Here is a 55879-nt window from a genome sequence, read left to right on the forward strand (position 1 = left end):
GCCTTCTGTTGCAGAACAACGCCGCAGAGAACGCAGTAACAGTGCCCACGTGGCGGAATTGGTAGACGCGCATGGTTCAGGTCCATGTGCCGCAAGGTGTGGGGGTTCGAGTCCCTCCGTGGGCACCACAGAATTCCGCGAAAAAGCCTCCTTCGGGAGGCTTTTTCTATTGTCCGAAGCGTTCCGCCATGAAGTCCACGAAGCTGCGCAGTTTAGGCGAGCGGTAGCGGTCCTGCAGATACACCAGGTTCATCGGCCGGCTAGGCAGCGTATAGCCGGGGAACAGCGGCACCAGCCGCCCCGCCCGCACATCCCCTTCCATCAGTATCGCCGGCTGCAGCACGATGCCCATGCCGTGCAGCGCGGCCACGCGCAAGGCCTGGCCGTTGTTGACCTGCACCCGGCCGGCCACCGGCACGCACAAGTCGCCATCCTCGCCGGTCATGCGCCAGTGCGCCAGTGCGGCCATGGAGAACGACAGGCAATCGTGTCCGCTCAATTCCTCCGGCCTGGCCGGCGTGCCCTTGCGCGCCAGGTAGCCGGGCGAGGCGCAGATCATCAGCCGGTAAGGCGCCAGCGGCTTCGCGACCAATGCGGAATCCGGCAAATGCCCGATCCGCACCGCCACCTCGCAGCCCTCCTCCACCAGGTCCAGCACGCGGTCGCTCAGCACCACGTCCACATCCACTTGCGGGTAGCGCTCGAGATAGGCGGACAGCGCTGGCATCAGCGCCTCCGCGCCGAACGTGAGCGGTGCGGTGACGCGCAGTTTGCCGGCCGGCGCCAGCTGCAGGGTCTGCGCCTGCGCGTCGGTCTCGGCCACCAGCCGCAGGATTTCCTTGCAGCGCTGATAGTAGTCCTCCCCGAAAGCGGTCAGGTACTGCCGCCGCGTGGTGCGGTTGAGCAGGCGCGTGCCGAGGCGCTGCTCCAGCATGCGCACATGGTTGCCCGCCATGGTCGCCGACATGCCGCTGGCTGCGGCCGCAGCGCTAAGGCTGCCCTTTTCTACGGCCTGCACATACACCCTCATGCTTTCCAGCAGATCCATTTAACAGCTCCAGTTGCAAATGTATCAAGTACGCGCAAGTTTATCTCAACATGGTTTTAAATGACACTGAGGTCTTTCCGACTTTGTGAAAGACGATGATGAAAGCCATGCAACTGACCGCCCCTGAACTGACCGCTTTCCGCCAGGCGGCGCTGCCCGATCCCTCGCCGGGCAAGGGCGAGGTGGTGCTGCGCCTGCGCGCCGCCACGCTGAACTACCTGGACGTGGCCATCGCCACGGGACAATTCCCGGCGCCGGGCTTCCCCCTGGTGCCGGTGGCGGACGGCGCGGGCGAGATCGCAGCGTTGGGCGAAGGCGTCGGCGGCTGGTCCGTCGGCGAGCGGGTGCTACCCCACTTCATGCCGAACTGGCAGGGCGGCGCCATCACGCCGCACAACGTTGCCGCCATGCGCGGCCTCACCCTGCCTGGATCGCTGGCCGAATACGTCGCCGTGCCGGCCAGCAGCCTGGCCGCCCTGCCCGCGCACCTGGATTTCGTGCAGGGCGCCGCGCTGCCGATCGCCGCCACCACGGCATGGAACGCGGTGCGCTCGGCACGGCTCAAGCCGGGGTCCGTGGCGGTGCTGCTGGGTACCGGGGGTGTGAGTATCTTCGCCCTGCAGTTTGCCAAGGCATGCGGCGCCACGGCGATCCTGGCGTCCTCGTCGGAAGCCAAGCTGGACCGCGCGCGCCAGGCCGGCGCCGACCTGCTGATCAACTACCGCGCAACGCCGGCCTGGGACGAAGAAGTCCTGAAACTGACCGGCGGCCGCGGCGCGGACCTGGTGCTGGAAACCGTCGGCGCCGCCACCTTCGCGCGCTCGCTGCATGCGGCAGCCATGGGCGGCACCGTATTCACGGTGGGCTTCGTGGCCGGCACCGTGGCACAGGTCGACCTGCTGCCCATCATTGTGAAGGCCTTGCGGGTGGTGGGCAACAACACCGGATCGGTGGCCGACCTTGCCGAGGCGGTACGGGCCATCGCCGCGCACCGCATCGTGCCGGTGATCGACCGCGTGTTCGACATCGGCGACACCGCCGCAGCCTACGCGGAGCTCAGTGCAGGCGGCCGCCACTTCGGCAAGCTGGCCATCGTGCACTGAGCGGGCCGCGCTTACTTCGCCAGCGCGCTGCGGACCGCTTCGGACAGCGGCGTGGTGGCTCGCCCGATCAGGCGCGACAAGGTGGCGCTGTTGTCTTCCAGCGCGCCCTTTGCCACCCCCGCGTCCGAATCGGACAGCAGCGACGCCAGCCATTCCGGCAGGCCGGCGCCCAGCAGCGCGGCCTTGTACTCCGCTTCCGGCAAGTCCTTGTACGGCACGTCCTTGCCGGCCTGGCGCGACAACTCGGCCGCCAGTTCCGGCAGCGAGAAGCTGCGGTCGCCCGCCAGTTCGTACAGCGGTTCGGGCTCGGCACTGTTCAGCACGGCCACTGCTGCGGCGGCATAGTCGCTGCGCGTGGCGGCGGAGATGCGCCCGTCCTGCGCGCTGCCCAGCAGCACGCCGTAGCCCAGCGCGCCGGCCAGGCCGGCAGTGTAGTTCTCGACATACCAGCCGTTGCGCAGGATGCTGTAACGCAGGCCCGACGCGCGCAGCAGCGCCTCGGTGTCGCGGTGCTCGCCCGCCAGCGCCAGCGGCGAACTGTCCGCATGCAGCACGCTGGTGTAGGCCAGCAAGCCCACCTTGGCGCGCCTGGCTGCCTCGATCACGTTGCGGTGCTGCGCCAGGCGCTGGCCAATCTCGCTCGACGAGATCAGCAGAACCTTTTCCGCGCCGGCGAAGACCGCGTCCAGCGAGGACGGATCGGTGTAGTCCGCCTTGCGCACCTGCACACCCAGTGCGGCCAGGTTGGCGGCCTTGGCAGGATCGCGCACGGCGGCCACGATGGCGGCAGCCGGCGTGGTTTTCAGCAGTTCGGTAACAATCAGTTGGCCCAGTTGGCCGCTGGCGCCGGTAATGACGATCATGGTGTTTCCTTTCAATTCGCGGTTGGAGTAATTCATCTTAGCGCCTATACTTACTATTTGTAAGTACGCACATTTTGGTAAGTACCCCCCTGGAGAGCAACCATGCCGCAACCCAAGACCCTGCGCGCCACCCTGGCCGCCAGCAATGAAGCCCGCCGCGGCGAACTGATGGTGGCGGCCTGCCCCTCGCGTGCCGTGCTCAGCCACGTCACCAGCCGCTGGGGCGTGCTGGTGCTGGTGGTGCTGCTGGACGGCATGCACCGCTTCAGCGAACTGCGCCGTGAAGTCGGCGGCGTCAGCGAAAAGATGCTGGCGCAAACCCTGGACGCCCTGGTGGGCGACGGCTTTGTGCTGCGCTACGCCCACCCGGTGATACCGCCGCGCGTGGAGTACAGCCTGACACCCATGGGCCGCGAACTGGCGCTGCGGCTGGCGTCGCTGGTCGACTGGATAGAGGAAAACTATCCGAGAATCGCCGAGGCGCGCGCCGCGGGCGGCGGCGGCGCCAAAGCCGCATGACCGGCTGCGCGCCGCCAGGCCGCCGCAGCCGGACGGCCTGCGGCTAGCATTTCGCCAGCAGCATTTGCTTACCAATTGCATCGCCATGGCCAGGCATCCTGTACTACACTTGGTCCTTGAACCCGCATCACGGACCGGGCAATGACGTCGAAACCGCCTATCAAATTGCAAACCATACTGATCGTTACCGGCGCCAGCTTCGACCTGGCTGCGCTGGAAGGCGCGCTGGCGACGTCCGGCCTGGGCTTGCTCTCGGTCAGCCGCGCCGACAGCGCCCTTAACGCGGTGCGCGCCGGCGGCGTGGCCATGGTGCTGCTCGATGCCGCCCAGGCCGGCAGCTCCAGCTACGAACTGTGCGGTTACCTGCGGGCCGCCAGCGCCACGCCGGCCCTGCCCATCATCCTGCTGACCCCGGCCGGCGGCGGTGCGGACGAACTCGACGACGAAGAACAGCGCGCGCTGGCTGCCGGCGCCAGCGCCAGCCTGCGCCTGCCGTTCAGCACCGGCGCCGTGCTGGAGCAGATCCTGGCCCTGCTCCCGGCCCCGCGTTCGGCGGACGAACTGCACGCCAGCATTGCGCAGCTGCGCCAGCTGCGCCTGGCGGACGCGGCCAGCCACCAGCACGCGGAAGCGCTGCGCGAAGGCCAGAACCAGCTGCTGGAACTGGTGGCGCGCGGCGCGCCCCTGAGCACCACGCTGGACAAGCTGATGCTGCTGATCGAGGCGCAAGCGCCCGGCGTGCTGTGTTCCATCCTGCTGCTCGACAGGGACGGCCGCACCGTGCGCAGCGGCTCCGGCCCCAGCCTGCCGCGCGCCTACATGGAAGCCATCGACGGCCTGCCGATCGGCCCGGTGGCGGGTTCCTGCGGCACCGCCATGTACCGCAAGGAAGCGGTGATCGTCAGCGACATCCAGACCGATCCGCTGTGGGCGCCGTACGCGGCCGTCGCCGCCCAGTACGGCTTGCGCGCGTGCTGGTCCGTGCCCGTGCTGCTTGACAGCGACACCGTGCTCGGCACCTTCGCCATGTACTACCGCGAGGCGCGCAGTCCCAGCGCGGGCGATATGCGCCTGATCGGCGTGGCCACCCACCTGGCCGGCATCGCCATCGCCCGCACCCGGCATGAAGACGAGCTGCGGCGCCACCGCACGCAGCTGGAGGCCCTGGTGGCCGACCGCACCACGGAACTGCGCAAGGCCAAGGAGCGCGCCGAGCAGGTCAATGACGAACTGGCCACCGCGCTGGACAACCTGAGCATGACGCAGGATGAACTGGTGCGGCGTGAAAAGCTGGCCGCGCTGGGTGCGCTGGTGGCCGGCGTGGCGCACGAGCTGAACACGCCCATCGGTAACAGCCTGATGGCGGCCGGCACCATGGCCGACCGCACCCAGGCGCTGCGCGCCGCCATTGCCGCCGGCGCCGGGCAGGCCGAGCTGGACGCCTACCTGGACCAGGCAGCGCAGGCCGACGACATCGTGGTGCGCAACCTCAAGCGCGCGGCGGCGCTGCTGCACAGCTTCCGCGCCATCGCGGTGGACCATGACAACAGCCAGCGCAGCCGTTTCAAGCTGGCGCCGCTGGTGGCCGGACTGATGCCGGCGCTGCAGGCGGCCGCCAAGCAGGTGGCGGTCCAGGTCGAGCTGGCCATCCCGCCCCACCTGGAACTGGACAGCTACCCCGGCCAGCTGAGCCAGGTACTGCAGGCGCTGTTCGAGAACAGCGTGGCGCACGGCTTTGCCGGCCGGGGCCGGGGCCATGTGCGCATCAGCGCCAGCCTGAACGCCAAGGGCGAGGTCGCGCTGGTGTACGCCGACGACGGCAACGGCATCGCGCCCGAGCACCTGGGCCGCGTGTACGACCCCTTCTTCACCACCCGGCGCGGCACCGGCGGTTCCGGACTGGGCCTGTACATCGCGCATAACATTGTCAGCAGCGTGCTGGGCGGCCGTATCAAGCTGGCCAGCGAGCCCGGCAGCGGCGCCGCCTTCACCCTGCTGCTGCCGCCTGCGGCGCCTATTTGAGATGCGCATGAGAACACTGATCGCGTCCCTGCTGCTGCTGTCCTGTACCGCCCTGAGCGCGGCGCCGGCGCCGTTCTATTGGTGGGTCAGCAAGGTGGACGGCTCGCGCGTATGCGCGCAGGGCCCGCTCGGTGCGGGCTGGGAGCGGGTCGAGCGCCCCTACAAAGATAGCCGTTGCGAAAAATTAGCATTTGCCAAATAATGGGACCATAACAATACGCCCTGATGCAGGCCGGTAAGTAGTAGTTCTATTCCAATAACCGAGGAGAACGAATGTTTACGAGTCCAGAGCAGTTCGCAGCAACCACCAAGGCGCTGTTTGAATTTCAGTTAGAAACCTTCAACACGCTGACCAGCAAAGCCGTGCAAGGCGTGGAACAGGTGGTGGCGCTGAACATGGCCACTGCCAAGACCAGCGTCGAAGAGCAGCTGGCCGCCGGCAAGGAGCTCAGCCTGGCGCGCGACCCCAAAGCCGTGATGGCCGTGGCCGCCGCCAAAGTCCAGCCCGGCATCGCCAATGCCGCCGCCTACAACGAGCAGCTGGGCGGCATCATCGCCGAGATCCGCGAGGAATTCACCCGCGCCGCCGACGCCCACATGACGGAGGCGAAAAGCACGCTCAGCGCGCTGATTTACGACGTGACCAAGAACGTGCGCCCGGGCTCCGAGAACGCGGTGCAGATCGTCAAGCAAGCCATCGACAACGCATTCGCCGGCTATGAGCAGGTGACCAACGCCACCCGCCAGGCCGTGGCCAATGTGGAAGCCCAGATCGCCAAGGCCGCCGCCACGGTGACGCCGCCGGAGAAATAAACCCTGCGGGCCGGCCGGCGCCGCCGGTTGCCCCCGGCCCGCGAACGCGCTACACTGTATGAACATACAGTCTGTAGCGCGTAGCAATGAATAGAGTTCTGGAAAACGAGTTTTATTACCTGGACAACTTCCACCGGGTATTGCAGTGGATCGGCGAGCGCTACGACGACCTGCTCAATGCCGAGGAACGCGCCTTCCTCACCCAATTCCCCGCCCTGCCCCGCGCTTCGCGCGCGCTGTTCGTGCGCATGGTCATGCGCAAGGGCCTGCTATTCCGGGCCAGCAAGCTGGTCTATGCCGAAATCGGCTGCACCCACGAGGCCGCCCGTCCGCTCGCCGAGCTGGGCTGGGTGGACGCCGACCCGGTACTGAGCCTGGACCAGTTGTTCACCCTGCTGCAAAAGCCCGAAATCGTGCGCGTATTCCAGCTGGCCGGGCATGAAAAGAGCGCACGCAAGCCCGAGCAGCTGGCGGCGCTGCGCGAGCGGCACGACGGCGCACACCGCTTTTCGGCCTGGTGCGGCGACGCCTTCGACCATGTCTACCAGGTGCTGGCCCAGGAACTGTGCGACCGGCTGCGGCTCATCTTCTTTGGCAACTACCACCAGGACTGGTCGGAATTCGTGCTGTCGGACCTGGGCGTGTACAAATACGAGAAGGTGGAGTTTTCCCCGTCCGCGCGCGGCTTCCGCAGCCGGCGCGACATCGACGACTACCTGGCCCTGCACCAGTGCCGCGAGCGGTTTGCCGACGGCGAGGCGCCGCAGGACGTGCTGCGTGGCCTGCCGCCCGCCATCAGCGGCAACGAGTGGCTCAACAGCCGGCGCGACAAGCTGCTGTTCCAGATGGCGCAGCATCTCGAGAAACAGCAGGACTGGGACGGCGCGCACGCCATCTACGCCGCGTGCGCCTACCCCGGGGCGCGGGCGCGCGCCATCCGCGTGCTGGAAAAGAGCGAACGCTGCGGCGCTGCCCACGCGCTGCTGCTGGCAGCCATGGCGCAGCCCGAGAGCGAGCACGAACGCCAGCAGCTGCTGCGCATGCTGCCGCGCCTGAAGCGCAAGCTGGGCCATCCCAAGCCGCCCGCCGCGCAGCCCGCGCCCGTGGTGCGGCTGGACCTGTCGCTGCCGATGCCGGCCGAGGACTGGTGGGTGGAGGGCGTGGTGCGCGACCACCTGGCGCGCGCGGACGCGCCGGTCTACTATGTGGAAAACGCGCTGATCAATTCCCTGTTCGGGCTGCTGTGCTGGGATGCGATTTTCACCAGCATTCCCGGCGCCTTCTTCCACCCCTTCCACCACGGCCCGGCCGACCTGCACAGCGCGGATTTCCAGCGCCGCCGCGCGCCGCAGTTCGCCGCCTGCCTGGGACAGCTGGACGACGGCCGCTACCTGGACACCATACGCCGCAACCTGGCGGCCAAGGACGGCATCCAGTCGCCGTTCGTGTTCTGGGGCGCGCTGGACGCCGCACTGGTGGAACTGGCGCTGGCCTGCATCCCGGCCGCGCACCTGAAGAAGTGGTTCGAGCGCATCCTGCTCGACATCAAGACCAACCGCAGCGGCTTCCCGGACCTGATCCAGTTCTGGCCGGCCGAGCGGCGCTACCAGATGATCGAAGTGAAAGGCCCTGGCGACCGGCTGCAGGACAACCAGCTGCGCTGGATCAGCTACTGCGCCGAGCACCAGATGCCGATCACGGTGTGCTACCTGCAATGGGCGGACGCATGAGCGCCGCGGGTGCGACCTACACCGTTGCCGTGCGCGCGCTGTGCGAATTCACCGCCAAGACGGGCGACCTCGACCTGCGCTTCACGCCCACGCCCACGGCGCAGGAAGGCATCGCCGGCCACGCGCTGGTGGCCTCGCGGCGCGGCGACAGCTACGAGAAGGAAGTGAGCCTGTCCGGCAGCTTCGGCCCGCTGCGCGTGCGCGGCCGCGCCGATGGCTACGATGCGCAGCAAAACCAGCTGGAGGAAATCAAGACCTTCCGCGGCGACCTGGCGCGCATGCCGGACAATCACCGCCAGCTGCACTGGGCGCAGCTGAAGATGTACGGCCATCTGCTGTGCCAGGCGCGCGGGCTGGACCAGCTGCGCCTGGCGCTGGTGTATTTCGACGTTGGCAGCCAGAAGGAAACCCTGATCGCCGAGCAGGCCGACGCCGAAGGCCTGCGCCTCTTCTACGAGTCGCATTGCAGCCGCTTCCTGGCATGGGCCGAGCAGGAACTGGCGCACCGCGCGCAGCGCGACGCGGAACTGAAAGCCCTGCGCTTCCCGCATGCGGACTTCCGCCCCGGACAGCGGCAGCTGGCCGAAGCCATGTACAAGGCCAGCACCCGCGCCTGTACGCTGCTGGCGCAGGCGCCCACCGGCATCGGCAAGACCGTGGGCAGCCTGTTCCCGCTGCTCAAGGCGAGCGCGGAACACAAGCTGGACAAGGTGTTCTTCCTGGCCGCCAAAACCTCCGGCAGGCGCATGGCGCTGGACGCGGTGGAGACCATCCGCTCGTCCGCACCGCTGCTGCCGCTGCGCGCACTGGAGCTGGTGGCGCGCAATACCGCCTGCGAGCATCCCGACAAGGCCTGCCACGGCGAATCGTGCCCGCTGGCGCGGGGCTTCTACGACCGCCTGCCGGCCGCCCGCAGCGCGGCCCTTGCCGTGTGCGCCGGATCGGCCGCCGGCGCCAGCGCCGCCGCGCCGGTGCTCGACAAGGCCGCCGTGCGCGCGATCGCCCTGGCGCACCAGGTTTGCCCCTACTACCTCGGCGCCGAGCTGGCGCGCTGGGCCGACGTGGTGGTGGGCGACTACAATTACTACTTCGACATCAGCGCCATGCTGTACAGCCTGACGCTGCAGAACGACTGGAAGATCAGCGTGCTGGCGGACGAGGCGCACAACATGGTGTCGCGCGCGCGCAAGATGTATTCGGCGGAACTGGAACACGCCGGCCTGCGCATGCTGCGCAAGACGGCGCCGGAAACGCTGAAAAAGCCGCTCGACCGCGTGCACCGCCAGTGGTCCGCGCTGGAAAAAGCGCAGGACGGTGAATACCAGGTGCACGCCGGACTGCCCGAAAAATTCATGGGCGCGCTGCAAACGGCGGTCACCGCAATCGGCGAGCACTACGCCGAACATCCCGCCTACGTGGACGAGGACCTGCAGCGCTTCTACTTCGACGCCATGGGCTTTGCGCGCCTGGCCGAAAGCTACGGCCAGCATTCGCTGTTCGACGTCACCGTCAGCGGCGCCGGCGCCCGGATCAACTCCGTGCTCTGCCTGCGCAACATCGTCCCTGCGCCGTTCCTGAAGCCGCGCTTCGAGGCGGCGCATTCCACGGCGCTGTTCTCTGCCACGCTCAGCCCCTGGAACTACTACTGCGACACCTTGGGCATGCCGGACGACACGGCCTGGATCGACGTCGAGTCGCCTTTCATCGCCGAGCAGCTGTCGGTGCGCCTGGCCGGCCACATCTCCACCCGCTACCAGCACCGCGACCGCTCTCTCGCGCCGATAGCGGAGCTGATGGGCGAACAGTACCAGCGCCAGCCGGGCAACTACCTGGCCTTCTTCAGCAGTTTTGACTACATGGAAAAAGCCGCCGCGCTGTTCGCCGAACGGCATCCCGCCGTGCCGGTGTGGCTGCAAACGCGGCGCATGGACGAAGCGGGCCGCGAACAGTTCCTGGCGCGCTTCAGCGCCGATGGCAGCGGCATCGGCTTCGCGGTGCTGGGCGGCTCCTTCGGCGAAGGCATCGACCTGCCCGGCGCGCGCCTGATCGGCGCCTTCATCGCCACGCTGGGCCTGCCGCAGCTGAACCCGGTGAATGAGCAGATACGCCTGCGCATGGACGCCATCTTCGGCTCAGGCTACGACTACACCTACACCTATCCCGGCATGCAAAAGGTCGTGCAGGCGGCCGGCCGCGTGATCCGCACCGAGACCGACCGTGGCACCGTGCACCTGATCGACGACCGCTTCGCGCGGCCTGAAATACAGGCGCTGCTGCCGTCATGGTGGCGCATCGATTGACGCAACCGGCATCAGCAGCGCGCACCCCAGGCCGTCAGTTCGCGGGCCCGCTTGCGCACCGTGACCACGGCATTGCCGCCACGGTCGCTGACATAGGTCAGCTGGTAAAACCGGTCCGGCGTCACGTCGATGGCGGTCAGCTCGAACTTGTTGGCGCGCTGGGGCGCGCAGCGGGTGTTGCCGGCGAATAGCAGGCGCGCGCTTTGCAGCACCGCTCCTTGCTGCTCCAGCACCGTCACGATATCGCGCTCGCCCAGCTCCTGCTTGAGGTGCACGCGCTGGGGCGATACGCCGCAGTCGGCCGAGCGGTCCAGCCACACGTACTGGCGCCGTTCGCCGTTTGCGCTCCAGCGCTGCGTCCTGGCGTCGTAATTGTAGCCATCGGCGCGCGCCAGGCACAAGCGCCACGCCGCGCGTTGCGGCGGCTGTTCGGCCCATGCGGTCACGGTCCAGTCGCGCGCTCCCTCGCCGCGCTGAATGTCGTAGCCGGCCCTGAGCGTGCCGGCGCCGGGGCGCTGGCTGAACCAGCTTTCAAAGGACTTGATTTCGGCCTCGCTGGGCGGACGCGTTTCCGTCCCCGCCGCAGCTGCGCCGGACCATGCCAGGGCCAGGGCCAGCGCGGTCACCCCGGGCAGCGAGGCGAACAGCGGCGGGGTCGCGATATTGGTCGGTTTGCTCATTGGATCACGCTACGTACTTTCTGATAGCCGCTGCGGCTGATCGGCAGCCGGGTGCCATCCTTCAGCACCGCCACGTGGCTATCCTTGCCGGCCTGCTCGATGCGGCTCATGCACTCGATGTTGAGCAGGTAGGAGCGGTGGATGCGCAGGAATTTCCCCGCCTCCAGCTGGTTCTCGAGGTCGGACAGGCGCTGGTTCTTCAGATAGGACTTGCCCTCGCTGCGGATCTGCACATAGTCGTCCTGCGCTTCGATGTAGTCGATCTTCTCGGCGGCGATCACGTGCACCCTGGCGCCGTCGCGTATCAGCACGCGGCCCAGCGGCCCCTTGCGCACCGCCGCGTCCCGCACCACGCCGGCCAGTCCGTCCTGCGCCGGCGGCGCGCTGTCCGTCCTGTCGCCCTTGCCGATGCTGGCGCGCGCATGCGCCAGCGCCTGGTCGAAGCGCTGCTGGCTGAACGGCTTGAGCAGATAGTCCAGCGCGTGGTACTCGAAGGCTTTCAGGGCAAACTGGTCGAACGCGGTAGCGAACATGAAACGGCATTTGCCGGCCGCCAGTTCAGCCACCTCGAAACCGTCCAGCTTGGGCATCTGGATGTCCAGGATCGCCAGGTCCGGCTCCAGTTCGGTGATCGCCTTCACGGCTTCGAAGCCGTTGGCGCATTCGGCCACCACGTCGACATCCGCATGCTCGGCCAGGTACTCCCGCACGACGCCGCGCGCCAGTGCTTCGTCGTCCACGATGATGATGCGCATACTCTATCCTTCCTTGGTCTCTGCCGGCATGGAAACCGTCACAGTGAATATATTCTCCTGGCGCGCCCATCGGATGCTTGCTTCATGTCCGTAGGCGCAGGCCAGCCGCTGCCGCACGTTGGCCAGGCCAATGCCGTTGCCTTCGCTGCCGCCGTAGCCGGCCGCAGCGGCCGGCGCATCCTGGTCCACCGCGTTGTCCACCCTGATGTGCAGCAGCGAACCAGCGCGGCGGGCCGAGACGTCGATCCAGCCGCCTTCGGCCAGTTGCGCAATGCCGTGCTTGATGGCGTTCTCGACTAGCGGCTGGATAATCATCGGCGGCACCAGGCAGGCGCCCGCGTCTTGCGGTATTGCCGCGCGCAGCGCCAGGCGTTCGCCGAAGCGCACCTTTTCGATGGCGAGGAAGTGCCGCACCAGCATCATTTCCTGCTCCAGCGCCACCTTCTTGTGCGCTTCCATGCTCAGGCTCTGGCGGAAAAAGCCGGCCAGCTGCAAAGTCATCTCGCGCGCGCTTTTCGGATTCTGCGACGTCAGCGCGCTGATCGAGTTCAGGCTGTTGAACAGGAAGTGCGGATCGATCTGGGTACGCAGCATGCGCAGTTCGGCTTCCTGCGCCATCAGGCGCGATTCGAGTTCACGATGCTCGGCGCCGCGTGCCCGCTCGAACTCCGTCACCAGGTAGTTGACCGCAGCCAGCAGGCCGTACAGCAGCACGCCCAGCCCGGAAATCAGGATCGCCAGCTGCGGCTTGAAAGCGATGCCGGCCCATGGGACTTCCGGCAGCAGGCAGGCTTCGTTCCAGCCGCGCACCACGGCGTTCCACAGCAGCGTGGAGACGATGGCGGCAGCGCCCAGCGCCAGCAGCACGCTGGCCGCGCCGCGCTCCGCCAGCGGGTAGGCGCGGCACAGGTAGTAGGAGGAAAAGCCGGCACTGGCGGCATACACCAGCGTCACCGGAATGGCGAAGATCATGGCGTTGACCCAGGCGGTGTCTTCCACCGCCACCGTCACGCCGCCCAGCGCCGTGCCCAGGAACAGCCACGCCAGCAGGTACAACGTGGCGCCCCGGCGGCTGGAGATCAAACCTTGCATCGCTGCGGCGGCGCTTTAGTTGCGCACTTCCACGCCGCCCATGATGGCGACGCCGCGGATGACAAGGCGCGTGCTCGCATCCCTGTTCGGCATGGCTCTTTCGGTAAAGCCGCCAAGCAGCGGCGTGCCCTGCAGGCTCACGGCCCAGTCGTCCGGCACCAGGATCTCGATACCGCCGCACAGCGCGAATACGTTCAACACCGCTTCGCCCTGCATCGACGCGTGGCGCAAGTCCAGCTGGCAGCCGCCCATGATGGAGGTCACTTCGCCGCCGCGGAAATGGCTGGTGGTGACGCGGCGCTCCATGCCGCCCAGGATGGCCGTCACGTTGATCACGCTGTCGTCATCGGCCTGGCCATCGAGCTTACCCAGCTTGTCGAACATCTGCGGCGGCTTGCGGCCCTGCTGGGCCTTGAAGATGACCACCAGGCCCAGGCCGATCAGCACCAGCGGCGCCATGGTGCGCCAGCTGATATACAGCAGGCCCGTGCTCTTGAGGATAATCGCGGCGCCAAACGCAATCAGGATGCCGCCGATGGCCTTGCCGCCGTTGTCGCTGCTTTGCGCCAGCTTCAGCGCGCCGGCCAGTATCAGCAGCACCGGCCAGAACTGCAGCGTGTAGTCGAAGTCAAGGATGCCGAGGTTTTCAAGCAGGAACACGCAGCCAATGGCAATCACCGCCACGCCGATCAGGACCTGGCCGAGGCCGTGTTGTGGACGCTTATTTTCCATCGTAGTGCTCCTTGTTCGACTCGAAATAGTGGTGCAGCACGGGCTTCAGCACCAGTGTCACGCCCCACATGATCAGCAGCAGCGGCCAACTGTTGCCAAAGCTCAGGCCCCAGAGATGTTCAAACGAGCAGTAGAACCAGGCGCCGAAAAACACATAGGACAATCCGTCCAGCACCAGCTTGACGTTGGTCGGCGGCACCAGGTTGCTGATGCCGGCCACTACCATCAGCAGCGGCCAGTAGCGCCAGGCGGTGCCCCAGTGCAGCGCGCCCGACCGGTCCAGCAGGAAGGCCACACCGATGCCGGTGAGGATAATGCCCCAGCTTAGCTGTTTGCGCCAGTGCTGCTGATTGTCCTTGCCCATTGCCGCCTCCGTGTGTATGTGTGACCTCACAATAGCGGGCAAGCGCGGCAGGCGATACCGCAATTCGGCGAACGGCATGCCGGCATCGGTGAACGGCGCCGTTTTCAGCGAATGGCGCGGCGGAATCATAAGAAAAGGGTCCGGACCTTGCGGTGCGGACCCCTTGCAGGCAATGCAGCGAACTGTCAGATGCGGTCGCCGGTACTCATTTTCTGGTCGTACATCATCAAGCCCCAGCCTAGCTGGCGGCGGATCTCCTCCGGCGTTGGAGGAGGCTGCACTTCTTGCGAACGGCGTTCGAGATACTCGCGGACCACATACTTCGATGGATGGTTTGCCTGCGTCATGATGGCCTCCGTATGTCTAGCTGCAATTCGGTCCGGCGTTGCCGTAACCGGCTCACTACTTTGGAATTGGTGCCGGTACTCGAGGCGGCCGGCTAACCTGCGGAGGAGCTTTTGCGCTGCGCTTTTCGCTGCGCCCTGCATCAATCACGCAAGTCCATCTTATTCCTCTGGCGGGCAAGGGACCGTACGTTAACGCACACTTTGCGCAGCGATTCCTTGAGACAGGTCAAAACCCTGTAGGACTAAGCCCTGTAAGGGCTAGTGCGAAATCTTACATGGCCTTTTCACAGCTTTTTTTGCAGGAATTCGAGGAAGCAGCTGATACGTTGCGAGAGCTGTGTGTTGCGGTAATAGACCGCGTGGATTTGCTGGCGGAAGCCGGTGGAATGCGCTTCAAGCACCTTGACCAGGCGGCCTTCGGCGATGTCGGCGCGGGTCATGAAATCGGACAGGCAGACCATGCCTTGCCCGGCCAGCGCTAGCTGGCGCAAGGTCTCGCCGCTGGATGCCGCCAGCGCCGGCGTGATCTGCAGGCTGTTGCCGGCCGCGTGGCGCAAGGGCCAGAGGTTGCCAAGCTCATACTGCGCAAAGCCAAGCAGTTCGTGCTGCGCCAAGTCTTCCGGCGAGGCGGGCGTGCCGTGCCGCGCCAGATAGGCCGGACTGGCCAGCACATGCAGCGGGCTGGAACTGAGCGCGCGCGCGTGCAGCGTCGAATCGCTGAGGGCGCCGATGCGGATGGCGATGTCGGTGCGGTGTTCGATCAGGTCGGCAATCTGGTCGTTACTGGTGAGTTCCAGGCGGATTTCCGGATACAGGGCTCGGAACTCGGCCACGTGCGGCACCACGCAATGCAGCATGAAGGGCGAGGCGGCATCGACGCACAGGCGTCCGGCCGGCCTCTGGCGGCGGATGCGGATGGTTTCCTCGGCCGCTTCCATGGCGGCCAGGATGGCGCGCGCCTGGGCCAGGAACAGCTGGCCTTCCTCGGTCAGCTCCATGCGCCGCGTAGTGCGCGTGAGCAAGGTGGTGGCCAGCTTTTCCTCCAGCCGCGACAGCGCACGGCTCACGCCCGAGGTGGTCTGGCCCAGGTGCACGGAGGCGGCGCTCAAGGTGCCGCTATCGATCACCGCCACGAAAATCTTCAGATCGTCCGAGTTGATATCCATGCCGGATTATAGACCGGGCACATTACATTGTTGAATTAACCCGGCAAGGCCGGCCGTTCGCCAACAGTTGCGGGGCGCACACGAAAAACCTGAAAAACTGACAACTTGCGGGGAGATTTGTTACCATCGCCGCTCGTCAGCTTTAACAGGAGAGAAAAATGCTGCATCAAAAGACGGCCCAGTTCATGGCCGCTGTAGTTGGTATGTTCGTCATCGCCACCGCCCAGGTTCACGCCCAGGACGCGGCCAAGGCACCCAAGCTTGCCAATGTGACCATTCTGGCCACTGGCGGCACCATCGCCGGCAGCGGCGCCACGTCCACCACCACGGTCGGCTATACGGCCGCCACGGTTGGCGTGCAGCAACTAATCAAGGCTGTGCCAGAGCTGGCCAAAGTGGCCAATGTCAACGGCGAACAGGTGTTCCAGATTGCCAGCGAAAGCATGACCAACGACCATTGGCTGACCCTGGCCAAGCGCGTCAACGCGCTGCTGGCCCAGAACAGCGTGGACGGCATCGTCATCACCCATGGCACCGACACGCTGGAGGAAACCGCCTACTTCCTGAACCTGGTGGTCAAAAGCCGCAAGCCGGTGGTACTGGTAGGCGCGATGCGCCCATCGACCGCACTGTCCGCCGACGGCCCGATCAACCTGTATAACGCCGTGCTGCTGGCCGCCGACCCGTCGGCCGCCAACAAGGGCGTGCTGGTGGCCATGGGCGACCAGATCCACAGCGCGCGCGACGTGAGCAAGACCAACACCTCCACCCCGGACGCATTCAAGACCGCCGAGCTGGGCATGCTGGGCTACATCCAGGGCAGCAAGCCGTTCTTTTACCGCGCCTCGACCCGCAAGCACACCGCCGACACCGAGTTCGACATCAGCAACCTGGCCGCCCTGCCGCAAGTGGACATCGTATACGGCTACGCCAATATGAACACCGTGGCGCTGGACGCATTCGTGGCCGCAGGCGCGAAAGGCATCATCCACGCAGGCACCGGCGACGGCAGCGTGGCCGCCAAGGTCAAACCAGGCCTGGTGGCAGCGCGCAAAGGCGGCGCCATCATCGTGCGCGCCAGCCGCGTCGGCCAGGGCATCCTGGCACGCAATGGCGAAGCCAATGACGACGAACTGGACTTCGTCGTATCGGACACGCTGAGCCCGCAGAAAGCGCGTATCCTGCTGATGCTGGCGCTGACCAAGACCAATAACACCAAAGAACTGCAGCGCATGTTCTACAATTACTAAGAGCGACTGTTTTTTACGACACAAGGCCTTCCTTGCGGAAGGCCTTTTTATTGATGAAACGCTTACCCACATTTATTCTCGCTTCCCTGCTGGCCATTCCGGCCTTGGCCGAGGATATCGTGTTCGCCGTTTCCACGGGTAGCGCCATGCCCATGACGGAATTCCGCGATGGTGCGCTGGTGGGCGGCCTTCTGAAGGACTTTGGCGACGCGCTCGCGCGCGAACTGAAAGCACAGCCGCGCTATCTCACCTTTCCCCGCAAACGGGTCGAATCGGCGTTAACCGGCGGGCAAGCTGATTTAGTCTGCGACCTGCGCCCGGAATGGCTGGACAGCAAAGAATGGCGCTGGACCGACACCGTATTTACCAACAATATGACGGTGGCCAGCAGGAAAGATACACCGCCGCTGCCGCATTTGAATGCGCTGGCCGGTATTCGGGTGGGTACGCTGCTGGGATACCGTTACCAGGAAACCGAAAGCGTGCTGGCAAAGAGTTTCCTGCGCGACGAGGCGTTGACCGACGATATCAATCTGAGCAAACTGCTGACGCACCGCTATGATTATATGCTGACCAATTCCCTTTATTTCGAATACCAGCGCAAAGTGCATGCGGAACGCCAGCGATTGAATCCGGTTTCATTTAAGATTACCTCCTTCGATACATACTGTGCATTGCCGCCGCAAGGCAGGTGGCCGGCGGATAAAGTGAACCGTGCTATCCAGGCCTTGAAGGGACGCGGCGAGATCCAGGCCATCATGGCGCACTACCGACCCGTAGCCAATTAGGCGTGCACGGATCGCAGAGCGCATTTCGCGCCCCACTCAAGCCAAAAATTAGCTTAATCACACCAAAACCGGGCATGATGGCGGCCCATCCATCCCTGCGTACAACAGGCTGCAGCACGCTTGCGCGCATTCCTTGACACCGGCGGCTCGGGTGATACCATGAGGCAACACCCCTCTTGAGTCCCCGCCATGCAAATTCACACCCAAACGGATTTCCATTCCCCTGTACGGCACCGCGCCTTATATACGCCGTGGACCGATGTATTACTGCTGGGTGGCGGCTCGGTAATCGCGTTGCTGATCTTTAAAATGCTGCGCCTGAGCGCGGAAAGCGTCGCGCAGCTGGCTATTGTCATGCTGGTCGTGGCCAATTTTGTCAATCATCCGCACTTCGCGTATTCCTATCAATTATTTTATGGGTCGTGGAAGGAAGTAAAGAACGGCGCCATGCCTGCCGATTTAACGCGCCGCTGGTGCCTCGCCGGCTTTATCGCTCCAATAGCATTGGCGCTGGGATTGATGCTTGGGGCATTACTCTGGCTGAATGGGCAGCCCCTGGTATTGGGCATCGGTTTAAATCTGATGGGATTGCTGGTCGGCTGGCATTATGCCAAGCAAGGGTTTGGCATGGCCATGATGGATGCGGCCTTCAAGAAACGGTACTGGCCGGCAGCCGCCCGCAAAGCCATGTTGATGAATGCGTACGCGTGCTGGGTTGCCACCTGGACCTTAGGTAACAGCACGCAGTTTGCCCGCGAATTATGGGGCGTATTCGGCCTGGTGGTTAATGTACCCGGCCTCATCGTTATTGCCGCATGCACGGTCGCTGCCGGCACAACCGCCTGGTGCGGCCTGGCCCTTTACCGCGCAATCAAACAATGGCACGAGCAGCAGTTCAACTGGAAACAAATGCCGCTGGCAGGATTGACCGGCTATTTCGTTACGCTGTATCTGTGGATGGGCCTGATCAGCCTGGATCCGGCTTTCGTGCTGACGGTCCCATTCTTCCATTCCCTGCAATACCTGACCGTTATCGGCCGCTATAAAGCCAATGAAGCAAAATCGGGCGGCTGGACCAGGGGACAGCTAGCCGGGTTTGCGCTGACCGGCGCCGTGCTGGGCGCCATCGGCTTCTGGCTGATGCCCGCTGCGCTGGACTATGCGCGCACCGGCAAGATCCCGGAAATCGGCAGCCCCGCGCTGGCGGTGGCCTGCTTCTGGATCTTCATCAACGTGCATCACTACCTGATCGACAACGTGCTGTGGCGCCAGGGCAACCCGAAAGTCAAGCAATACCTGTTCGACGCCTGAGGCGCCATGTGGATTCCACGCCACGCTGCACCGCAGCAAAGATGTGTAAATTTTATCACTATCGTAAAATAAGCCCGTCACATACATCTTCAGGATATACATGAGCAAGACAAGCGAGCAGACCTGGCGCCGGGTGCCCCCAAGGAGCCCGGCGCCGCCTTTGCTATCGGGAACCCAGCTGCGCGGCGCCGCCAGACGCCAGGTGGAAGGGTCCAGGCTGGCACGCTCACGGCGCAACAACACGGCGCTGGGACGCCGCGCCACGGATCAGGCCAGTTCGTATCAGCAACTGCGCGACCTCTCTGCTGCACTGCAAACAATACGCGAAGAGGAGCGCGCCCACTTGGCGCGCGAACTGCACGACGACCTGGGCCAGTTGCTGGCCACCCTGCGGATCGAATTCAACCAGTTGCAACTGTTGCAAATCGCCAATCCGGTAGCGGAACGCCAACTGCGCAGCATGGACGAGCTGCTGGTGCGGGCGGTTACCTCGCTGCGCCGCATTGCCACCGATCTGCGCCCGTCGGCGCTCGAGGAAGGCGGCCTCTACTTTGCGCTGAAAGCCTTACGCAACGAATGGGTACGACGGCATGGCATCTCCTGCAAGCTCGATGTCAAGGAACATGAGCTGATCCTGGAAGACTGCTACAGCACCGCCGTGTTCCGCATCGTGCAGGAGTCGCTAACCAATATCGTGCGCCACGCGAACGCCACCCGCGTCTGGATTTCCGCACGCAAGCGCGGCGGCACCTTGCGCCTGAACATAGAAGACAACGGCAGCGGCATCGCGCCAGCCGATCTGCGCAAGCCGCGTTCCTTCGGCCTGCTCGGCATGCGGGAACGGGTATGGGCATTGAATGGCAAGATTGGAATCGGCAGGCTGTCCGACAGCGGGGGGGGCCATGGCACCCATATCGCGATCGAACTGCCGCTGCCTCCCTCAGATCAGCCCCTATTGAGCGATATCAAGGCGGCGCCAACTACCCGCACCTGAGCCCGCGGCACATGATATCGTCCTTTTTTTGGCCTGTACCATCGTGTAAAGGTTACGTCATGGAACGTCGATGCAATACCTTGATGGAGGAGACGATACAGGTCGCCCTTTCCAAACTCACGCAGCATGATCACGATATCTGCGTGAAGATATTGGTCGCGGCGCAGGTGCCCGTGGAAACCATCTCCAGGCTGATCTTCCTGCCCCACCGCCGGCGCACCCGGGACCGCCGCCAGGACAGCGCCACGGCGACCATCATCAGCCGCGCCAGGGGCATACTCAATTGTTCCAACCTGCAGGACGCGGTGGACTACCTGCGGCTCAAACGCGTTCCCGAAGATTTGATGCAGCGCGCCTTGCACCACCCCGAGCACCGGGAGGCATGAGACGTTTCCTGTTGGAATAATTTATTCTCGCACTATTTCGCTTGGAAACTTTGATAAAAATCAATTCCAGGCTATGAAACGTCTTTGTTTCGCGATAACAAGAAGGATATGGCCTGCCCAGCTGGGTTCGAACCAGCGACCCTCAGCTTAGAAGGCTGATGCTCTATCCAACTGAGCTATGGGCAGTCAGGGTATTTTTTGCCGGCAGAAAAACTCTGCGGAAATGAAAAACGGGCTGTCTTTCGACAGCCCGTCTTAAAAGTTCTTGGTCGGAGTACAAGGATTCGAACCTTGGACCCCCTGGTCCCAAACCAGGTGCGCTACCGGGCTGCGCTACACTCCGATGAACGTATTATAGGTGCTAGGCCCCTATGGCGTCAATGCAGCGACGGAAAAGTTTCGTCTGCTCAAGACTTAAGCAGCCAGCTTGGCATCCACTTTGTCGGCAATACGGCGGGCGCAATTCTGGGCGGCGGCGGCGTCGCGCGCCTCCACCATCACCCGGATCAGCGGCTCGGTACCGGAAGCGCGGATCAGCACGCGGCCGCTGTCGCCCAGTTCGCGCTCGACGGCATCCTTCTCGGCCACCATGGCGGGGTTCTTTTGCCATTCGAAGCCGGCCGGCACGCGCACATTGATCAGCGTTTGCGGGAACAGCACCAGCTCGGCGGCGCACTGCTCCAGCGACTGGCCGCTACGCTTCAGCGCCGACAGCACTTGCAGCGCGGACACGATACCGTCGCCGGTGGTGTGCTTGTCCAGCGCCAGCAGGTGGCCGGAGCCCTCGCCGCCCAGCAGCCAGCCGCGCTCCTGCATCACTTCCAGCACGTAGCGGTCGCCCACCTTGGCGCGCGCGAACGGGATGTTCTTTTGCTTGAACGCCACTTCCAGCGCCATATTGGTCATCAGCGTGCCGACCGCGCCGTCCACCTTGCCGGTGGCGCAGCGGTCCATCACCATCACGTACAGCAGCTCGTCGCCGTTGTACAGGCGGCCCTTGGCGTCGCACATGATGAGGCGGTCGGCGTCGCCATCCAGCGCAATGCCGAGGTCGGCGCCGTGCTCGACCACGGCGGCGGCCATGGCGGCCGGCGCCGTGGCGCCGTAGCCGTCGTTGATGTTATAGCCGGACGGCTTGTTGCCGATGGCAATTACTTCCGCGCCCAGCTCATGGAACACGTGCGGCGCGATGTTGTAGGCGGCGCCGTGGGCGCAATCGACCACGATTTTCAGGCCGCGCAAGTCCAGCGCGTTGGGGAAGGTGCTTTTGCAGAATTCGATATAGCGGCCCTGCGCGTCGTCCAGGCGCTTGGCGCGGCCCAGCTTGTCCGGCGCCACGCATTCCATGGGCAGGTCCAGCTGCGCTTCGATGTCCAGTTCCACCGCGTCGGGCAGCTTGGCGCCCTGGTCGGAGAAGAACTTGATGCCGTTGTCCTGGTAGGGGTTGTGCGAGGCCGAAATGACCACGCCGGCTTGCAGGCGCAGCGCGCGCGTCAGGTAGGCGATGGCCGGGGTCGGCATCGGCCCGGCCAGCATCACGTCCACGCCGGCGGCGGCGAAGCCCGCTTCCAGCGCCGCTTCCAGCATATAACCGGAGATGCGCGTGTCTTTGCCGATCAGCACAGTCGAACGCGCCGAGCCGCTCATGTTCTTGACCAGCACTTTGCCGGCCGCGTAGCCCAGGCGCATGACGAAATCCGGGGTGATCGGCGACACGCCCACCAGTCCGCGTACGCCATCGGTTCCAAAATATTTACGTGCCATGTCAGTTCTCTTTATCGTTAGTTTGCCGCTTGCCATACTTTCAGCGCATCGACGGTCTCTGCCACGTCGTGCACCCTGACTATCCTTGCGCCGTGCGCCACTGCCGCCAGCGCGCCGCCCAGGCTACCGGCCATGCGCTGCTCCACCGGCTTGCCCGTCACCGCCCCTATCATGGACTTGCGCGACATGCCAGCCAGCAGCGGCACGCCCAGCTCATCCACCAGCTGGCGGCCAGCCTTGACCAAAGCATAATTATGCTCGACTGTCTTACCAAAGCCAAACCCCGGATCGATCCAGATCCGGCGCCGCTCAATGCCGGCATCGGTCAAGGCGGCGATGCGTTCACGCAGGAAATCGGCCACCTCGCGCACCACGTCGCCATATTCGGGCGCTTGCTGCATGGTAGCCGGGTCACCGCGCATGTGCATAATACACAACGCGCAGTCGCTATCGCGCACGGCTGAGATCGCGCCGGGCGCCTGGAAGGCGTTGATGTCGTTGATCATGTCCACGCCGGCCAGCACGGCTTCGCGCATGACGGCCGGCTTGTAGGTGTCGACCGAGATGGCCTTGCCGCAGTCGCGCAGCGCATACACCACCGGCATCACGCGGCGCAGTTCATCTTCCAGCGGGACCGCCGGCGCGCCCGGGCGGGTCGATTCGCCGCCGATGTCGATGATGTCCACGCCCTGCTCTATCATTTCTTCGGCGTGGGCGATGGCGAACTCCAGCGAGGCGTGCTGGCCGCCGTCGGAAAAAGAGTCGGGGGTGACATTGAGGATGCCCATCACGAGGGCGCCCGCCGGGTGCAGCGGGAGGTTGAAACGGCCGAACGGTATTGTCTGTCTCATGGAAACAAATGGTGCTGAGTGAAAAAGAAAAAGTGGGATCGTGCCGCAGTGCAGCACGATCCGAGCCCCGTAGCAAAAAGCAAAAAGGGCGAGGATTGCTCCTCACCCTTTCTGTCTGGCGCACAGCGTTTAAGCCGGTGCGGTGGCGCTGTTCGGCGTGGCGCCGGGGCCGTCGCCGCTAGGCTGCTTGCGCAGCGTGACGCCGGCCTTCGGCGGACGCGGCTCGATGCCGGCCATGATGTCGTTGATCTGGTCGGCGTCGATGGTTTCCCATTCCAGCAGCGACTTGGTCATCACTTCCACCTTGTCGCGGTTCTCTTCCAGCAGCTTGCGGGCCAGCGCGTATTGCGTGTCCAGGATGTTGCGGATTTCCGCATCCACCTTCTGCTGCGTCGCTTCCGAGATGGTCTTGTTGGTGCCGCCCATGAAGCCTTCGTTCTGGCTGTCCTCGTACACCATGACGCCCAGCGCGTCGGACATGCCGAAGCGGGTCACCATCGAACGGGCCAGCTTGGTGGCGCGCGAGAAGTCGTTGGAGGCGCCAGTGGACATCTGGCCGACGAAGATTTCCTCGGCGATACGGCCGCCGAACAGGATGGAAATCTCTTCCAGCATCTTGTCTTTGTAGCCGGAGATGTTGTCGTGCTCAGGCAGCTGCCAGGTCAGGCCCAGGGCCCAGCCGCGCGGCATGATGGTCACTTTGTGCACCGGATCGGCCTTCGGCAGCAGCTTGGCGACAACGGCGTGGCCGCTCTCGTGGTAGGCAGTGTTGCGGCGCTCTTCCTCGCGGATCACCATGGACTTGCGTTCCGGGCCCATGAAGATCTTGTCCTTCGCGTCCTCGAAGTCCTGCATGTCGACCAGACGCTTGTTGCGGCGCGCGGCGAACAGGGCGGCTTCGTTGACCAGGTTGGCCAGGTCGGCGCCCGAGAAACCGGGAGTGCCGCGGGCCAGGATGTCGGCTTTCACGTCGGTACCGATCGGCACTTTGCGCATGTGCACGTTCAGGATTTGCTCGCGGCCGCGGATGTCCGGCAGGCCGACCGATACCTGGCGGTCGAAACGGCCAGGACGCAGCAGCGCCTTGTCCAGCACGTCGGCGCGGTTGGTGGCGGCGATGACGATCACGCCGGACGAGGCTTCGAAGCCGTCCATTTCCACCAGCAGCTGGTTCAGCGTCTGCTCGCGCTCATCGTTGCCGCCGCCCATGCCGGCGCCGCGATGGCGGCCGACAGCGTCGATCTCGTCGATGAAGATGATGCAAGGCGAATGCTTCTTGGCGTTCTCGAACATGTCGCGCACGCGGCTTGCGCCAACGCCGACGAACATTTCCACGAAATCCGAACCGGAAATCGAGAAGAACGGCACCTTGGCTTCACCCGCGATGGCGCGTGCCAGCAACGTTTTACCGGTACCGGGAGGACCGACCATCAGCACGCCGCGCGGAATGCGGCCGCCCAGTTTCTGGAATTTGGTGGGGTCTTTCAGGAAGTCGACGATTTCGGTCACTTCCTCTTTGGCTTCGTCGCAGCCGGCCACGTCGCCGAACGTGACGGTGTTGTTGGTCTCATCCAGCATGCGCGCCTTCGACTTGCCGAAGGAGAACGCGCCGCCCTTGCCGCCGCCCTGCATCTGGCGCATAAAGAAGATCCACACGCCGATCAGCAGCAGCATCGGGAACCACGACACGAACACCTGCTGCAGGAACGAAGGCTCCTCGGGCGGCTTCACGTCAAAGCGGACGTTGTTATCGCGCAGGTCGCCGATCAGGCCACGGTCCAGGTAAGTGGAGGTGGTCCGAACCTTGCTGCCGTCGTCCTTGGTGGCAGTGATGGTGTTGCCTTCAATCACCACATCCTTGATGTGCCGGGCTTTGACTTCATCCAGCAAATCGGAATAAGCGATCGTCTTCGAACCAGCGGCCGTGCCATGATTCTCGAATTGCTTAAACAGCATGAATAATAGCAGGGCAACGACGACCCAAATGGCTGATTTGGAAAACATGTTATTCACGAAAACTCCTTGGATGCGGGACGCATCTTTGACCGATAGCTAGAAATCCGATTTTACTCGCAATACCGCTGCCCGTGCCATAAACCTGCCCCGTACGGTGCACAAATCCGGCGCGCACCTGCCGCGAGGAAGCGCAAATCCGCTCCTCACCGCAGGATTTGCGGCCGGCATGGCAAATATCAAGGCCTTTACACTATGGGATTGGACTTATTTTCCACAGGATTCTTCAATCCGCGCCCCAGCAGGAAGATCTCGGACGATTTGTCGCGGCTGGCCTTGGGTTTTTTCTGCGTCACGGTCTTGAATTCGGCCCGGAATTTCTCGTACACCGAGTTGAAACCCATGTCTTTAAAGCATTTGACCAGCAGCGCGCCGCCCGGTTTCAGGTGCAATTGCGAAAATTCGATGGCCAGGTCGATCAGGTCTTCCATGCGCGCCGCGTCCGCCGAGGAAATCCCCGACAGATTGGGGGCCATGTCGGACAACACCAGGTCGCATTTGCGTCCCTGCAACAGCTCGCCGAGCTGCTCCAGCGTTTCGATTTCACGGAAATCGCCTTGTATAAAATGCACGTCAGCGATCGGCTCCATCGGCAGCATGTCGAGGCCTATCATGGTGCCGTTGATGCCGCCGCCCTCCTTGCCGGCCAGCTTGCGCCGCACGTACTGGCCCCAGCTGCCGGGGGTGCAGCCCAAGTCGACAATCACCTGCCCTGGTTTGACCAGGTGTTCGTCTTCATCGATCTCCTTGAGCTTGTAAGCGGCCCGCGCGCGGTAGCCATCTTTCTGCGCCGCTTTCACGTAAGGATCGTTAATATGGTCGTGCAACCAGTTTTTGTTTAATTTCTTCTTTGCCATTCGCGTAGAATACTGCCTTTAGAGAACTACCGAAAAAAATATTATGATCAAACTCACACCCGTTGAACGCGCTGCCCTGCGCGCCGAGGCCCATGGCCTGAAACCTGTCGTCATGATAGGCGAAGCGGGCTTGACGCCTGCCGTCATCAAGGAAATCGAACTGGGCCTCGACGCCCACGGCCTGATCAAGGTGCGCGTGTTCGGCGACGACCGCGAAGCCCGCGCCGGCATGTACGACACCATCTGCGCGCAGCTGGAGGCGGCGCCGGTGCAGCACATCGGCAAACTGCTGGTCCTGTACCGCCCGAAAAAGGAAGTGGAAAAGGAACGCAGCGCCAAGACCGGCAAAGGCATGCGCATGGTCACCATCGTGAAACCTAGCGCCAGCGGCACCAAAAAGCCGTCGGTCAACAAGGTTTTGCTGAAGGGGAATGAGCGTGTGACCGAGGGTGGCACCATCAAGCGTGCCAAGGTGCGCCAGAAGAGCACCAAAAAATCGTCGCTGGCCTAACCGAAACCGGGGTATGCCCCGGTTTTTTTACGTCTGCTTCAACACCAGCCAGCCGGCCAGCAGGCTCTGGATCAGGTAAATACCGCTGGAAACACCGTGCAGCATGCCGAAACGGCCTTTCGCGGCCGACTCCATCACGCCCGACGGGCCCGCCGCGGCGCGCAGTTCCGCCATCATCGGCTGCAGGCCGAAGTGGCTGACCACGGTGCACATCACCATCAGCACGATAATCGCCAGCACCGTGCGGCGGCGCTGGCCGTCCCAGCCCGGCGTGGCGCGCCACAACAGCAGCAGCATGGCCAGGCCGCAGCCCAGCGACAGCAGCGCCATCGCATGGAACATGCTGCCGGCGATGGTGCCCGCCAGCACGCGGTCGCCCAGGGTGGCAAACAGGGTCGGCGCCACCAGGTAGCCCACCGCCCACAGGCAGCCGGCCCACAGCACCGCCACCAGCAGGCGCACCTTCGGCAAGAAGCCGGCCATGGACGGCGTCATCAGATGTAACGCACTTCCAGGATTTCGTATTCGCGCGGACCGGATGGCGCCTGCACTTCCACCACGTCGCCGGCCGACTTGCCGATCAGCGCGCGGGCGATCGGCGAGGTCACCGACACCTTGCTCAGTTTCAGGTCCGCCTCATCCAGGCCGACGATCTGGTAGGTCACTTTCTGGCCCGACTCGAGGTCTTCCAGGTCCACCGTGGAGGCGAACACCACGCGGCCTTCCGCGTCCAGCTGGGTTGGATCGATGATTTGCGCTGCGCTCAGCTTGCCTTCCAGTTCCGCGATGCGGCCTTCCACAAAGGCCTGGCGCTCTTTGGCGGCATCGTACTCGGCGTTTTCCGACAGGTCGCCATGCGAACGCGCTTCGGCGATCGCGTCGATCACGATGCGGCGCTCCTTGGTCTTCAACTGGTGCAGCTCCTCCTTCAGGAGTTCTGCGCCGAATTTGGTCAATGGAACTGAAGTCATAATTGTCTCTCTAGGTTACGAAAAGCACAGAGCCCGCGCCATGCTTCGGCGCGGGCTCTGTGTCAGCGATCTGGATTGCGTATCGCTTAAAGGAGCTTAGTGTAAGGTTTTATGCAGACCTTGTAAATCGTACACACGCAACTCGTCCAAATGACGGATACCGGCCACCGCCGCTTCAGCGCCGGCAATGGTGGTGTAGGTCGTCACGCGCGCCGCCAGCGAGGAGGTACGGATGGCGCGCGAGTCCGTGATGGCGCTGCGCTTCTCTTCCACCGTGTTGATGACCAGCTTGATCTCGTGGTTCTTGATCATGTCGACCACGTGCGGACGGCCTTCGGCCACCTTGTTCACTGCCGTGACCGGCACACCGGCCGCCGCGATCACCGCCGCGGTACCCTTGGTGGCCACCAGCGTGAAGCCCATGTCGACCAGGTCCTTCGCCACTTTCACGGCGCGCGGCTTGTCCGAGGCCTTCACCGACAGGAACACCTTGCCCGACTTCGGCAGGTTCACGCCGGCGCCCAGCTGCGATTTCACGAACGCTTCGCCGAAGGTCATGCCCACGCCCATTACTTCGCCGGTCGATTTCATCTCAGGGCCGAGGATGGTGTCCACGCCGGGGAATTTGACGAACGGGAACACGGCTTCCTTGACGCTGTAGTAAGGCGGCACCACTTCCTTGGTGATGCCCTGCGATTCCAGGCTCTGGCCGACCATGCAGCGCGCGGCGATCTTGGCCAGCTGCAAGCCGGTCGCTTTCGACACGTAGGGCACGGTGCGCGAGGCGCGCGGATTCACTTCCAGCACGAACACCACATCCTGGCCGTCTTGTTTTTGGATCGCGAATTGCACGTTCATCAGGCCGACCACATTCAGGCCCTTGGCCATCAGCGAGGTCTGGCGCTTCAGTTCGTCAATGGTTTCCTGCGACAGCGAGTAAGGCGGCAGCGAGCAGGCCGAGTCGCCCGAGTGCACGCCGGCTTGTTCGATGTGCTCCATCACGCCGCCGATAAAGGTGGTGGTACCGTCGGAGATGCAGTCGACGTCGCACTCGATGGCGTCGTTCAGGAAGCGGTCCAGCAGCACCGGCGAATCGTTCGATACTTTCACCGCTTCACGCATGTAGCGCTCCAGGTCGCGCTGCTCGTGCACGATTTCCATCGCGCGGCCGCCCAGCACGTAGGATGGACGCACCACCAGCGGGTAGCCGATTTCCTGCGCCAGGGTCAGCGCCTCGGCTTCGGTGCGCGCGGTGCGGTTAGGCGGCTGGCGCAGGCCCAGGTCCTGCAGCAGCTTCTGGAAACGCTCGCGGTCTTCGGCGGCGTCGATCATGTCCGGCGAGGTGCCGATGATGGGTACGCCGTTCGCTTCCAGGTCGAGCGCCAGTTTCAGCGGGGTCTGGCCGCCGTACTGCACGATCACGCCCACCGGTTTTTCCAGCGCCACGATTTCCAGCACGTCTTCCAGGGTCAGCGATTCGAAGTACAGGCGGTCCGAGGTGTCGTAGTCGGTCGACACGGTTTCCGGATTGCAGTTGACCATGATGGTCTCGTAGCCGTCCTCGCGCATCGCCAGCGCCGCGTGCACGCAGCAGTAGTCGAATTCGATACCCTGGCCGATACGGTTCGGGCCACCGCCCAGCACCATGATCTTCTTCTTGTCCGACGGGTTGGACTCGCACTCCTCGTCATAGGTCGAGTACATGTAGGCGGTGTCGGTCGAGAACTCGGCCGCGCAGGTGTCCACGCGCTTGTACACCGGACGGATGTTCAGCTCGTGGCGCTTGTTGCGCACGGCCGTGTCGGTGGTCTGCAGCAGGAAGCCCAGGCGGCGGTCCGAGAAGCCCTTCTGTTTCAGCTTGTACAGCACCGTCTTGTCGAGGTTGTCCAGCTTCTGCGTGTCCAGCCACAGTTCCAGGTCCACGATTTCCTTGATCTGGATCAGGAACCATGGATCGATCTTGGTCAGGTTGTGCACTTCTTCCAGCGTGAAGCCCTGGGCGAAAGCATCGCCCACGTACCAGATGCGCTCGGGACCGGGCTCGCCCAGCTCTTCCTCGATCTTCTCGCGGTCGCGGGTTTTTTCGTTCATGCCGTCCACGCCCACTTCCAGGCCGCGCAGGGCTTTCTGGAACGATTCCTGGAAGTTGCGGCCGATGGCCATCACTTCACCGACGGATTTCATCTGGGTGGTCAGGTGGTGGTCGGCGGTCGGGAACTTCTCGAACGTGAAGCGCGGCACCTTGGTGACCACGTAGTCGATCGACGGCTCGAACGAGGCCGGGGTGGCGCCGCCGGTGATCTCGTTGCGCAGCTCGTCGAGCGTGAAGCCGACGGCCAGCTTGGCCGCCACCTTGGCGATCGGGAAACCGGTCGCTTTGGAAGCCAGCGCCGACGAACGCGACACGCGCGGGTTCATCTCGATGACGATCATGCGGCCGTCTTTCGGATTGATCGAGAACTGCACGTTGGAGCCGCCGGTGTCCACGCCGATCTCGCGCAGCACTGCCAGCGAGGCGTTGCGCATGATCTGGTATTCCTTGTCGGTCAGCGTCTGCGCAGGGGCGACGGTGATGGAGTCGCCGGTGTGCACGCCCATCGGGTCCAGGTTTTCGATCGAGCAGATGATGATGCAGTTGTCCGCCTTGTCGCGCACCACTTCCATCTCGTACTCTTTCCAGCCCAGCAGCGATTCTTCAATCAGCAGCTCGTTGGTCGGCGAGGCTTCCAGGCCGCGCTTGCAGATCGCTTCGAATTCTTCTTCGTTGTAGGCGATGCCGCCGCCGCTGCCGCCCATGGTGAACGATGGACGGATGATGGTCGGGAAGCCGACTTGCTTCTGCACCGCCCACGATTCTTCCAGCGAGTGCGCCACGCCGGAACGGGCCGAGCCCAGGCCGATCTTGGTCATCGCGTCCTTGAACTTGGAGCGGTCCTCAGCCTTGTCGATGGCTTCCGGGGTAGCGCCGATCAGCTCGACCTTGTACTTGTCCAGCACGCCGTGCCGGTGCAGGTCCAGCGCGCAGTTCAGCGCGGTCTGGCCGCCCATGGTCGGCAGGATCGCGTCCGGCTTTTCCTTGGCGATGATCTTCTCGACGACTTGCCAGGTGATCGGCTCGATGTAGGTCACATCGGCCATTTCAGGATCGGTCATGATGGTGGCCGGATTGCTGTTCACCAGGATGACCTTGTAGCCTTCCTCGCGCAGCGCCTTGCAGGCCTGGGCGCCGGAATAGTCGAACTCGCAGGCCTGGCCGATGATGATGGGGCCGGCGCCGATGATCAGAATACTTTTAATGTCTGTACGTTTTGGCATCTTATTATTTCTCCACCGCTGCCATCATGGTGATGAAGCGGTCAAACAGGTAGGCGACGTCGGTAGGACCAGGCGATGCTTCAGGGTGTCCCTGGAAGCAGAAGGCCGGGGTGTCGGTGCGGGCGAAACCCTGCAGCGAACCGTCGAACAGCGATTTGTGGGTAACGCGGCAGTTGGCCGGCAGCGTGTCCGCATCGACCGCGAAGCCGTGGTTCTGCGACGTGATCAGCACCTGCCTGCTGTCCAGGTCCTGAACCGGGTGGTTGGCGCCGTGGTGGCCGAACTTCATCTTCAGCGTCTTGGCGCCGGAGGCCAGCGCCATGATCTGGTGGCCCAGACAGATGCCGAACACCGGCAGCTTTTTGTCCATGAAGACTCTGGTGGCGGCGATCGCGTAATCGCATGGTTCAGGGTCGCCGGGACCGTTCGACAGGAACACGCCGTCCGGGTTCATGGCCAGCACCTCTTCGGCGCTGGTCTGGGCCGGCACCACGGTCACTTTGCAGCCGCGCGAAGTCAGCATGCGCAGGATGTTGCGCTTGACGCCGAAGTCGTAGGCGACCACGTGGAATTTCGGATCGTCCAGCTTGGCGTAACCTTCGCCCAGGGCCCACTCGGCCTCGGTCCACTCGTAGGTGGCCTGCACCGACACCACCTTGGCCAGGTCCATGCCGGACAGGCCGGGGAAGGAGCGCGCCAGTTCCAGCGCCTGCTCGACCGACGGTTCCTTGCCTTGCGTGCCGGTCAGGATGGCGCCGCCCTGCGCGCCTTTTTCGCGCAGGATGCGGGTCAGCTTGCGCGTGTCGATGCCGGCGATGGCGACGATGTTCTCGGCCTTCAGGTAGTCGGACAGGGATTGGGTGGAGCGGAAATTCGAGGCCAGCAGCGGCAGGTCGCGGATGATGAGGCCGGCGGCGTGGACTTTGGTGGATTCGACGTCTTCAGGATTGACGCCGGTGTTGCCGATATGGGGATACGTCAGGGTGACGATCTGGCGGCAGTAGCTGGGGTCGGTCAGGATTTCCTGGTAACCGGTCATGGAAGTGTTGAAAACAACTTCGCCTGTCGTGTGGCCGACGGCACCGATGGAAAAACCTTTGAAAATGGTTCCGTCAGCAAGAGCCAGAATGGCTGGGACGGCGGGGCCAGAAAAAAATGGCGGCAAGGGCAACTCCTGATAAAGTTACCGTAGCTGCGCCACGTCAGACGACCAACAGATTCCCTGGCTGTGCGCCCGGGTTGCAAGTCAGATTGATGATGGATGAGTGGTAGTCGCTACGGTAGATGTGAGATTGGCTAAACCTTTGAATTATAACCTAAAGAGGCCCATTCCACAATGCCGTCAGGAAGTTCTCCACCAGCTTCCCGCCGTCCGCAGGGCCGGCGGCGGCAATCCTTGCGCCAGGTCCAAACGCTGCCGCACCATCCGGCTAGACTGGGCCGATGCCCATCATCGCCCTGCCCCTGCCTCGCGAAACCTACGACGCGCCCTGGAAAGGCGCACTGGCCGCGTATTTCCAGGAGTTTATGGCGTTTTATTTCCCGGACATGGCTAACGCCATCGACTGGCTGCGCCCGCCTGTGTTCCTGGACAAGGAGCTCCCCCAGGTCACGCGCGACGCCGCGCTCGGCACGCGGCTGGCGGACCATCTGGTGCAGATCCATACCCGGGACGGCAACAAGCAATGGATGCTGATCCATATCGAAGTGCAGGCGCAGCAAGACTGCACCCTGCCAGAACGCATGTATGTCTACCAATACCGCATTTACGACCGCTTCCGGCACCCGGTAGCCTGCCTGGTCGTGCTGGCCGATCGCGCCCGCCGCTGGCGGCCGTCCAGTTTCAGTTACCGGTGGCACGGCTGCGGTGCGCGGGTGGACTTCCGTTGCGTCAAGCTGCGGGACTACGCGCGCCGGGTCGAGCAACTGCAGACCCAAGACAATGCCTTCGCCCTGCTCACCGCAGCCCACCTGCTTACCCAGCAGACCCGCGGCCAGCCGCAGCAGCGCCACGCCGCCAAATGGAAGCTCGCACGCTTGCTGTTCGCGCGTGACTGGGACCGTCAGCGTGTCATAAACTTATTTCATGTCATAGACTGGATCATGCGTCTTCCCAAGGAGCTTGAAGACCAACTGTGGCAGGACATCATCGATTTGGAAGGGAGAAAAGCCATGGATACTTACGTCCCGCGCGGCGCAAGAATTGCGATGATGCGCGAATTGAACGAAGCGCGCGAGAAAGCACAGAGAGAGGGCTGGCTGGAAGGACAGCAGAAAGGCTGGCAGGAGGGCAAGCTGAAGGGCTGGGAGGAAGGACAGGCCCAAGGCCGGCAGCAAGGGCTGTTTGATGGCCTGCTTGAGGGCCGTCAGGAGGGTCGCCTGGAGGGTCGTCAGGAGGGCCGTCAGGAGGGCCGTCAGGAAGGACTGGCCGACGGGTTACGGCTCGGCCAGGCAGCGCTGCTTGCCAGGCTGCTGGCAAAGCGCTTCGGCACACTACCGGAGGACGTCAGCGCGCGGATCCGCGCGGCCAGCCTCGATGAGCTGCAGGCATGGGCCGAGGCCGCACTGGACGCCGGTACGCTTGACGAGGTGCTGCCTCGCCACTGAGAGCGGGCCTGCGCAGGCCCTGCCTGGCCGCACTGAATTACCCCAGCGCGGCGATGCCCACTTTCGCGACTTGCGCGTCTTCATTCGATTTGACGCCGGATACGCCCACCGCGCCCACCACGTGACCGTCGACGATCACCGGCACGCCGCCTTCCAGCATGCCTTCCATCTCCGGCGCGCTCAGGAACGATACGCGGCCGTTGTTGATCATCTCTTCATACACGCGCGACTCGCGGCGCCCCAGCGCGGCCACGCGCGCCTTCCTCGGGGCGATGTGCGACGAGATCGGCGCAGCGCCGTCCAGGCGCTGGAACCACAGCGCATGGCCGCCGTCGTCCACGATGGAGATCGATACTGCCCACTTGTTGGCCACAGCCTCGGCTTCGGCGGCAGCGGCGATCTTCTTCACGTCTTCGAGGGTCAGTACTGGTTTGGTTTGCATGGGACTTCCTGATTAAGAATATTGAAATAACAACTTACTGCTCGCGCATGGCTTTCAGCTTTTGCTTCAGCTGCGCCATGATGGCATTGGTGGCGCGCTCCCCGGCCTGGATGGCCTTGTTGCGGTTGCCGAAATCGTTGCCCGCCATGCGCCCCAGCGGCGGCTGGATCACGATGTCGGCGTCCTTCAGCTCGTACTGGTTGATGCGCTGCCCCATGATGCTAAAGGTCTGCAGGATGACTTCCAGCGAGCTGATCGCCGCCTGGGAATCGGTCTGGGTCGAAATATTGACGGCAATGATGAAGTCTGCGCCCATTTCGCGCGCGAAGCGCACCGGCACCGGCGCCACCAGGCCGCCGTCCACATAGGTGCGGCTGCCGATCACCACCGGCTGGAACACGCCCGGCACCGACGAGCTGGCGCGCACCGCCATGCCGGTATTACCGCGCTGGAACAGGATCGGCTGGCCGTTTTTCAGGTCGGCCGCCACCGCGCCGAAGGGAATCTTGAGTTTTTCGATCGGGCGGTTGTGCACCGCCTTGTTGACGTAGGCTTGCAGCGCCTCGCCCTTGAGCACGCCGGATGACTTGCCAAACAGCGGCATGGCCCAGTCCGAAATGGCGGCCTCGTCCATTTCGTAGGCCATTTTCTGCAGGTTGGCGCCCGAATTTCCGGCCGCGTACAGCGCGCCCACCACGCTGCCGGCGCTGGTGCCCACCACCACGTCCGGCACGATGCCCTGTGCCTCGAGCGCCTTGATCACGCCGATATGGGCGAAACCGCGCGCGGCGCCGCCGCCCAGGGCCAGGCCGATCTTGATCTTGCGCTGAGGCGGTGCGGCCGCGGCGGCAACCGCCGGGGGCGCCAGCGGATTGACGGGCGTCACGGCCGGCGCCACCACGGTGGCGGCCGGCGAGGCAGGCACCACCGGCGGCGCGACCGGAGTGGAAGCGCATCCGGCCAGCGCGGCGGCAGCCAGGACGGAAGCGAGTAAGCGTTTCAAGGACATGTATCGGCTATCTGCACAGTTAAAGCGGGGCAGATTGTAACGCAAGCCGGCCCAGGCGCCCAAAACGCGGGCCGGATTGCGGCTTACACCTTGGGCAGGCAGACCGTGAAACTGCTGCCCTTGCCCGCCTCGGACTTGATCGACAGGCTGCCGCCGTGGCGCAGCAGCACGTGCTTGACGATGGCCAGGCCCAGCCCGGTACCCTGGGTCTCCCGCGAGCGGCTCTTGTCGACCCGGTAGAAACGCTCGGTCAGCCGCGAGATATGCTCGGGGCTGATGCCGATGCCGGTATCTTCCACCACGAACTTGACACCCTTGCCGCTGTCGCTCCAGCTCAGCCGGATGCTGCCGCCGGCCGGGGTATAGCGCACCGCGTTCGACGCCAGGTTGCCGAAGGCGCTGTGCAACTCGTCATAATTGCCCTGCACCGCCACATCCTCCATCTCCAGCGAGATCTCGTGCTTGCCCGCCGACAGCGCGCGCGCATCGCGCAACACCTGTTCCAGCAGCGCGCGGGTATCGATCTTCTCCGGCCGCATCGGATGGTCCACCGATTCCAGGCGCGACAAGGTCAGCATGTCCTCGATCAGGTGCTGCATGCGATGCCCCTGCTCCGTCATCAGCTTCAGGTGCGCCATGCGGGTGGCCGTATCCAGGTCCTCGGAGGCGGCGATTTCCAGGAAACCGACAATCACCGTCAGCGGCGTGCGCAGCTCGTGCGAAGCGTTGGCGATGAAGTCGCGCCGCATCATTTCGGTGCGCTCGGTTTCCGTCACGTCGTGCGTAACCAGGATCTGGCGCCGGTTTTCGAACGGAATGATGTGCACGATCAGCTTGCGCTCGCGGAAAGTCAAGGTCAGCGGCTGGTCGTAGCGTCCCAGGATGATGTAATCCATGAATTCGGGGCTGCGGATCAGGTTGGTTACCCGCATGCCCTTGTCGCGTTCGTTGCGCAAGCCCAGGTGGGCTTCGGCGGCCGGATTGCACCATTCCAGGAACAGCACGTCGTCCATGATGACCACGCCGTCCGGCAGCAGATGCATGGCCTGGCGGAAGCGCGCCAGCCATTCGGTCAGCTCGGCCTGGTTTTTCTCGTCGTCGCGGCGCAGCCGGTACAGGCGCGAGAAAATGCCGGTCCAGGCGCCCCAGCCGTCGGGCAGCTTGGCGCTTTGCGGATCGTCCAGCCAGTCGCTCAGCTGGTACAGGTAATTCAGCTGCGCGAACACCATCACCGACATCGTGATGAAGGCCACGGTCAGCGCCGTCATGGCGCCGAACAGCCACCACAAAATGCCGACGCCCGCCAGGATCAAGCCCATGCGCAGCGCCGCCGGCACCCAGAACACCAGTTTTGGATTCATAGCGCTATTTTTCGGACAACATGTAGCCGACGCTGCGCACCGTCTTGATCAGGTGCTCGGCCTCCTTCAGCGCCTTGCGCAGGCGCAGCACGTGCACGTCCACCGTGCGCTCCTCGATCACCACGTGGTCGCCCCACACCTTGTCGAGCAGCTGGCTGCGCGAGAACACCCGTTCCGGGTGCGCCATGAAAAACTTCAGCAGCTTGTATTCGGCGTGGCCGATATCGATCTTCTGCTCGTTCATCAGCACCGTGCAGCTGACCGGGTCCAAGGTCACGCCGCCCACGTTCATCGCCGCCTGCGCGTGCTCCGGGCTCTTGCGCCGCAACAGGGCCTTGGCGCGCGCCAGCAGCTCGCGCGGCGAGAACGGCTTGGTGATGTAGTCGTCGGCGCCGCTGTTCAGGCCGGCCAGCTTGTCCTCTTCCATGCTCTTGGCGGTGAGCATGATGATGGGGATGTCCTGGAACTGGCGGTCGGAGCGGATGCGCGACAGCAGGCGCAGGCCGGTCTGGTCGGGCAGCATCCAGTCCAGCAGCAACAGCTGCGGGGTGCGCTTGGTGATGAATTCCCAGGCTTCGCCCACGGTCGAGACGGCGCACACATTCCAGCCTGCGTCGCGCAGCGAAAACGTCACCAGTTCGACGATCGCAGGCTCGTCCTCCACTATCAGTACAGTCGTTTTATCAGATGCCATGGTACCGCTTTACTTTATTCTGGGAGATCGTCCGGCAGGGGAACGGTCTTGGTATGGCGGATGTCCTTGCCTTCCACCACGTAAATCACGTACTCGGCGATGTTCTTCGCGTGGTCGCCGATGCGCTCGATTGCCTTGGCCACCCACAGGGTGTCCAGCGCGGCGGAGATTGTACGCGGATCTTCCATCATGAAGGTGATCAGATTGCGCATGATGGAACGGAACTCGTGGTCGATCACGGCATCCTGCGCGATCAGCTGCAGCGCCTGCTTGCCGTCGTTGCGGGCGAACGCGTCCAGCGCGTCGTGCAGCATGTCGCTGGTGGCGTTGGCGATGCTGCGCACCATTTCATAGTGGCTCACCGTCACGGCGCCGCGGCTGTGCAGGCTTTTCGCGGTGCGCGCGATCTTGGTCGCTTCGTCGCCGATGCGCTCCAGGTCGGTAATCACCTTGATGGTGGCCATCACGGTGCGCAGGTCGTTGGCGGTCGGCTGGCGGCGCACGATCAGGTGGCTGCAGGCGTCATCCAGCTGCACTTCCAGCTGGTTCACGGTATCGTCTTCGCGCATCACGCGCTCGGCGCGTTCCAGGTTGCCGATGCGGAAGCAGGTCATGGCGTCGAGGAATTGGGTCTCGACGATGCCGCCCATCAGCAGCACCTTGGAGCGGATCGCTTCCAGTTCCTCGTCATATTTCTTGGATGAATGTTCGCCCATCATGGTGGTTCTCTCCGTACTCTTGTTATGTGCCGAGGCTTAGCCGAAGCGGCCGGTGATGTAATCCTGCGTTTCCTTGCGGGCAGGGTTCATGAAGATCTGGTCGGTTTCGCCGAACTCCACCAGTTCGCCCAGGTACATATAGGCGGTGTAGTCGGAGCAGCGCGCCGCCTGCTGCATGTTGTGGGTGACGATGGCGATGGTGTAGTCCTGCTTCAGTTCGCTGATCAGTTCTTCCACTTTCGAAGTCGAGATCGGGTCCAGCGCCGAGGTCGGTTCGTCGAGCAGCAGCACGTCGGGCTTGACCGCCACGCCGCGCGCGATGCACAGGCGCTGCTGCTGGCCGCCGGACAGCGACAGGCCGCTCTTGCTCAGCTTGTCCTTCACCTCGCCCCACAGCGCGGCCTTCTTCAGCGCCCATTCCACGCGCTCGTCCATCTCGCCTTTCGACAGGTCTTCATACAGGCGCACGCCGAAAGCGATGTTGTCGTAGATCGACATCGGGAACGGGGTCGGCTTCTGGAACACCATGCCGACCTTGGCGCGCAGCATGTTGACGTCCTGGCCCGGCTCGAGGATGTTGCGGCCGCGGTACATGATGGAGCCTTCGGCGCGCTGGCCCGGATACAGGTCGTACATGCGGTTCAGCGTGCGCAGCAGGGTCGACTTGCCGCAGCCGGACGGGCCGATGAAGGCCGTCACCTGCTTCTCGTGCACGTCCAGGTTGACGTTGTGCAGGCTCTGCGTCTTGCCATAGAAGAAGTTCAGGCCCGAGATTTCGATGGTCTTGCGCTTGGCGGCGTTCGCTGCTTTGGTGTCGTTGCTCATTTGCGTATTCATCTGTATGTATGTTTGATTAGTTCGGGGCTTTTTGGCTGAACACGGTGCGCGACAGGATGTTCAGGCCCAGCACGCTGAAGGTCACCAGCAGGGCGCCGCCCCAGGCCAGCGAGCGCCAGTTGTCGTACGGGCTCATGGCGAACTGGTAAATCACCACCGGCAGGTTGGCCACCGGCGCGTTCATGTCGGCGCTGAAGAACTGGTTGTTGAGCGCGGTAAACAGCAGCGGCGCGGTTTCGCCGGAGATGCGCGCCACGGCCAGCAGCACGCCGGTCACCACGCCGGCCTTGACCGCGCGCAGGCGCACCGTCATGGCCACTTTCCAGCGCGGCGCGCCCAGCGCGAACGCCGCTTCCAGCAGGCTGTTGGGCACCAGCTTGAGCATATTGTCGGTGGTGCGCACCACCACCGGCACCGCGATCAGCGACAGCGCGATGGAACCGGCGTAGCCCGAGAAGTGCTTCACGTTGGCCACGTACAGCGCGTAGACGAACAGGCCGATCACGATGGATGGCGCGGACAGCATGATGTCGGTCACGAAGCGGGTCACCTGCGCCACCTTGTTCTCTTCGCCGTATTCGGCCAGGTAGATGCCGGCCAGGATGCCGATCGGGGTCGACACCACGGTGGCCACGCCCACCATCATCAGGCTGCCGACGATGGCGTTCAGCAAGCCGCCGCCTTCGCTGCCGGGCGCCGGGGTGTTGGCCGTGAACAGGGTGTAGTGCAGGGCCGAGAAGCCGTTGATCAGCAGCGTGGCCAGGATCCACAGCAGCACGATCAGGCCGACCGACATGGCCATCACGGACAGCGCGATGCCGATACGGTGCACCAGCAGGCGCTTGCGGTAGACCGGGTTCATTGGGGTAGCTTGGCTCATTTGACGCCTTCCTTGCGGGACATGCCGGCCAGCATCAGCTTGGCGGCGGACAGAACGATCAGGGTAATCACGAACAGGATCAGCGCCAGCGCATACAGCGAGGACACGTGCAGCGTGCTCTCCGCCTCGGCGAACTCATTGGCCAGCGTCGAGGCGATCGAGTTACCGGCCGCGAACAGCGACCAGGACAATTTGTTGGCGTTGCCGATGACGAAGGTCACCGCCATGGTCTCGCCCAGCGCGCGGCCCAGGCCCAGCATCACGCCGCCGACCACGCCGCTCTTGGTGTACGGCAGCACCACCTTGCGCACCACTTCCCACTTCGTGCAGCCCAGGCCGTAGGCCGATTCCTTCAGCACCGCCGGCACGATCTCGAACACGTCGCGCATCACGGAGGAAATGAAGGGGATGATCATTACGGCCAGGATCAGGCCGGCGGTCAGGATGCCGATGCCCATGGTCGGGCCGCTGAACACGGAACCGATGATGGGCAGCTGGCCCAGCGTGGCTTTCAGGAAAGGCTGCACGTAGTCGCCGAACAGCGGCGCGAACACGAACAGGCCCCACATGCCGTAGATGATGGACGGCACGCCGGCCAGCAGCTCGACGGCCGTGCCCAGCGGGCGGCGCAGCCAGACCGGGCAGATCTCGGTCAGGAACAGCGCGATGCCGAAGCTGACCGGGAAGGCGATCAGCAGCGCGATGCCGGCCGTGGCCAGGGTGCCGACGATGGCGATCAGCGCGCCGTAGTTGTCATTGACCGGGTCCCATTCGACGGTGGTGATGAAGGCCGGGCCGAAGTGCTGCAGCGCCGGCATGGCGCCCAGCACCAGCGAAATGATAATCCCCACCAGTACCAGCAGTACCGACAGGGAAAAGGTCATCGTGACTTTGTGGAAGATGAAATCCTGGATGCGCTGCTTGCGCATGGTCGAGAGCATGGCGGCATTGGACACTTCTGTCATGGCGGGCTCCGACAAGGTGATCGGCGGGGATGTGATGTCTGCGCTCATAGAGTGGTCTTGTTCTGGATGTGGGCTAGCCGGGTGCGCCGCGGCGGCGGTCCGCCGCAGCGTCCCCGGCTAGCCTCCTCGGCTGTCCGAGGAGGCCGCGGGGATTAGTAGATTGCTTTACCCGAAGCGTCTTTCAGGTTGGCTTTCCACGAATCCTGCACCAGCTTCACAACCGAAGCAGGCAGCGGCACGTAGTCCAGGTCGGCGGCGGCGGCGCCACCGTTCTTGAAGGCCCAGTCGAAGAACTTGACCACTTCCTTGCCCTTGGCTGCATCAGCCTGGGTTTTGTGCATCAGGATGAAGGACACGCCGGTGATCGGCCAGGAGGTCTTGCCGGCCTGGTCGGTCAGCACCACGCCGAAGCCCGGGGTCTTGGTCCACTCGGCGTTGGCGGCGGCAGCTTTGAAGTTGTCGTCGTCAGGCTGCACGAACTGGCCGTCCTTGTTTTTCAGCTGGGTGTGCGCGATCTTGTTCTTCTTGGCGAAAGCCCACTCCACGTAGCCGATCGCGCCCTTGATACGCTGCACGTTGGCGGCCACGCCTTCGTTGCCCTTGCCGCCCACGCCCACCACCCACTTGACGGCGGTACCGGCGCCAACCTTGGTCTTGAACTCAGGGTTGGTTTTGGACAGGTAGTCGGTCCACAGGAAGGACGTGCCCGAGCCGTCGGCGCGGTGTACCACGGTGATTTCATCGTTCGGCAGTTTCATGCCTGGGTTCAGGGCGGTGATTTCAGCCGCGTTCCACTTGGTGATCTTGCCCAGGTAGATGTCGCCGATCACCTGGCCGGTCAGCTTCATCGCGCCCGGGGTGACACCGTCCAGGTTCACGATGGCAACCACGCCGCCCATGATGGCCGGGAACTGGGTCAGGCCTTCCGCGTCCAGCTCGTCGCCTTTCAGCGGGCTGTCGGTGGCGCCGAAGTCGACGGTCTTGGCTTTGATCTGCTTCACGCCGGCGCCGGAACCCACGGACTGGTAGTTCAGGCCGTTGCCGGTGGCTGCCTTGTACGATTCAGCCCACTTGGCGTAAATCGGGTAAGGGAAAGTTGCGCCTGCGCCGGTCAAGTCCGCAGCAGCGGCGGTGGAAAAGGCGACGGCAGCGGTGGCGCCGATAACCAGGGAGGTGAACAACTGTTTCATACGCATATCAATGTCCTTAGGGGTTGTGACGGTTTGAATGCTGCGCAGTCTACCGAGCCAATATGACAGCTTTATGACATGTGAAAAAATAATTAAAACACCCGCTTCAGAGGGAATAGTACCCCGGTTTTGACACCGTTCCGGTCAATTATGACAAACGTGACAGCCGCGCCGTCACCGTTTTGTCATGGAGTTGTCACAATTAACATCTACACTGGGGCGCGCCCGATTGGGCTAGAATTAACCATCTGCAAAGATAAAGTGATAGACAACATCATGAAGCCTGACCTGCGTTCGGAAACAAACAAGCACGGTATTTTCCTCGACCGCGAACTGTCCCAGCTGGCATTCAACCGCCGCGTCATGGCGCAAGCCGCCGACCCTGCCGTACCGTTGCTGGAACGCCTGCGCTATTTATGCATCGTCAGCAGCAATCTGGACGAATTCTTTGAAGTACGCGTGGCCAGCCTGCTGGCGGCCGCCGCCACCGACGGCAGCAACAGCGCGCTGCACCCTGCCCTGGCCGCCAACCTGCGCCGCATCTGCGACGAGTGCCACGAGCTGGTCAAACTGCAATACGAACTGTTAAATACCGAAGTGCTGCCGCAGCTGCAGGAAGCGGGCATCCACCTGCTGCGCCACACCCAGCGCAACGAGGCGCAACGCGCCTGGGTCAAGCAGTATTTCGAGCGCGAAGTGCGCCCGCTGCTAACGCCAATCGGCCTGGACCCGGCCCACCCCTTCCCGCAAGTGGTCAACAAGAGTCTCAACTTCATCGTTTCGCTGACCGGCAAGGACGCCTTCGGCCGCGGCACCGCCATCGCCATCGTCAAGGCGCCGCGCGTGCTGCCGCGCGTGATCCGCCTGCCCGACGAGCTGTCGGACGCGGGCGGGGTGTCGTTCTGCCTGCTCTCCTCCATCATCCATGCGCATATTTCCGACCTGTTCGCCGGCCGCGAAGTGATCGCCTATTCGCAGTTCCGCGTCACGCGCGACTCCGACTTGTGGGTCGACGAGGAAGAGGTGAAGAACCTGCGCCAGGCGCTCAAGGGCGAGCTGCAGGGCCGCCAGTTCGGCACCTCGGTGCGGCTGGAGGTGGCAAAGAACTGCCCGCCCGAGCTGTCGCAGTTCCTGCTGGACCAGTTCGCGCTGGACAACAGCCGCCTGTATGAAGTCGACGGTCCGGTCAACCTGGTGCGCCTGACCGAGATCATCAACAACGTGGCCCACCCCGAGCTGCGCTTTCCGCCCTTTTTCCCCGGTGTGGCCAACAAGACCACCAATACCGACATCTTCGGCGCGCTGCGCCAGCAGGACATCCTGCTGCACCACCCCTACCAGTCATTCCAGACCGTGATCGACTTCATCCGCGCCGCCGCGCTGGACCCGGCCGTGGTGGCGCTCAAGCAGACCATCTACCGCACCGGCATGAACTCGGACCTGATGGAGTCGCTCATCATGGCAGCCCGCGCCGGCAAGGAAGTGACCGTGATCGTGGAACTGATGGCGCGCTTCGACGAAGAAGCCAACATCAACTGGGCCGACAAGTTGGAGCAGGCTGGCGCGCAGGTGGTGTACGGCGTGGTGGGCTTGAAGACGCACGCCAAGGTGGCGCTGGTGATACGCCGCGAGGAAGGCGGCCTGCGCTACTACTCGCATCTGGGCACCGGCAACTACCACCCCACCACCACCAAGCTGTACACCGACTTCGGCCTGCTCACCAGCAACCCGGAGCTGGGGCGCGACGTCAACGAAGTGTTCATGCACCTGACCAGCCTGACCAAGCCGCAGAAGCTGAACCACCTGTGGCTGGCGCCGTTCGCGCTGCAGAACGAGGTGATCAAGGCCATCCGCAACGAGGCCAAGATCGCGCGCGCCGGGCGGCCCGGCCGGATTATCGCCAAAATGAATGCGCTGGTGGACGAATCGGTAATCCGCGCGCTGTACGCCGCGTCCAAGGATGGCGTCAAGATCGACCTGATCGTGCGCGGCGCCTGCACGCTGAAGCCGGGCGTGCCTGGCCTGTCCGAAAACATCCGGGTGCGCTCCATCATCGGCCGCTTCCTGGAACACAGCCGCATCTACTATTTCCGCAACGATCTGACGCACGACGTCTACCTGGGCAGCGCGGACTGGATGAGCCGCAACCTGTTCCGCCGCATCGAAGTTGCCTTCCCCGTGCTGGACCGCGCGCTGAAGCGGCGCGTCATCGCCGAAGGCCTGAACCCTTACCTGAAGGACAACAGCAATGCCTGGGAACTGGAGCCGACCGGCCATTACCAGCGCCGCCGTCCGCGCGGCAAGCAAACCCTGTTCAGCGGACAGCAATACCTGATGCATACCCTGGGCACGCCCAGCGGCGAGGTTAACGACTAACGCGAAAAGAGGGATACCATGGACCTGATCTTGTGGCGCCACGCCGAAGCCGAAGAAGCGGCTCCCGGCCAGTCCGACCTGGAGCGGGCCCTGACAACCAAGGGCCAGAAGCAGGCGCGGCGCATGGGCCAGTGGCTGGACTCCCAGCTGCCGGACAATTGCCGCGTGCTGTCCAGCCCCGCGCTGCGCACTTTGCAGACGGCGGAAGCGCTGGGCCGCAAATTCAAGATCCACAACGACCTGGCGCCGGGCGCGGACGCGGCCGACGTGCTGAAAGCGGCCAACTGGCCGGGCGCCCGGGAAACCGTGCTGGTGGTGGGCCACCAGCCCACCCTGGGCCAGGCGGCGGCGCTGCTGATGACGGGGGAGGACCAGGACTGGGATATCCGCAAAGCCAGCGCCTGGTGGTTCGTGCAGCGCGATCCGGGCGACCCGGACAGTCTTTACCTGAAGGCGGTGATGGCTTCGGACCTGGTGGTGAAATAGCGTTGCAACTGTGGCTTGAAAAGCAAAACGCTTCTGCTAAAGTTTAGTTGTATCAACTCTAGGGAGCTGCCGTCCCAAAGACGGTTGAAAACTTATGTTTACCCTCCTCACCATGGGCATTTTTGGCGGCATGATCGCACTGGTCGTGTTCGAGCTGATCCAGGAGTCCAGTGGGAGCCATCACAAACTATCCGATCGCTATCACGAATAGCCTGCCGCTGCGCGGAACCGGGCGCCTTAAGCTAGCACTTAAGGCGCCTTTGTCGCGTTTACAGCTTGCTGCTCTTCCTGCTTATCCCTGCTTATCTCGCTGCTACATGCCGGTTTTGAACTTGGTGTAGATGCGGGTGATGGAACGGCGCACGTCGGCCGGCACTGCTTCCGGGGCGATCATGCGCTGCATGTCGGCCGCCGGCAGGAAGACCGTCTTGTTGTCGGCGATATCCTTGCGCACAAACTTGATGCCTGCCTTGTTCGGGTTGGCGTAGAACACCTTGTTGGTCAGGCTGGCATGCACTTCCGGACGCAGGATGTAGTTGATGAACAGGTGCGCATTGTTCGGGTGCGGCGCGTCGGCCGGAATGGCCATGGTGTCGAACACCAGCGCGGCCGAGGTCTTCGGCACCAGCACCTGGATCTGGTTGCCGTTCTTAGCGTCGATGGCGCGCTGGCGGGCGATGTTGATGTCGCCGGACCAGCCGAAGGCCACGCAAATGGCGCCGTTGGCCATGTCGTTGATATAACCCGACGAGCTGAACAGCGTGACGTAAGGACGGATGGCCGTCAGCACCTTGCCCGCCTCGGCGTAGTCGGCCGCCTTGGCCGAGTACGCCGGCTTGCCGATGTATTGCAGCGCCGCCGGCAGCACCTCGGACGGCGAGTCGAGGAAGGACACGCCGCAAGACTTCAGCTTGGCCGCGTATTTCGGGTTGAAGATCAGCTCCCAGGCATTGTCCGGCATCGGCTCGCCGCCCAGCGCGGCTTTCACCTTGCCGACGTTGATGCCCACCGTGGCGTAGCCCCACAGCCAGTCCACCAGGTATTCATTGTTGGGGTCGATCTTGGCCAGCTTGGCCTGGATTTGCGGGTCCAGGTTGGCCAGGTTGGCCAGCTTGGACTTGTCCAGCTTGCGCAGCTGCTTGGCGTCGATCTGCAGCTTGGCCCACGGTGCGGTCGGCACCACGATGTCGTAGCCGGATTTGCCGGCGGCCAGCTTGGAGTTCAGGATCTCGTTGTTATCAAAAACATCATAGCGGACCTTGATGCCGGTCTCTTTCTCGAAGTTCTTGATGGTGTCGTCGGCGATATAGTCCGACCAGTTGTAGATGTTCAGGACTTTCTCTTCCTGCTGCGCCTGCACCAGCCCCGCCGTGGACATCATGGCAGCCGTCGCCGCCAACATCATCAACTTGCCCCAACGCTTCCCCGCCATATGCCTGCCTCCAAAGAAAAGAAGAATACTCAGAACGCGAGATGATCAGGCATTGCGGCGCCGAATGCAAGCGCGCCGGGCCCGTTAGGCCAGGAAGTCGAACAGCGAGCGCGCGCCGGTGTAGCCGGGCAAGGCTTCGCTGGCGGCGGCCTGCTCCTGCTGCGTGTAGAACGCCACCAGCACATTGGCCTGGGTAGTCAGCGCCTTGGCCAGGTCGGCCTTTTTCGCGGTGAGGGTGCCGATGTCCTTGCTGACCTGCTGCGCCTCGCGCTGGATGCTGCTGTTCTTGCCGGTCAGGACATCGATCTTGGCGTCGAACTGGTCGGCCAGGCCCTTGCCCTGGTTGGTGAACAAGCCGGCCACGCCGGCCGAATCGGCCGCAATGGCGCTTTTCAGCTTCTTGTCGTCCAGCATCAGCTTGCCGCTGCTGTCGACCGTCACGCCGGCCGCCGCCAGCGCGGTCCTGGACACCCCGCCGCCGCCCTGCACCAGCGAATTGAGCTCGCGGCTGACCTGGCCCAGCGCCAGGTCGGACTTCAGCTCGCCCTTCTGCAAGGCGCTCAGTTTGTTGTTCAGGTCGTTGTAGGCGTTGACGAAGCTGGTGACGTTCTGCGCGATCTGGGCGCTGTCCTGGCTGACGGTCACGTCGGTCTTGCCGCTGCCGGTCAGGGTGACGCTGACGCCTTCGATGGCGTCCTTCAGCGTATTGCTGGCGCTTTTCACTTCCTTGCCGTTCACGGTGGCCAGCGCGTCCTGCGCCGCTTGCGCCTGGGTCAGGCCCTGCGCCGTGGGGCTGTTGTTGGCGGCCGGATTGTAGGACACCAGGCTCTTCACGGCCGCGTCGCCGGACACGCTGATGCGCATGCTGGCCGCTTCGCCGTTTTCGCCCTTGATCTGCAGCGCGTAGCCGGTGCCGCTCTTGACCACGCTGGCGTCGATGCCGGCGTCCTTGAAGGCGGCGGCAATGCCGTCCAGCGTATTGTTCTTGCTGTCGATGGTGATGGTCTTGGCGGCGGTCTTGCCGGGCGTGAATTTGTCCGCGCCCTCGACACCGAATTCAACCTTGATGGTGGCCGGCGAGCCGGTGCCGATCCTGGAACCGGCGCTGGCCAGCTTGTCGCTATTGAGGATCTGGCCCTGCGCCAGCTGTTTCACCTCCACCGCATACGTGCCGGGTTTGGCGGTGCCGCCCGCGCTCACGTTCAGCACGCCCTTGCCGGACGACGTGGCCGAGGTGCTCAGGCCGCTGCCGGCCAGGCGCTCGGCGATCGACTGGAAGCCGGTCAGCGCGCTTTGCAGCTGGCCCAGGCCGGACAGCTTGGTCTGGTCGCGCAGCAGGCTGGTATTCAGCCTGGCCACGGAACCGGCCTGGCCCGCCAGCGTGCGCTCGACCTTGGCCAGTACCGACGCCGACGGCGTCGAGCTGTTCGCGCCATACGCCGCCGTGCCGGTCAGATTGCCGTAGTTTCCGATGCTGCCGATGCCTGAGTTTGCCATTTTGTGTCATCCGATCAAAGTGGAAGACATGATAAGGTCTTCACCCGTCCATCAATGCGGCAAACAGCGCGGTATAAGCCGCCCGTATCAGCGCATGAACTTGCCGATCGCGGCCACGGCGGCCGCATCGGGATTGATGAATTGTAGGCCGACTTTCACGTCGTCGCCGCTAAAGATGCAATATGTTACTTTTGAACGGCAGCTAATGATGACCGGTTTGCCATCCACAAACATCTCGAATGAAACCTGCCCGATCTGGCCGGACGGCACCATGTGGCCCATGGTGACCGACATGCCGGTCGGGCCCAGGTCGATGGTACGGGCCGGCGCCGGCTTGGCGCCCTCCATTACCACCACCGCTTTTGCGCGTAAAATTTTACGGGTTGTCTGCCTTTGATCTACTAGCACGCTGTTGCTTCCTGAATTTCGACTTGCCTGTTGACTGCCTGATCAGAGCGCGTTTCTGGTAGCGCTCTCCAAGCCTTCATTCTACTGCGCATTCACTTTTGATGCAGGCGGAAATTGCCGTACGAATAAACTTGCTTACTGCAATTCACGCAGCTTGGTGAACGCGTCGTCGATGCGCTCCACCGCCACGATGGTCATGCCCTCGATGGCCTGCTTGGGCGCGTTCGCCTTGGGTATCATGGCGATCGAGAAACCCAGCTTGGCCGCCTCGCGCAAGCGTTCCTGGCCGCGCGGCGCGGGCCGGATCTCGCCCGCCAGGCCCACCTCGCCGAACACCACGAAGCCGCGCGGCAGCGCCTTGCTGCGCATCGACGAGTTAATCGCCAGCAGCACCGCCAGGTCGGCCGCCGGCTCGGTGATCTTCACGCCGCCGACCGCGTTGATGAACACGTCCTGGTCGAACGCGGCAATGCCGGCGTGGCGGTGCAGCACCGCCAGCAGCATGGCCAGCCGGTTCTGCTCCAGGCCCACCGACAGCCGGCGCGCGTTCGGCAGGTGGCTGGCATCGACCAGCGCCTGGATTTCCACCAGCAGCGGGCGGGTTCCCTCCTGCGTCACCATCACACAGGAACCGGGCACCTGGTTGTCATGCTGCGACAGGAACAGCGCGGACGGATTGGACACGCCTTTCAAGCCCTTGTCCGTCATGGCGAACACGCCCAGCTCGTTGACCGCGCCGAAGCGGTTCTTGATGGCGCGCACCAGCCGATAACTGGAATGGTTGTCGCCCTCGAAGTACAGCACCGTATCGACAATGTGCTCGAGCACGCGCGGCCCGGCCAGCGCGCCCTCCTTCGTCACGTGCCCCACCAGGATGATGGTGATGCCGCTCTGCTTGGCCATGCGGGTCAGCTGGGCTGCGCACTCGCGTACTTGCGCCACCGAGCCGGGCGCCGAGCTGAGCGCGTCCGAATACATGGTCTGGATCGAGTCGATCACCGCCACCTGCGGCTTCAGCTCGGCCAGCGTGCCGAGCACCTTTTCCAGCTGGATCTCGGCCTGCAATTTGAGGTCGCGCGCGTCGATCGCCAGGCGCTTGGCGCGCAGTGCGATCTGGGCGCCGGATTCCTCGCCGCTGACATACAGCACGCTTTTCGCGTGCGACATGTGCGCCAGCGCCTGTAGCAGCAGGGTCGACTTGCCGATGCCGGGATCGCCGCCGATCAGCACCACGCCGCCGGCCACCAGGCCGCCGCCCAGTACCCGGTCGAACTCCTCGATGCCGGTCGGGAAGCGCGGCACGTCCAGCGCCTCGATGTCCTGCAGCGACAGCACCGGCGCGGTCTGCGCCAGCGACAGGTGCTGCGGATTGGAGTAGCGGTTGTTGCCGGCGCCGGACTCCAGCACGGTTTCCACCATGGTGTTCCACTGCTGGCAGGCGCCGCACTGGCCGGTCCATTTGCTGCTGGTTCCGCCGCATTCGGTGCAGGTGTAATTGGTTTTTGCCTTGGCCATGCCGGTGCTCCTTACGCTTCCACCACGCGCACGCGCGGCGCCAGCGCGCACATCAGCTCATAGCCGATGGTGCCGGCGGCGGTGGCCACCTCGTCGATCGGCATGCCCCGTCCCCACAGCACCACCTTGCTGCCCACGCGCGCCTGCGGCAGGCCGCTCAGGTCCACGGTCAGCATGTCCATCGATACGCGGCCGACCACGCGGGTGCGCACGCCGTCCACCAGCACCGGCGTACCCTGCGGCGCGTGGCGCGGGTAGCCATCGGCGTAGCCGCAAGCGACCACGCCGATGCGCATCGGGCCGTCGGCCTGGAAGCGGCTGCCGTAGCCGACGCAGTCGCCGGCCAGGATGTCCTGCACCGAAATCAGTTCGCTGCTCAGCGTCATGGCCGGCAGCAGGCCGAATTCCTCGGCGCTCTTGCCGCCCGGCGAGCCGCCGTACAGCATGATGCCGGGCCGTATCCAGTCGCTCACCAGTTCGGCGCCCAGGGTCCGCGCCGCGCCGGGCATGTGGAAGATGCCAGCCGAGTTGGCCAGGCTGAGCGGCCCCGGCAAGCCGGCCGCGCCGGCGTTGAAGCGGCGCACCTGCTCGCCGATCGGCAGGCGCGGATGCGCGGTCTCGTCGGCATTGGCGAAGTGGGTCATCAGCGTGATTTCGCCCACGTGCGGCAGCGCGCGCAGGCGCGCATGGGCGGCGGCGAACCGCTCCGGCTTGAAGCCGAGACGGTTCATGCCGGTGTTCATTTTCAGGTGCAGATTCAGCGGCTTGGCCGCTGCGGGCAGGCGGGCCGACTCGATCAGCGCCAACTGCTCCTCGCCATGCACGGCGCCGTTGATGCCATGCGCGGCCATCATGGCCACGTCGGCCGCGTCGAAAGGGCCTTCGAGCAGCAGGATGGGCTTGGTCCAGCCCAGTTCGCGCAAGCGCAGCGCGTTGTCCGGCTCGATCAGCGCCAGGCCGTCGGCGTCCGCCAGGCCGCGCATGGCGCGCTCCAGTCCATGGCCGTAGCCGTTCGCCTTCAGCACGCCCCACACCCTGGCGCCCGGCGCGCAGGCTCTGGCCCGCGCCAGGTTGTGTTGCATGGACTCTATATGGATGGTTGCGACGATCGGCCTTGGCATAGTGAAATCGGGACGGTTGAGCGAAGCCGTATTCTACCCGGATGCGCCGCCGGATGCGCCCCGGGCAGCAGCCCGGACAACGCCTGATTTCCTTGCGGAAACATCGAAACGGCGGGCTTGGCCGCAGCTTCCGTACATGTAGTCGATTTCTTGGGAATACCAGTTATTCATGGTATAAAGCAAGCCGAGATTAGTTTCCAGGCCTTCCAGTATGAATCGTGGTTTTTATACCATCATGGCAGCGCAGTTCTTTTCGTCACTGGCAGACAATGCACTGCTGTTTGTGGCCATCGATCTGCTGATTTCCATGAAGTCCCCGGCGTGGCTGACGCCGCTGCTGAAATTGTCGTTCGTGCTGTTCTACGTGCTGCTGGCCGCTTTCGTCGGTGCTTTCTCGGACGCCCTGCCCAAAGGCCGGGTCATGTTCATCGCCAACATGATCAAGATCCTGGGCTGCGCCATGATCTTCTTCCATGTTCACCCGCTGCTGGCCTATGCCGTGGTCGGCTTCGGCGCGGCGGTGTACTCGCCCGCCAAGTACGGCATCCTGACCGAACTGCTGCCGGCCGAGAAGCTGGTGGCCGCCAACGGCTGGATCGAAGGCCTGACCGTGACCTCCATCATTCTCGGCACCGTCATGGGCGGCGCGCTGGTGACCGGCCGCCTGTCGAGCATGCTGCTCAATATCGACCTCCCGCTGATCGAGACCGGCATCGACACCACCACCGAGGCGGCGCTGTGCGTACTGGGCCTGACCTATGTGCTGGCGGCCATCTTCAACCTGCGCATCCCGGACACCGGCTGTATCTATCCGCACCAGGAACGCAATCCGATCAAGCTGATCGTCGATTTCTCGAACTGCTTCACGCTGCTGTGGAAGGACAAGCTGGGCCAGATTTCGCTGGCGGTGACCACGCTGTTCTGGGGCGCCGGCGCCACCTTGCAGCTGATCGTGCTGGAGTGGGCGCAGCGCTCGCTGGGCATGCGCTACGACCAGGCCACCAGCATGGTGGGCATGGTCGCCATCGGCATCGCCTTCGGCGCCATCATGTCGGCCCGCTTCATTACGCTGCGCAAGTCGCTGTCGGTGATCCCGCTGGGCATCCTGATGGGGGTCATCGTGATGGGCATGACACTGGTGTACTCGACCTGGATCGCCTACCCGCTGCTGGTGGTGATCGGCGCCATCGGCGGCTTCTTCGTGGTGCCGATGAACGCGCTGCTGCAGCACCGGGGCCACGTGCTGATGAGTGCGGGCCACTCGATCGCGGTGCAGAACTTCAATGAAAACCTGTCCATCCTGACCATGCTGGCCATGTACTCGCTGATGATACGCCTGCACCTGGGACTGAACACCATCATCGTGCTGTTCGGCCTGTTCATTGCCGGCATCATGCTGTGCATTATGTGGCTGCACAATGCCAACCAGCGCCAGCACGATTCGCTCGCACTGATCGGCGAAGCGAAGCACTAGCGTAGCACTTTACGGGGGCAGCAGCCCCTGTTCACGGCGCGCGGCGGCCCGCGCGCGCCAGTCGTCCGGCGCGACAAAACCCCGCTCGCGCTCGACCAGCCAGCCATCCCGCTCCACCACCGACGCCACCATCACCGGCGACATCTCCTGTTCGAAACGGGCCAGCACGGCCTGCACCACTTGCGCAGCGTCCAGCGGCGCCGCGCTGTCGACCGCCGCGATGGAATTGATGCGCGCCGGTCCGGCGGCGGCTGGCGATCCCGGCGGGCGGTCCGGCACCGCATCCGGCCCGGAACCCGGCACGGGTGCACCGGCGCCAGCCGCGCGCACCTTCAGCGGCGCCAGCCATTGAAGGCGCGGCATCACCACGTACTGTTGCCGCGGCTGCGCGGCGCCGTTGCGGCCGGCCGCGAATTCACGCAGCGTGCTCCAGTAGCCCAGGCAGTGGCCGGGCGAGATGCCGGCCAGCGCGTGCGGCGAACCTTGCGGATAGAACAGCCAGCCCTTCACCAGCGCCTGCGCCAGATCCACCGGCTGCGGCAGCAGCGGCTGCGCGGCGGGGTGGTAGGCCAGTTCGAGCTGCTTGGCGAAAGTCTTGCGCATCTTGACGCCCAGCGTGTCCGCCAGGTTGGGGCCGATCAGGTGGTTGAAGCTGGCCGCTCCCGCCGTGTCGTCCAGCAGGTAGAACTTGGTGGCGAATTCCCAGTGCAGCAGCTGGCTGCCATGGCGCAGCAGGAAATCGAACTCGCCCACCGTGTCGTTGCGGTTGGCGCGCACCTGCAGGCCATGCGCCACCAGGGTGCCTTGCTGCTCGAAATAGAACGCCATCAGTTTCTCGGCGTACAGGCCAAGGCGCGAATAGAAACGGCCGCCCAGGGCGGCGTCCAGCGGCGCGGGGTCGCGCTCCAGCGCGGCCAGCCATTCGGCGGCCGCCGGCGGCACGGGGCCGAGGGTGGCGATGCGGTTTTGCCAGTGCGGCGAGGCCGGGTCGAGCAGGTCCGGCGCGTCCAGCAGCCAGGCCAGCGCGCGCACATGGGGGCGGGTCAGATGGCCCCAGGTGCGCTCGAAGCGCATCTGGTACGTTTCCGTACCGCTTGTTTCCTGCGCTGCGTCAGGCCCGGCCGGCATGGGCCGCTTTCGCCAGGCACAGGTCGGACCATGCCCTGGCCTTGTCCGCCGGCTTGCGCAGCAGGTCGGCCGGGTGGTAGGTGGCAATGGTGGGAATGCCGTCGTAGCGCAGCACCTTGCCGCGCGCGGCGGCGCCCAGCAAGCCTTTGCCGGCCGTGTGGCCCAGCGTGAGGATCATGCGGCTGCCGGCCAGCTCCAGCTCGCGCTGCAGGTAGGGCCGGCACGCCGCCAGCTGCTCGGGCGTAGGCAGGCTGTCGCTGCCGTCCGGCGCGGCCGGCGGGCGGCATTTCACCAGCGTGGTGACGTAGGCGTCTTCGTCCGGCGTGAGCGCAATGGCTTTCAGCATATTGTCCAGCAACTGGCCCGCTGCGCCGGCGATGGCGCGCACTTCCTGCTCGTCCGCAGCGGCGGGCGCGGTGCCCAGCACCAGCCACTGCGCGTGCGGGTCGCCGCGTCCGGGCACGGCGGCCTGGCGGCTATGGCACAAGTCGCAGCGGGTGCAGGTGCTGACGGCAGCCTGCAGCGCGGTCCAGTCCATGTCGGCGATCTGCTGGCCGGCCTGCTGCGCGCGGGCCGAGCCGGGCGCCGGGGTCGCGGCCGGCATCGGCACGTCGTCGAACCAGGCAGTCGATTCCGGCTCCTCCGCGCCTGCGGCGGGCGGACGCGCCGGCGCCGCCTGCACTGGCTTGGCGGGCGATTTGGTAACCACCGGTGGCGGCGTGGCCGGCACGGGGGCATCGTCGAACCAGGCCGTGTCGTCGCTCGCGGCGGCGCCTGGGGCGGGGCGTGCGGCGGCTGGCTGCGCGGCGGGCCGCTGAGCGGCAGGCGGCAGCGCGGCGGCTGGCTGCGCCGGGGCTGGCTGCGCGGCGGGCGGCTGCACGGTGCGAAGCCCGGGCGCCTGCGCGGGCGCCTCATGCCGGGCTGCGGCAGGCTCGTGCGCGGCGTACGCCGACATGACCGCAGCGGCCAGGTCAACCGGTTCAGCGGTTTCAGCGGCCCCGGCAACATCGTTGCCGGCATGGGGCTCGGCAGCGCCCGGCGCGGCATTGCGCAAGCGCCATTGCACGCCCACGCCGATCTCCTGCAGGAACACTTCATTGCGGTTCATAACATATAACGCATGACGATCGCGTCCTCGCGTTGCTGGCCGCCCGCCGGGTAGTAGCCCTTGCGGCGGCCGATCTGTTCAAATCCGTAGCGCTGGTACAGTTCCAGCGCCCGCACGTTCGACGGCCGCACTTCCAGCAGCATCGATTCCATCCCCAGCCCGCGCGCGCAGGCCACGGACTGGTTCAGCAGGAAGCGGCCCAGCCCTTGCCCTTGCCACTCTTGCGCCACCGCCACGTTCAGCAGATGCGCCTCATCGACCATCTGCATCACCAGGAAATAGCCCATCAGCTGCATGGACTGGTTGCGCAGCACCCAGGCGTGGTAGCCGCTGGCCAGCGAATCGGCGAAATTGCCCCGGGTCCAGGGGTAGGGATAAACGCTTTCCTCCAGCGCCACCACTTCGTCGATATCGCCGTCCTGCATCGGTTCATAATTGAGCCGCGCCAGATCCCACACTGGCTTCATGCGGCGGCCTTCGCAGCGTTGATCTCGCGCCGTTCGGCGCTGGTATAGGCGATCTTGTTGCGCAGGTAGAACGGCTGGGCGTCGGCCGCCTTCACACCCTGCCCGGCCGCGAACGCAATGCGGCCCAGCTGCGCGATCTGCGCCGCGTGCGGCATCACGTCCGCATGCGCGCCGGCTGCGAACGGCTGGTCCGCCAGCGCTGCCGCGTAGGCCGCGAAGCCATTGCCGCACGCCGTCACCGCACCCTGCGGCGCCACCGCTTCGGGCGCCGACAGCACCGGCGGCAGCACGGACAGCGGCAGCGCCGCCGGCGCCGCCGGCGATGCGCCGCCGAAGCGGTACTGGGCCCAATACACTTCACTCATGCGCGCGTCCAGCACGGCCAGCACATCGGCGCCGCCGTGCTGCTGGTGGCAGGCCAGCGCCATGGCGTCCAGCGTCACCACCGGCACCAGCGGCAGCCCGGCGCCGTAACCGAGGCCCTGGGCGATGCCGCAAGCGGTGCGCACACCGGTGAAGGAACCCGGGCCGGAGCCGTAGGCGATGGCGTCGCACTCGCGCAACGCAACGCCGGCTTCGGCCAGCAGTTCCTGGATCATCGGCAGGATGGCCTGCGAATGGGTGCGCACGCCGGACGAGGATCGGGTGTAAAGCTTCTCGCCGCGCAGCAGCGCGCAGGAAGCCATTTCAGATGATGTTTCAATTGCAAGTATGGTAGACATGCCGTATTTTAACCCGCCGGGGCCGGCCTGCGCGGGCCGGCGACATCTCGCGGTACAATAGCGCGCATGCATAGCACTACCCTACATACCGATAATCGCGCCGACGTCTCGGCAGCGCTGGCGCAGGACCGCTGGATCGTTGCCTGCCTGTGCGCCGCCTGGTGCGGCACCTGCGCCGGCTACCGCGCCACCTTCGACGAACTGGCCGCGCGCCATCCGGACAAATACTTCCTGTGGGTCGATATCGAAGACCATGCCGACGTGGTGGGCGACCTGGACGTGGAGAACTTCCCCACCCTGCTGATCCAGCGCCACGAGCATGTGGCCTTTTTCGGCACCATGCTGCCGGACCCGAACGTGGCGCACCGGCTGATCGTGGCGCAAGCCGGCATGGACGACGCCGAACTGGCGCGCTACGCGCAAAGCAGCGAGGAGCGCCGCCACTGGCAGCGCGACTGCAACTTGCGCGTGCTGCTCCCGGCGGCCGCCTGAATCGGCGCTGAGGCCAGCGCCTACGCCAGCCTGAGCGGCAGGCTGCGCAAGCGCTGCCCGGTCAGCGCGAACACGGCGTTGGCCACCGCCGGCGCCACCGGCGGCACCGCGGGTTCTCCCATGCCTTCGGGCGGCTCGGCGCTCAGCATGATGATGGTCTCCACTTTCGGCGCCTGGTCCATGCGCAGCACCGGGTACTGGTGGAAGTTGGTCTGCTCCACCTTGCCGTCCTTGATGGTGATCTCGCCGCCCAGCGCCGCCGACAGGCCGAACACCACCGACGACTCCACCTGCTGCGAAATGATGCCAGGGTTGACGGCGATGCCGCAGTCCACCGCGCACACCACGCGGTGCACGACGATCTGCCTGTCCAGCACCGACACTTCCGCCACCTGCGCCACGAT

General features: G+C 64.3%; 54 protein-coding genes and 3 tRNA genes (1 of these 57 cut by a window edge). 19 read left to right on the forward strand and 38 right to left on the reverse strand.

Annotated features, from left to right (window positions below; genetic code table 11):
- The first annotated feature begins 43 nt into the window (after positions 1–43).
- Positions 44–128, forward strand: a tRNA-Leu gene (locus AC6H42_RS19530).
- 38 nt (positions 129–166) lie between these two features.
- Here the strand turns inward: AC6H42_RS19530 and AC6H42_RS19535 are convergent.
- Positions 167–1048, reverse strand: a complete 882-nt coding sequence (locus AC6H42_RS19535; protein ID WP_057155538.1) for a LysR substrate-binding domain-containing protein — start codon at positions 1046–1048, stop codon at positions 167–169.
- Between the two features lie 107 nt (positions 1049–1155).
- On the opposite strand from AC6H42_RS19535, the gene AC6H42_RS19540 reads away from it, so the two are divergent.
- Complete coding sequence (locus AC6H42_RS19540) at positions 1156–2151, forward strand: zinc-dependent alcohol dehydrogenase family protein (protein WP_229418178.1); 996 nt, start codon at positions 1156–1158, stop codon at positions 2149–2151.
- Between the two features lie 11 nt (positions 2152–2162).
- Here AC6H42_RS19540 and AC6H42_RS19545 read toward each other — a convergent pair whose 3' ends face one another.
- On the reverse strand, positions 2163–3014 hold the full coding sequence (locus tag AC6H42_RS19545; RefSeq protein WP_497548756.1) for an SDR family oxidoreductase: 852 nt from the start codon (positions 3012–3014) through the stop codon (positions 2163–2165).
- A 102-nt stretch (positions 3015–3116) separates the two neighbouring features.
- On the opposite strand from AC6H42_RS19545, the gene AC6H42_RS19550 reads away from it, so the two are divergent.
- From AC6H42_RS19550 to AC6H42_RS19575, 6 genes are all read left to right on the forward strand, one after another.
- Positions 3117–3533, forward strand: a complete 417-nt coding sequence (locus tag AC6H42_RS19550) for a winged helix-turn-helix transcriptional regulator (protein WP_057155539.1) — start codon at positions 3117–3119, stop codon at positions 3531–3533.
- 141 nt (positions 3534–3674) lie between these two features.
- A complete protein-coding gene (locus AC6H42_RS19555) occupies positions 3675–5555 on the forward strand; it encodes a hybrid sensor histidine kinase/response regulator (RefSeq protein ID WP_082551828.1) in 1881 nt (626 codons plus the stop codon).
- A gap of 7 nt (positions 5556–5562) precedes the next feature.
- Positions 5563–5757: a hypothetical protein gene (locus AC6H42_RS19560; protein ID WP_057155541.1), complete on the forward strand. Its 195-nt coding sequence runs from the start codon at positions 5563–5565 to the stop codon at positions 5755–5757.
- A 71-nt stretch (positions 5758–5828) separates the two neighbouring features.
- Positions 5829–6368, forward strand: coding sequence for a phasin family protein (locus AC6H42_RS19565; RefSeq protein WP_057155542.1), 540 nt, complete (start codon positions 5829–5831; stop codon positions 6366–6368).
- An 86-nt stretch (positions 6369–6454) separates the two neighbouring features.
- Complete coding sequence (locus tag AC6H42_RS19570) at positions 6455–8098, forward strand: VRR-NUC domain-containing protein (RefSeq protein WP_497548757.1); 1644 nt, start codon at positions 6455–6457, stop codon at positions 8096–8098.
- The gene (locus tag AC6H42_RS19575; RefSeq protein WP_497548758.1) at positions 8095–10398 is read left to right on the forward strand and encodes a helicase C-terminal domain-containing protein; all 2304 of its coding nucleotides are present in this window, start codon (positions 8095–8097) and stop codon (positions 10396–10398) included. Before AC6H42_RS19570 ends, AC6H42_RS19575 begins: the two co-directional genes overlap by 4 nt.
- Before the next feature lie 11 nt (positions 10399–10409).
- Here the strand turns inward: AC6H42_RS19575 and AC6H42_RS19580 are convergent, their stop codons facing one another.
- The 7 genes from AC6H42_RS19580 to AC6H42_RS19610 all read right to left on the reverse strand — a co-directional run bounded on the left by AC6H42_RS19580 (position 10410) and on the right by AC6H42_RS19610 (position 15534).
- Positions 10410–11078, reverse strand: a complete 669-nt coding sequence (locus AC6H42_RS19580) for a hypothetical protein (RefSeq protein ID WP_057155545.1) — start codon at positions 11076–11078, stop codon at positions 10410–10412.
- Entirely contained in the window at positions 11075–11833 is a 759-nt protein-coding gene (locus tag AC6H42_RS19585; RefSeq protein ID WP_497548759.1) for a LytR/AlgR family response regulator transcription factor, read from the reverse strand. Before AC6H42_RS19585 ends, AC6H42_RS19580 begins: the two co-directional genes overlap by 4 nt.
- 3 nt (positions 11834–11836) lie before the next feature.
- A complete protein-coding gene (locus tag AC6H42_RS19590; RefSeq protein ID WP_497548760.1) occupies positions 11837–12925 on the reverse strand; it encodes a sensor histidine kinase in 1089 nt (362 codons plus the stop codon).
- Between the two features lie 15 nt (positions 12926–12940).
- Positions 12941–13657: a LiaF transmembrane domain-containing protein gene (locus AC6H42_RS19595; RefSeq protein ID WP_497548761.1), complete on the reverse strand. Its 717-nt coding sequence runs from the start codon at positions 13655–13657 to the stop codon at positions 12941–12943.
- Entirely contained in the window at positions 13647–14021 is a 375-nt protein-coding gene (locus tag AC6H42_RS19600; RefSeq protein ID WP_157200939.1) for a LiaF transmembrane domain-containing protein, read from the reverse strand. The genes AC6H42_RS19595 and AC6H42_RS19600 overlap by 11 nt, the downstream gene beginning before the upstream one ends.
- A 185-nt stretch (positions 14022–14206) precedes the next feature.
- Entirely contained in the window at positions 14207–14368 is a 162-nt protein-coding gene (locus tag AC6H42_RS19605; RefSeq protein WP_200953967.1) for a hypothetical protein, read from the reverse strand.
- A gap of 284 nt (positions 14369–14652) precedes the next feature.
- Positions 14653–15534 (reverse strand): LysR substrate-binding domain-containing protein, encoded by an 882-nt coding sequence (locus tag AC6H42_RS19610; RefSeq protein WP_497548762.1) that lies wholly within the window; start codon positions 15532–15534, stop codon positions 14653–14655.
- A gap of 203 nt (positions 15535–15737) precedes the next feature.
- Here AC6H42_RS19610 and AC6H42_RS19615 point away from each other — a divergent pair, with 203 nt between their 5' ends.
- The 5 genes from AC6H42_RS19615 to AC6H42_RS19635 all read left to right on the forward strand — a co-directional run bounded on the left by AC6H42_RS19615 (position 15738) and on the right by AC6H42_RS19635 (position 20263).
- A complete protein-coding gene (locus AC6H42_RS19615; protein ID WP_497548804.1) occupies positions 15738–16784 on the forward strand; it encodes a type II asparaginase in 1047 nt (348 codons plus the stop codon).
- A 53-nt stretch (positions 16785–16837) separates the two neighbouring features.
- Positions 16838–17572: a substrate-binding periplasmic protein gene (locus AC6H42_RS19620; protein ID WP_057155553.1), complete on the forward strand. Its 735-nt coding sequence runs from the start codon at positions 16838–16840 to the stop codon at positions 17570–17572.
- A gap of 189 nt (positions 17573–17761) precedes the next feature.
- Positions 17762–18883 (forward strand): hypothetical protein, encoded by a 1122-nt coding sequence (locus AC6H42_RS19625; protein ID WP_497548763.1) that lies wholly within the window; start codon positions 17762–17764, stop codon positions 18881–18883.
- Between the two features lie 100 nt (positions 18884–18983).
- Positions 18984–19877, forward strand: coding sequence for a sensor histidine kinase (locus AC6H42_RS19630; RefSeq protein ID WP_082551829.1), 894 nt, complete (start codon positions 18984–18986; stop codon positions 19875–19877).
- Between the two features lie 143 nt (positions 19878–20020).
- Positions 20021–20263 (forward strand): hypothetical protein, encoded by a 243-nt coding sequence (locus AC6H42_RS19635; protein ID WP_157200941.1) that lies wholly within the window; start codon positions 20021–20023, stop codon positions 20261–20263.
- A gap of 109 nt (positions 20264–20372) precedes the next feature.
- Here the strand turns inward: AC6H42_RS19635 and AC6H42_RS19640 are convergent.
- The 6 genes from AC6H42_RS19640 to AC6H42_RS19665 all read right to left on the reverse strand — a co-directional run bounded on the left by AC6H42_RS19640 (position 20373) and on the right by AC6H42_RS19665 (position 25748).
- A tRNA-Arg gene (locus tag AC6H42_RS19640) sits at positions 20373–20449 on the reverse strand.
- A gap of 80 nt (positions 20450–20529) precedes the next feature.
- Positions 20530–20606 (reverse strand) — tRNA-Pro (locus tag AC6H42_RS19645).
- Positions 20607–20677: 71 nt separating this feature from the next.
- On the reverse strand, positions 20678–22027 hold the full coding sequence (gene glmM / locus AC6H42_RS19650) for a phosphoglucosamine mutase (RefSeq protein ID WP_057155557.1): 1350 nt from the start codon (positions 22025–22027) through the stop codon (positions 20678–20680).
- Positions 22028–22044: 17 nt separating this feature from the next.
- On the reverse strand, positions 22045–22878 hold the full coding sequence (gene folP / locus AC6H42_RS19655; protein WP_057155558.1) for a dihydropteroate synthase: 834 nt from the start codon (positions 22876–22878) through the stop codon (positions 22045–22047).
- A 129-nt stretch (positions 22879–23007) separates the two neighbouring features.
- A complete protein-coding gene (ftsH, locus tag AC6H42_RS19660; protein ID WP_057155559.1) occupies positions 23008–24891 on the reverse strand; it encodes an ATP-dependent zinc metalloprotease FtsH in 1884 nt (627 codons plus the stop codon).
- A 188-nt stretch (positions 24892–25079) separates the two neighbouring features.
- Positions 25080–25748, reverse strand: coding sequence for an RlmE family RNA methyltransferase (locus AC6H42_RS19665; RefSeq protein ID WP_057155560.1), 669 nt, complete (start codon positions 25746–25748; stop codon positions 25080–25082).
- Between the two features lie 43 nt (positions 25749–25791).
- Here AC6H42_RS19665 and AC6H42_RS19670 point away from each other — a divergent pair, with 43 nt between their 5' ends.
- Positions 25792–26259: a YhbY family RNA-binding protein gene (locus tag AC6H42_RS19670; RefSeq protein WP_057155561.1), complete on the forward strand. Its 468-nt coding sequence runs from the start codon at positions 25792–25794 to the stop codon at positions 26257–26259.
- Positions 26260–26286: 27 nt separating this feature from the next.
- Here the strand turns inward: AC6H42_RS19670 and AC6H42_RS19675 are convergent, their stop codons facing one another.
- The 4 genes from AC6H42_RS19675 to carA form a co-directional block, all read right to left on the reverse strand.
- On the reverse strand, positions 26287–26754 hold the full coding sequence (locus AC6H42_RS19675) for a DUF4149 domain-containing protein (RefSeq protein WP_497548764.1): 468 nt from the start codon (positions 26752–26754) through the stop codon (positions 26287–26289).
- On the reverse strand, positions 26754–27230 hold the full coding sequence (greA, locus tag AC6H42_RS19680) for a transcription elongation factor GreA (RefSeq protein WP_056404685.1): 477 nt from the start codon (positions 27228–27230) through the stop codon (positions 26754–26756). Before greA ends, AC6H42_RS19675 begins: the two co-directional genes overlap by 1 nt.
- Positions 27231–27326: 96 nt before the next feature.
- The gene (gene carB, locus AC6H42_RS19685) at positions 27327–30545 is read right to left on the reverse strand and encodes a carbamoyl-phosphate synthase large subunit (RefSeq protein ID WP_057155562.1); all 3219 of its coding nucleotides are present in this window, start codon (positions 30543–30545) and stop codon (positions 27327–27329) included.
- 4 nt (positions 30546–30549) lie between these two features.
- Entirely contained in the window at positions 30550–31710 is a 1161-nt protein-coding gene (carA, locus tag AC6H42_RS19690) for a glutamine-hydrolyzing carbamoyl-phosphate synthase small subunit (protein ID WP_057155563.1), read from the reverse strand.
- A gap of 278 nt (positions 31711–31988) precedes the next feature.
- Between carA and AC6H42_RS19695 the strand changes: the two genes are divergently transcribed.
- Positions 31989–33152, forward strand: coding sequence for a DUF4351 domain-containing protein (locus tag AC6H42_RS19695; protein WP_497548765.1), 1164 nt, complete (start codon positions 31989–31991; stop codon positions 33150–33152).
- Between the two features lie 37 nt (positions 33153–33189).
- Here the strand turns inward: AC6H42_RS19695 and AC6H42_RS19700 are convergent, their stop codons facing one another.
- From AC6H42_RS19700 to pstS, 9 genes are all read right to left on the reverse strand, one after another.
- Positions 33190–33594 carry a heme-binding protein gene (locus tag AC6H42_RS19700; RefSeq protein ID WP_057155564.1) on the reverse strand — a complete coding sequence of 135 codons (405 nt, stop codon included), beginning with the start codon at positions 33592–33594 and terminating at the stop codon, positions 33190–33192.
- Between the two features lie 34 nt (positions 33595–33628).
- Positions 33629–34603 (reverse strand): patatin-like phospholipase family protein, encoded by a 975-nt coding sequence (locus tag AC6H42_RS19705; RefSeq protein WP_057155565.1) that lies wholly within the window; start codon positions 34601–34603, stop codon positions 33629–33631.
- Positions 34604–34686: 83 nt separating this feature from the next.
- Positions 34687–35964 (reverse strand): phosphate regulon sensor histidine kinase PhoR, encoded by a 1278-nt coding sequence (gene phoR, locus AC6H42_RS19710; RefSeq protein ID WP_497548766.1) that lies wholly within the window; start codon positions 35962–35964, stop codon positions 34687–34689.
- Between the two features lie 4 nt (positions 35965–35968).
- Positions 35969–36658, reverse strand: a complete 690-nt coding sequence (gene phoB, locus AC6H42_RS19715; protein ID WP_057155567.1) for a phosphate regulon transcriptional regulator PhoB — start codon at positions 36656–36658, stop codon at positions 35969–35971.
- 14 nt (positions 36659–36672) lie between these two features.
- The gene (gene phoU, locus AC6H42_RS19720; protein ID WP_057155568.1) at positions 36673–37377 is read right to left on the reverse strand and encodes a phosphate signaling complex protein PhoU; all 705 of its coding nucleotides are present in this window, start codon (positions 37375–37377) and stop codon (positions 36673–36675) included.
- A 36-nt stretch (positions 37378–37413) separates the two neighbouring features.
- Positions 37414–38214 carry a phosphate ABC transporter ATP-binding protein PstB gene (pstB, locus tag AC6H42_RS19725; RefSeq protein WP_057155569.1) on the reverse strand — a complete coding sequence of 267 codons (801 nt, stop codon included), beginning with the start codon at positions 38212–38214 and terminating at the stop codon, positions 37414–37416.
- A gap of 16 nt (positions 38215–38230) precedes the next feature.
- A complete protein-coding gene (gene pstA / locus AC6H42_RS19730; RefSeq protein ID WP_057155570.1) occupies positions 38231–39094 on the reverse strand; it encodes a phosphate ABC transporter permease PstA in 864 nt (287 codons plus the stop codon).
- Positions 39091–40059, reverse strand: coding sequence for a phosphate ABC transporter permease subunit PstC (gene pstC, locus AC6H42_RS19735; RefSeq protein WP_229418181.1), 969 nt, complete (start codon positions 40057–40059; stop codon positions 39091–39093). The genes pstA and pstC overlap by 4 nt, the downstream gene beginning before the upstream one ends.
- A 152-nt stretch (positions 40060–40211) precedes the next feature.
- On the reverse strand, positions 40212–41249 hold the full coding sequence (gene pstS / locus AC6H42_RS19740) for a phosphate ABC transporter substrate-binding protein PstS (RefSeq protein WP_373888178.1): 1038 nt from the start codon (positions 41247–41249) through the stop codon (positions 40212–40214).
- 276 nt (positions 41250–41525) lie between these two features.
- Between pstS and ppk1 the strand changes: the two genes are divergently transcribed.
- Both ppk1 and sixA read left to right on the forward strand, forming a co-directional pair.
- Entirely contained in the window at positions 41526–43625 is a 2100-nt protein-coding gene (gene ppk1 / locus AC6H42_RS19745) for a polyphosphate kinase 1 (RefSeq protein ID WP_057156066.1), read from the forward strand.
- Positions 43626–43643: 18 nt separating this feature from the next.
- Complete coding sequence (sixA, locus tag AC6H42_RS19750) at positions 43644–44111, forward strand: phosphohistidine phosphatase SixA (RefSeq protein ID WP_057155573.1); 468 nt, start codon at positions 43644–43646, stop codon at positions 44109–44111.
- A gap of 313 nt (positions 44112–44424) precedes the next feature.
- On the opposite strand, the gene AC6H42_RS19755 is transcribed toward sixA, so the two are convergent.
- The 5 genes from AC6H42_RS19755 to alr form a co-directional block, all read right to left on the reverse strand.
- Complete coding sequence (locus tag AC6H42_RS19755) at positions 44425–45543, reverse strand: polyamine ABC transporter substrate-binding protein (RefSeq protein ID WP_057155574.1); 1119 nt, start codon at positions 45541–45543, stop codon at positions 44425–44427.
- Positions 45544–45627: 84 nt separating this feature from the next.
- Positions 45628–47040, reverse strand: coding sequence for a flagellar filament capping protein FliD (fliD, locus tag AC6H42_RS19760; protein WP_497548767.1), 1413 nt, complete (start codon positions 47038–47040; stop codon positions 45628–45630).
- A gap of 87 nt (positions 47041–47127) precedes the next feature.
- Complete coding sequence (locus AC6H42_RS19765) at positions 47128–47448, reverse strand: PilZ domain-containing protein (protein ID WP_057155576.1); 321 nt, start codon at positions 47446–47448, stop codon at positions 47128–47130.
- A 135-nt stretch (positions 47449–47583) separates the two neighbouring features.
- Positions 47584–48963: a DNA repair protein RadA gene (radA, locus tag AC6H42_RS19770; RefSeq protein WP_057155577.1), complete on the reverse strand. Its 1380-nt coding sequence runs from the start codon at positions 48961–48963 to the stop codon at positions 47584–47586.
- Between the two features lie 11 nt (positions 48964–48974).
- On the reverse strand, positions 48975–50084 hold the full coding sequence (alr, locus tag AC6H42_RS19775; RefSeq protein ID WP_057155578.1) for an alanine racemase: 1110 nt from the start codon (positions 50082–50084) through the stop codon (positions 48975–48977).
- A gap of 211 nt (positions 50085–50295) precedes the next feature.
- Here alr and lplT point away from each other — a divergent pair, with 211 nt between their 5' ends.
- Positions 50296–51558, forward strand: coding sequence for a lysophospholipid transporter LplT (gene lplT / locus AC6H42_RS19780; protein WP_057155579.1), 1263 nt, complete (start codon positions 50296–50298; stop codon positions 51556–51558).
- 9 nt (positions 51559–51567) lie between these two features.
- Here lplT and AC6H42_RS19785 read toward each other — a convergent pair whose 3' ends face one another.
- Genes AC6H42_RS19785 through tsaB form a run of 4 tightly spaced genes read right to left on the reverse strand, consistent with a single transcriptional unit; the run spans position 51568 to position 54983 of the window.
- Positions 51568–52632: a DUF1853 family protein gene (locus AC6H42_RS19785; protein ID WP_497548768.1), complete on the reverse strand. Its 1065-nt coding sequence runs from the start codon at positions 52630–52632 to the stop codon at positions 51568–51570.
- A gap of 37 nt (positions 52633–52669) precedes the next feature.
- A complete protein-coding gene (locus tag AC6H42_RS19790; protein WP_057155581.1) occupies positions 52670–53794 on the reverse strand; it encodes a uracil-DNA glycosylase in 1125 nt (374 codons plus the stop codon).
- Positions 53791–54261, reverse strand: coding sequence for a ribosomal protein S18-alanine N-acetyltransferase (gene rimI, locus AC6H42_RS19795; protein ID WP_057155582.1), 471 nt, complete (start codon positions 54259–54261; stop codon positions 53791–53793). The genes AC6H42_RS19790 and rimI overlap by 4 nt, the downstream gene beginning before the upstream one ends.
- The gene (tsaB, locus tag AC6H42_RS19800; RefSeq protein WP_057155583.1) at positions 54258–54983 is read right to left on the reverse strand and encodes a tRNA (adenosine(37)-N6)-threonylcarbamoyltransferase complex dimerization subunit type 1 TsaB; all 726 of its coding nucleotides are present in this window, start codon (positions 54981–54983) and stop codon (positions 54258–54260) included. Before tsaB ends, rimI begins: the two co-directional genes overlap by 4 nt.
- A gap of 66 nt (positions 54984–55049) precedes the next feature.
- Here tsaB and AC6H42_RS19805 point away from each other — a divergent pair, with 66 nt between their 5' ends.
- Complete coding sequence (locus tag AC6H42_RS19805; protein ID WP_057155584.1) at positions 55050–55475, forward strand: thioredoxin family protein; 426 nt, start codon at positions 55050–55052, stop codon at positions 55473–55475.
- A gap of 20 nt (positions 55476–55495) precedes the next feature.
- Here AC6H42_RS19805 and AC6H42_RS19810 read toward each other — a convergent pair whose 3' ends face one another.
- Positions 55496–55879 carry the 3' portion of a xanthine dehydrogenase family protein molybdopterin-binding subunit gene (locus AC6H42_RS19810; protein WP_057155585.1) on the reverse strand. Its footprint extends 1893 nt past the window's final position, so the window shows 384 of its 2277 coding nt (coding positions 1894–2277); the start codon falls outside the window, past its right edge; it ends in the stop codon at positions 55496–55498.

Source organism: Massilia sp. NBRC 108631 (assembly GCF_059704565.1).

Excerpts from the sequence above, each read along its gene's own strand:
- AC6H42_RS19535 (WP_057155538.1), bottom strand. The coding sequence starts at position 1,048 with ATGGATCTGCTGGAAAGCATGAGGGTGTATGTGCAGGCCGTAGAAAAG.
- AC6H42_RS19540 (WP_229418178.1), top strand. The coding sequence starts at position 1,156 with ATGCAACTGACCGCCCCTGAACTGACCGCTTTCCGCCAGGCGGCGCTG.
- AC6H42_RS19545 (WP_497548756.1), bottom strand. The coding sequence starts at position 3,014 with ATGATCGTCATTACCGGCGCCAGCGGCCAACTGGGCCAACTGATTGTT.
- AC6H42_RS19550 (WP_057155539.1), top strand. The coding sequence starts at position 3,117 with ATGCCGCAACCCAAGACCCTGCGCGCCACCCTGGCCGCCAGCAATGAA.
- AC6H42_RS19555 (WP_082551828.1), top strand. The coding sequence starts at position 3,675 with ATGACGTCGAAACCGCCTATCAAATTGCAAACCATACTGATCGTTACC.
- AC6H42_RS19560 (WP_057155541.1), top strand. The coding sequence starts at position 5,563 with ATGAGAACACTGATCGCGTCCCTGCTGCTGCTGTCCTGTACCGCCCTG.
- AC6H42_RS19565 (WP_057155542.1), top strand. The coding sequence starts at position 5,829 with ATGTTTACGAGTCCAGAGCAGTTCGCAGCAACCACCAAGGCGCTGTTT.
- AC6H42_RS19570 (WP_497548757.1), top strand. The coding sequence starts at position 6,455 with ATGAATAGAGTTCTGGAAAACGAGTTTTATTACCTGGACAACTTCCAC.
- AC6H42_RS19575 (WP_497548758.1), top strand. The coding sequence starts at position 8,095 with ATGAGCGCCGCGGGTGCGACCTACACCGTTGCCGTGCGCGCGCTGTGC.
- AC6H42_RS19580 (WP_057155545.1), bottom strand. The coding sequence starts at position 11,078 with ATGAGCAAACCGACCAATATCGCGACCCCGCCGCTGTTCGCCTCGCTG.
- AC6H42_RS19585 (WP_497548759.1), bottom strand. The coding sequence starts at position 11,833 with ATGCGCATCATCATCGTGGACGACGAAGCACTGGCGCGCGGCGTCGTG.
- AC6H42_RS19590 (WP_497548760.1), bottom strand. The coding sequence starts at position 12,925 with ATGCAAGGTTTGATCTCCAGCCGCCGGGGCGCCACGTTGTACCTGCTG.
- AC6H42_RS19595 (WP_497548761.1), bottom strand. The coding sequence starts at position 13,657 with ATGGAAAATAAGCGTCCACAACACGGCCTCGGCCAGGTCCTGATCGGC.
- AC6H42_RS19600 (WP_157200939.1), bottom strand. The coding sequence starts at position 14,021 with ATGGGCAAGGACAATCAGCAGCACTGGCGCAAACAGCTAAGCTGGGGC.
- AC6H42_RS19605 (WP_200953967.1), bottom strand. The coding sequence starts at position 14,368 with ATGACGCAGGCAAACCATCCATCGAAGTATGTGGTCCGCGAGTATCTC.
- AC6H42_RS19610 (WP_497548762.1), bottom strand. The coding sequence starts at position 15,534 with ATGGATATCAACTCGGACGATCTGAAGATTTTCGTGGCGGTGATCGAT.
- AC6H42_RS19615 (WP_497548804.1), top strand. The coding sequence starts at position 15,738 with ATGTTCGTCATCGCCACCGCCCAGGTTCACGCCCAGGACGCGGCCAAG.
- AC6H42_RS19620 (WP_057155553.1), top strand. The coding sequence starts at position 16,838 with ATGAAACGCTTACCCACATTTATTCTCGCTTCCCTGCTGGCCATTCCG.
- AC6H42_RS19625 (WP_497548763.1), top strand. The coding sequence starts at position 17,762 with ATGCAAATTCACACCCAAACGGATTTCCATTCCCCTGTACGGCACCGC.
- AC6H42_RS19630 (WP_082551829.1), top strand. The coding sequence starts at position 18,984 with ATGAGCAAGACAAGCGAGCAGACCTGGCGCCGGGTGCCCCCAAGGAGC.
- glmM (WP_057155557.1), bottom strand. The coding sequence starts at position 22,027 with ATGGCACGTAAATATTTTGGAACCGATGGCGTACGCGGACTGGTGGGC.
- folP (WP_057155558.1), bottom strand. The coding sequence starts at position 22,878 with ATGAGACAGACAATACCGTTCGGCCGTTTCAACCTCCCGCTGCACCCG.
- AC6H42_RS19665 (WP_057155560.1), bottom strand. The coding sequence starts at position 25,748 with ATGGCAAAGAAGAAATTAAACAAAAACTGGTTGCACGACCATATTAAC.
- AC6H42_RS19670 (WP_057155561.1), top strand. The coding sequence starts at position 25,792 with ATGATCAAACTCACACCCGTTGAACGCGCTGCCCTGCGCGCCGAGGCC.
- AC6H42_RS19675 (WP_497548764.1), bottom strand. The coding sequence starts at position 26,754 with ATGACGCCGTCCATGGCCGGCTTCTTGCCGAAGGTGCGCCTGCTGGTG.
- greA (WP_056404685.1), bottom strand. The coding sequence starts at position 27,230 with ATGACTTCAGTTCCATTGACCAAATTCGGCGCAGAACTCCTGAAGGAG.
- carB (WP_057155562.1), bottom strand. The coding sequence starts at position 30,545 with ATGCCAAAACGTACAGACATTAAAAGTATTCTGATCATCGGCGCCGGC.
- AC6H42_RS19695 (WP_497548765.1), top strand. The coding sequence starts at position 31,989 with ATGCCCATCATCGCCCTGCCCCTGCCTCGCGAAACCTACGACGCGCCC.
- AC6H42_RS19700 (WP_057155564.1), bottom strand. The coding sequence starts at position 33,594 with ATGCAAACCAAACCAGTACTGACCCTCGAAGACGTGAAGAAGATCGCC.
- AC6H42_RS19705 (WP_057155565.1), bottom strand. The coding sequence starts at position 34,603 with ATGTCCTTGAAACGCTTACTCGCTTCCGTCCTGGCTGCCGCCGCGCTG.
- phoR (WP_497548766.1), bottom strand. The coding sequence starts at position 35,964 with ATGAATCCAAAACTGGTGTTCTGGGTGCCGGCGGCGCTGCGCATGGGC.
- phoB (WP_057155567.1), bottom strand. The coding sequence starts at position 36,658 with ATGGCATCTGATAAAACGACTGTACTGATAGTGGAGGACGAGCCTGCG.
- phoU (WP_057155568.1), bottom strand. The coding sequence starts at position 37,377 with ATGATGGGCGAACATTCATCCAAGAAATATGACGAGGAACTGGAAGCG.
- pstB (WP_057155569.1), bottom strand. The coding sequence starts at position 38,214 with ATGAATACGCAAATGAGCAACGACACCAAAGCAGCGAACGCCGCCAAG.
- pstA (WP_057155570.1), bottom strand. The coding sequence starts at position 39,094 with ATGAGCCAAGCTACCCCAATGAACCCGGTCTACCGCAAGCGCCTGCTG.
- pstC (WP_229418181.1), bottom strand. The coding sequence starts at position 40,059 with ATGACAGAAGTGTCCAATGCCGCCATGCTCTCGACCATGCGCAAGCAG.
- pstS (WP_373888178.1), bottom strand. The coding sequence starts at position 41,249 with ATGAAACAGTTGTTCACCTCCCTGGTTATCGGCGCCACCGCTGCCGTC.
- ppk1 (WP_057156066.1), top strand. The coding sequence starts at position 41,526 with ATGAAGCCTGACCTGCGTTCGGAAACAAACAAGCACGGTATTTTCCTC.
- sixA (WP_057155573.1), top strand. The coding sequence starts at position 43,644 with ATGGACCTGATCTTGTGGCGCCACGCCGAAGCCGAAGAAGCGGCTCCC.
- AC6H42_RS19755 (WP_057155574.1), bottom strand. The coding sequence starts at position 45,543 with ATGGCGGGGAAGCGTTGGGGCAAGTTGATGATGTTGGCGGCGACGGCT.
- fliD (WP_497548767.1), bottom strand. The coding sequence starts at position 47,040 with ATGGCAAACTCAGGCATCGGCAGCATCGGAAACTACGGCAATCTGACC.
- radA (WP_057155577.1), bottom strand. The coding sequence starts at position 48,963 with ATGGCCAAGGCAAAAACCAATTACACCTGCACCGAATGCGGCGGAACC.
- alr (WP_057155578.1), bottom strand. The coding sequence starts at position 50,084 with ATGCCAAGGCCGATCGTCGCAACCATCCATATAGAGTCCATGCAACAC.
- lplT (WP_057155579.1), top strand. The coding sequence starts at position 50,296 with ATGAATCGTGGTTTTTATACCATCATGGCAGCGCAGTTCTTTTCGTCA.
- AC6H42_RS19785 (WP_497548768.1), bottom strand. The coding sequence starts at position 52,632 with ATGCGCTTCGAGCGCACCTGGGGCCATCTGACCCGCCCCCATGTGCGC.
- AC6H42_RS19790 (WP_057155581.1), bottom strand. The coding sequence starts at position 53,794 with ATGAACCGCAATGAAGTGTTCCTGCAGGAGATCGGCGTGGGCGTGCAA.
- rimI (WP_057155582.1), bottom strand. The coding sequence starts at position 54,261 with ATGAAGCCAGTGTGGGATCTGGCGCGGCTCAATTATGAACCGATGCAG.
- tsaB (WP_057155583.1), bottom strand. The coding sequence starts at position 54,983 with ATGTCTACCATACTTGCAATTGAAACATCATCTGAAATGGCTTCCTGC.
- AC6H42_RS19805 (WP_057155584.1), top strand. The coding sequence starts at position 55,050 with ATGCATAGCACTACCCTACATACCGATAATCGCGCCGACGTCTCGGCA.